The organism is Psychrobacter proteolyticus (genome assembly GCF_003350005.1).
GTDB lineage: Bacteria > Pseudomonadota > Gammaproteobacteria > Pseudomonadales > Moraxellaceae > Psychrobacter > Psychrobacter proteolyticus.
The window spans coordinates 403,700-461,370 of record NZ_QLKS01000003.1; the positions used below are offsets into that span (position 1 = coordinate 403,700).

The 57,671-nt window shown below is 42.3% G+C and carries 49 protein-coding genes and 1 riboswitch (2 of these 50 running past the window's edge); of the genes, 13 read left to right on the forward strand and 36 right to left on the reverse strand.

Features of this window, described 5'->3' with window-relative positions; all coding sequences use genetic code 11:
- From sucD to sdhC, 9 genes are all read right to left on the reverse strand, one after another.
- A protein-coding gene (gene sucD, locus DXK30_RS08860) for a succinate--CoA ligase subunit alpha (protein ID WP_101204626.1) crosses the window boundary here: on the reverse strand, positions 1-114 show its beginning. The gene continues 762 nt to the left of window position 1, outside the view; the window shows 114 of its 876 coding nt (coding positions 1-114); the start codon lies at positions 112-114; its stop codon lies beyond the left edge, outside the window.
- A 149-nt stretch (positions 115-263) separates the two neighbouring features.
- On the reverse strand, positions 264-1,430 hold the full coding sequence (sucC, locus tag DXK30_RS08865) for an ADP-forming succinate--CoA ligase subunit beta (RefSeq protein WP_114701391.1): 1,167 nt from the start codon (positions 1,428-1,430) through the stop codon (positions 264-266).
- 158 nt (positions 1,431-1,588) lie between these two features.
- The gene (gene lpdA, locus DXK30_RS08870; RefSeq protein ID WP_114701392.1) at positions 1,589-3,043 is read right to left on the reverse strand and encodes a dihydrolipoyl dehydrogenase; all 1,455 of its coding nucleotides are present in this window, start codon (positions 3,041-3,043) and stop codon (positions 1,589-1,591) included.
- A gap of 261 nt (positions 3,044-3,304) precedes the next feature.
- Complete coding sequence (gene odhB / locus DXK30_RS08875) at positions 3,305-4,552, reverse strand: 2-oxoglutarate dehydrogenase complex dihydrolipoyllysine-residue succinyltransferase (RefSeq protein ID WP_101204629.1); 1,248 nt, start codon at positions 4,550-4,552, stop codon at positions 3,305-3,307.
- A 138-nt stretch (positions 4,553-4,690) separates the two neighbouring features.
- Entirely contained in the window at positions 4,691-7,567 is a 2,877-nt protein-coding gene (locus tag DXK30_RS08880; protein ID WP_114701393.1) for a 2-oxoglutarate dehydrogenase E1 component, read from the reverse strand.
- A 915-nt stretch (positions 7,568-8,482) separates the two neighbouring features.
- Positions 8,483-9,193: a succinate dehydrogenase iron-sulfur subunit gene (locus DXK30_RS08885; protein ID WP_114701545.1), complete on the reverse strand. Its 711-nt coding sequence runs from the start codon at positions 9,191-9,193 to the stop codon at positions 8,483-8,485.
- 223 nt (positions 9,194-9,416) lie between these two features.
- The gene (gene sdhA / locus DXK30_RS08890) at positions 9,417-11,267 is read right to left on the reverse strand and encodes a succinate dehydrogenase flavoprotein subunit (RefSeq protein WP_114701394.1); all 1,851 of its coding nucleotides are present in this window, start codon (positions 11,265-11,267) and stop codon (positions 9,417-9,419) included.
- Between the two features lie 331 nt (positions 11,268-11,598).
- Positions 11,599-12,003, reverse strand: a complete 405-nt coding sequence (gene sdhD, locus DXK30_RS08895) for a succinate dehydrogenase, hydrophobic membrane anchor protein (RefSeq protein ID WP_114701546.1) — start codon at positions 12,001-12,003, stop codon at positions 11,599-11,601.
- Positions 12,004-12,005: 2 nt separating this feature from the next.
- Complete coding sequence (gene sdhC, locus DXK30_RS08900) at positions 12,006-12,392, reverse strand: succinate dehydrogenase, cytochrome b556 subunit (RefSeq protein WP_114701395.1); 387 nt, start codon at positions 12,390-12,392, stop codon at positions 12,006-12,008.
- Between the two features lie 1,018 nt (positions 12,393-13,410).
- On the opposite strand from sdhC, the gene gltA reads away from it, so the two are divergent.
- Complete coding sequence (gene gltA, locus DXK30_RS08905) at positions 13,411-14,691, forward strand: citrate synthase (protein ID WP_102078275.1); 1,281 nt, start codon at positions 13,411-13,413, stop codon at positions 14,689-14,691.
- Positions 14,692-14,819: 128 nt separating this feature from the next.
- Here gltA and DXK30_RS08910 read toward each other — a convergent pair whose 3' ends face one another.
- Both DXK30_RS08910 and DXK30_RS08915 read right to left on the reverse strand, forming a co-directional pair.
- Positions 14,820-15,746, reverse strand: coding sequence for a hypothetical protein (locus tag DXK30_RS08910; protein WP_227670780.1), 927 nt, complete (start codon positions 15,744-15,746; stop codon positions 14,820-14,822).
- 218 nt (positions 15,747-15,964) lie between these two features.
- On the reverse strand, positions 15,965-16,498 hold the full coding sequence (locus DXK30_RS08915) for a type IV secretion protein Rhs (RefSeq protein WP_114701396.1): 534 nt from the start codon (positions 16,496-16,498) through the stop codon (positions 15,965-15,967).
- A 444-nt stretch (positions 16,499-16,942) separates the two neighbouring features.
- On the opposite strand from DXK30_RS08915, the gene DXK30_RS08920 reads away from it, so the two are divergent.
- Positions 16,943-18,232 carry a replication-associated recombination protein A gene (locus DXK30_RS08920; protein WP_114701397.1) on the forward strand — a complete coding sequence of 430 codons (1,290 nt, stop codon included), beginning with the start codon at positions 16,943-16,945 and terminating at the stop codon, positions 18,230-18,232.
- Positions 18,233-18,577: 345 nt separating this feature from the next.
- Positions 18,578-19,690, forward strand: a complete 1,113-nt coding sequence (gene ribBA, locus DXK30_RS08925) for a bifunctional 3,4-dihydroxy-2-butanone-4-phosphate synthase/GTP cyclohydrolase II (RefSeq protein ID WP_114701398.1) — start codon at positions 18,578-18,580, stop codon at positions 19,688-19,690.
- 142 nt (positions 19,691-19,832) lie between these two features.
- Here the strand turns inward: ribBA and DXK30_RS08930 are convergent, their stop codons facing one another.
- From DXK30_RS08930 to DXK30_RS08955, 6 genes are all read right to left on the reverse strand, one after another.
- Positions 19,833-20,324: an acyl-CoA thioesterase gene (locus DXK30_RS08930; RefSeq protein ID WP_114701399.1), complete on the reverse strand. Its 492-nt coding sequence runs from the start codon at positions 20,322-20,324 to the stop codon at positions 19,833-19,835.
- 52 nt (positions 20,325-20,376) lie between these two features.
- Positions 20,377-21,411, reverse strand: a complete 1,035-nt coding sequence (locus DXK30_RS08935) for a hypothetical protein (protein ID WP_114701400.1) — start codon at positions 21,409-21,411, stop codon at positions 20,377-20,379.
- 60 nt (positions 21,412-21,471) lie between these two features.
- The gene (locus tag DXK30_RS08940) at positions 21,472-22,401 is read right to left on the reverse strand and encodes a uroporphyrinogen-III synthase (protein ID WP_227670779.1); all 930 of its coding nucleotides are present in this window, start codon (positions 22,399-22,401) and stop codon (positions 21,472-21,474) included.
- A 182-nt stretch (positions 22,402-22,583) separates the two neighbouring features.
- On the reverse strand, positions 22,584-23,618 hold the full coding sequence (gene hemC / locus DXK30_RS08945) for a hydroxymethylbilane synthase (protein WP_114701401.1): 1,035 nt from the start codon (positions 23,616-23,618) through the stop codon (positions 22,584-22,586).
- A gap of 228 nt (positions 23,619-23,846) precedes the next feature.
- Positions 23,847-24,584, reverse strand: coding sequence for a LytR/AlgR family response regulator transcription factor (locus DXK30_RS08950; protein ID WP_114701402.1), 738 nt, complete (start codon positions 24,582-24,584; stop codon positions 23,847-23,849).
- Positions 24,585-24,913: 329 nt separating this feature from the next.
- Entirely contained in the window at positions 24,914-25,939 is a 1,026-nt protein-coding gene (locus DXK30_RS08955; protein WP_227670778.1) for a histidine kinase, read from the reverse strand.
- Between the two features lie 239 nt (positions 25,940-26,178).
- Here DXK30_RS08955 and argH point away from each other — a divergent pair, with 239 nt between their 5' ends.
- Entirely contained in the window at positions 26,179-27,552 is a 1,374-nt protein-coding gene (gene argH / locus DXK30_RS08960; protein ID WP_114701548.1) for an argininosuccinate lyase, read from the forward strand.
- Positions 27,553-27,869: 317 nt separating this feature from the next.
- Positions 27,870-28,160 (forward strand): oxidative damage protection protein, encoded by a 291-nt coding sequence (locus tag DXK30_RS08965; RefSeq protein WP_057757820.1) that lies wholly within the window; start codon positions 27,870-27,872, stop codon positions 28,158-28,160.
- 96 nt (positions 28,161-28,256) lie between these two features.
- Here DXK30_RS08965 and phoU read toward each other — a convergent pair whose 3' ends face one another.
- The 5 genes from phoU to pstS all read right to left on the reverse strand — a co-directional run bounded on the left by phoU (position 28,257) and on the right by pstS (position 33,464).
- On the reverse strand, positions 28,257-29,039 hold the full coding sequence (gene phoU, locus DXK30_RS08970; protein WP_057757817.1) for a phosphate signaling complex protein PhoU: 783 nt from the start codon (positions 29,037-29,039) through the stop codon (positions 28,257-28,259).
- Between the two features lie 119 nt (positions 29,040-29,158).
- The gene (gene pstB, locus DXK30_RS08975) at positions 29,159-29,995 is read right to left on the reverse strand and encodes a phosphate ABC transporter ATP-binding protein PstB (RefSeq protein WP_101204716.1); all 837 of its coding nucleotides are present in this window, start codon (positions 29,993-29,995) and stop codon (positions 29,159-29,161) included.
- A 172-nt stretch (positions 29,996-30,167) separates the two neighbouring features.
- Positions 30,168-31,073, reverse strand: coding sequence for a phosphate ABC transporter permease PstA (pstA, locus tag DXK30_RS08980; RefSeq protein WP_101204644.1), 906 nt, complete (start codon positions 31,071-31,073; stop codon positions 30,168-30,170).
- 61 nt (positions 31,074-31,134) lie between these two features.
- Positions 31,135-32,088, reverse strand: a complete 954-nt coding sequence (pstC, locus tag DXK30_RS08985) for a phosphate ABC transporter permease subunit PstC (protein WP_114701404.1) — start codon at positions 32,086-32,088, stop codon at positions 31,135-31,137.
- A 209-nt stretch (positions 32,089-32,297) separates the two neighbouring features.
- Positions 32,298-33,464: a phosphate ABC transporter substrate-binding protein PstS gene (pstS, locus tag DXK30_RS08990; RefSeq protein ID WP_114701405.1), complete on the reverse strand. Its 1,167-nt coding sequence runs from the start codon at positions 33,462-33,464 to the stop codon at positions 32,298-32,300.
- A 292-nt stretch (positions 33,465-33,756) separates the two neighbouring features.
- A riboswitch (TPP riboswitch) is annotated at positions 33,757-33,901 on the forward strand.
- A gap of 248 nt (positions 33,902-34,149) precedes the next feature.
- Here pstS and thiC point away from each other — a divergent pair.
- A complete protein-coding gene (gene thiC, locus DXK30_RS08995; RefSeq protein ID WP_227670777.1) occupies positions 34,150-36,264 on the forward strand; it encodes a phosphomethylpyrimidine synthase ThiC in 2,115 nt (704 codons plus the stop codon).
- A gap of 125 nt (positions 36,265-36,389) precedes the next feature.
- Here thiC and DXK30_RS09000 read toward each other — a convergent pair whose 3' ends face one another.
- Together DXK30_RS09000 and DXK30_RS09005 are read right to left on the reverse strand one after the other, a co-directional pair.
- Complete coding sequence (locus DXK30_RS09000; protein WP_114701406.1) at positions 36,390-37,280, reverse strand: fructose bisphosphate aldolase; 891 nt, start codon at positions 37,278-37,280, stop codon at positions 36,390-36,392.
- 175 nt (positions 37,281-37,455) lie between these two features.
- A complete protein-coding gene (locus DXK30_RS09005) occupies positions 37,456-38,304 on the reverse strand; it encodes an EamA/RhaT family transporter (protein ID WP_114701407.1) in 849 nt (282 codons plus the stop codon).
- Positions 38,305-38,673: 369 nt separating this feature from the next.
- On the opposite strand from DXK30_RS09005, the gene DXK30_RS09010 reads away from it, so the two are divergent.
- The 3 genes from DXK30_RS09010 to DXK30_RS09020 all read left to right on the forward strand — a co-directional run bounded on the left by DXK30_RS09010 (position 38,674) and on the right by DXK30_RS09020 (position 42,203).
- Positions 38,674-40,590 (forward strand): ABC transporter ATP-binding protein, encoded by a 1,917-nt coding sequence (locus tag DXK30_RS09010; protein WP_114701408.1) that lies wholly within the window; start codon positions 38,674-38,676, stop codon positions 40,588-40,590.
- Positions 40,591-40,674: 84 nt separating this feature from the next.
- Entirely contained in the window at positions 40,675-41,565 is an 891-nt protein-coding gene (locus DXK30_RS09015) for an alpha/beta fold hydrolase (RefSeq protein ID WP_114701409.1), read from the forward strand.
- A 20-nt stretch (positions 41,566-41,585) separates the two neighbouring features.
- Positions 41,586-42,203 carry an alpha-ketoglutarate-dependent dioxygenase AlkB family protein gene (locus DXK30_RS09020; protein WP_114701410.1) on the forward strand — a complete coding sequence of 206 codons (618 nt, stop codon included), beginning with the start codon at positions 41,586-41,588 and terminating at the stop codon, positions 42,201-42,203.
- Between the two features lie 32 nt (positions 42,204-42,235).
- Here the strand turns inward: DXK30_RS09020 and DXK30_RS09025 are convergent, their stop codons facing one another.
- From DXK30_RS09025 to DXK30_RS09040, 4 genes are all read right to left on the reverse strand, one after another.
- Entirely contained in the window at positions 42,236-43,093 is an 858-nt protein-coding gene (locus DXK30_RS09025; protein ID WP_114701411.1) for an EcsC family protein, read from the reverse strand.
- Between the two features lie 195 nt (positions 43,094-43,288).
- Positions 43,289-44,320 (reverse strand): NADP-dependent oxidoreductase, encoded by a 1,032-nt coding sequence (locus DXK30_RS09030; protein WP_114701412.1) that lies wholly within the window; start codon positions 44,318-44,320, stop codon positions 43,289-43,291.
- A 186-nt stretch (positions 44,321-44,506) separates the two neighbouring features.
- The gene (locus DXK30_RS09035) at positions 44,507-45,262 is read right to left on the reverse strand and encodes an endonuclease/exonuclease/phosphatase family protein (protein WP_114701413.1); all 756 of its coding nucleotides are present in this window, start codon (positions 45,260-45,262) and stop codon (positions 44,507-44,509) included.
- Between the two features lie 193 nt (positions 45,263-45,455).
- On the reverse strand, positions 45,456-46,568 hold the full coding sequence (locus DXK30_RS09040; protein ID WP_114701414.1) for an AOC03_06830 family ribosome hibernation factor: 1,113 nt from the start codon (positions 46,566-46,568) through the stop codon (positions 45,456-45,458).
- A gap of 490 nt (positions 46,569-47,058) precedes the next feature.
- Between DXK30_RS09040 and DXK30_RS09045 the strand changes: the two genes are divergently transcribed.
- The 4 genes from DXK30_RS09045 to DXK30_RS09060 all read left to right on the forward strand — a co-directional run bounded on the left by DXK30_RS09045 (position 47,059) and on the right by DXK30_RS09060 (position 50,816).
- A complete protein-coding gene (locus tag DXK30_RS09045; RefSeq protein ID WP_114701415.1) occupies positions 47,059-49,269 on the forward strand; it encodes a M3 family metallopeptidase in 2,211 nt (736 codons plus the stop codon).
- On the forward strand, positions 49,270-49,527 hold the full coding sequence (locus DXK30_RS09050; RefSeq protein ID WP_114701416.1) for a YheV family putative metal-binding protein: 258 nt from the start codon (positions 49,270-49,272) through the stop codon (positions 49,525-49,527).
- Between the two features lie 142 nt (positions 49,528-49,669).
- The gene (locus tag DXK30_RS09055; RefSeq protein WP_114701417.1) at positions 49,670-50,218 is read left to right on the forward strand and encodes a hypothetical protein; all 549 of its coding nucleotides are present in this window, start codon (positions 49,670-49,672) and stop codon (positions 50,216-50,218) included.
- Positions 50,219-50,252: 34 nt separating this feature from the next.
- Positions 50,253-50,816, forward strand: a complete 564-nt coding sequence (locus DXK30_RS09060) for a hypothetical protein (RefSeq protein ID WP_114701418.1) — start codon at positions 50,253-50,255, stop codon at positions 50,814-50,816.
- 119 nt (positions 50,817-50,935) lie between these two features.
- Here DXK30_RS09060 and pnp read toward each other — a convergent pair whose 3' ends face one another.
- The 8 genes from pnp to infB form a co-directional block, all read right to left on the reverse strand.
- The gene (gene pnp / locus DXK30_RS09065) at positions 50,936-53,038 is read right to left on the reverse strand and encodes a polyribonucleotide nucleotidyltransferase (protein ID WP_114701419.1); all 2,103 of its coding nucleotides are present in this window, start codon (positions 53,036-53,038) and stop codon (positions 50,936-50,938) included.
- 690 nt (positions 53,039-53,728) lie between these two features.
- A complete protein-coding gene (gene rpsO / locus DXK30_RS09070; protein ID WP_045443035.1) occupies positions 53,729-53,995 on the reverse strand; it encodes a 30S ribosomal protein S15 in 267 nt (88 codons plus the stop codon).
- A gap of 379 nt (positions 53,996-54,374) precedes the next feature.
- Positions 54,375-54,551 carry a hypothetical protein gene (locus DXK30_RS12765; protein WP_201508164.1) on the reverse strand — a complete coding sequence of 59 codons (177 nt, stop codon included), beginning with the start codon at positions 54,549-54,551 and terminating at the stop codon, positions 54,375-54,377.
- 113 nt (positions 54,552-54,664) lie between these two features.
- Positions 54,665-54,826 (reverse strand): hypothetical protein, encoded by a 162-nt coding sequence (locus DXK30_RS12725; RefSeq protein ID WP_162799524.1) that lies wholly within the window; start codon positions 54,824-54,826, stop codon positions 54,665-54,667.
- A 93-nt stretch (positions 54,827-54,919) separates the two neighbouring features.
- A complete protein-coding gene (locus DXK30_RS09075; RefSeq protein ID WP_114701420.1) occupies positions 54,920-55,444 on the reverse strand; it encodes a type 1 glutamine amidotransferase domain-containing protein in 525 nt (174 codons plus the stop codon).
- 398 nt (positions 55,445-55,842) lie between these two features.
- Positions 55,843-56,934 carry a tRNA pseudouridine(55) synthase TruB gene (truB, locus tag DXK30_RS09080; RefSeq protein ID WP_114701421.1) on the reverse strand — a complete coding sequence of 364 codons (1,092 nt, stop codon included), beginning with the start codon at positions 56,932-56,934 and terminating at the stop codon, positions 55,843-55,845.
- Positions 56,935-56,943: 9 nt separating this feature from the next.
- Entirely contained in the window at positions 56,944-57,333 is a 390-nt protein-coding gene (locus DXK30_RS09085; protein ID WP_102078739.1) for a ribosome-binding factor A, read from the reverse strand.
- A 201-nt stretch (positions 57,334-57,534) separates the two neighbouring features.
- Positions 57,535-57,671: the end of a translation initiation factor IF-2 gene (gene infB / locus DXK30_RS09090; RefSeq protein ID WP_114701422.1), read on the reverse strand. It continues 2,590 nt past the right edge of the window; the window shows 137 of its 2,727 coding nt (coding positions 2,591-2,727); the start codon falls outside the window, past its right edge — the gene reads right to left on this strand; its stop codon occupies positions 57,535-57,537.

Sequence of the window (57,671 nt, forward strand, 5' to 3'; positions counted from 1 at the left end):
ACCACCAACTACTTTTGTACCATATTCAATGGCTTGTTCAGAATGGAACGTACCATTTTTACCAGTAAAACCTTGTACCAATACTTTGGTATCTTTATCGATTAATACACTCATTATATTTTCCTTGTATTCGGTTGTCTTGTAACAGTGGTCTTTATAGCTATTGTTATCGGATTTTGATAACCAATCTTTGCTATAAAACCACCACTACGATTTGACTACTATGCTTAAGCGTTTATCTCTAAACACTTATGTTTAAAGACTTACGCTTTAACAGCATCGACAATTTTTTGAGCCGCGTCAGATAAACCTTGAGCTGAAATCAATTTCAGACCAGACTCTTCTAGGATTTGTGCGCCTAGCTCAGCGTTGTTACCTTCTAAACGAACAACAACTGGTACTTGTACGTCAACTTCTTTGATAGCAGCGATAATAGCTTCTGCAATCATGTCACAACGTACGATACCGCCGAAGATGTTGATTAGAACGCCTTCAACACTGCTGTCTTCTAGGATGATTTTGAACGCTTCAACAACGCGATCTTTAGTTGCGCCGCCGCCAACGTCCAAGAAGTTAGCAGGCTTGCCGCCATACAATTTGATGATGTCCATGGTCGCCATTGCAAGACCAGCACCGTTAACCATACAACCGATGTTACCTTCTAGAGCAACATAGTTTAGGTCAAATTCAGCGGCTTTAAGCTCACGCTCATTTTCTTGAGTCTTGTCTTGTAGCGCTGCGATTTTTGGCAGACGATATAGTGCGTTTGAATCGATACCGATTTTGCCATCAACACAAACGATTTCGCCATTTTCACGAACAGCTAATGGGTTGATTTCCATTAGAGCAAAGTCATTTTCAACAAATGCTTTATAAGCGCCAGTCATCAATTTAACAAACTGGTTGATTTGCTTGCCTTCTAGACCAAGTTTGAACGCAACGTCGCGCGCTTGGAAAGGCATTAGACCAACTAAAGGATCAACATGTACTTTGAAGATTTTTTCTGGTGTCTCGTTTGCTACTTCTTCGATATCAACACCACCTTCAGTTGATGCCATGAAGGTTACACGACGAGTCGCACGATCAACTACTGCACCAAGATATAGCTCAGTTTGTACTGGGTACATATCTTCTGCAACCAATACGAAGTTTACTGGCTGACCATCAGCATCAGTTTGGAACGTTACTAGGTTAGTACCGATCAGCTCTTCAGCAACTTGCTTAGCTTCTTCACGAGTTTTAACCAGCTTCACACCACCAGCTTTACCGCGACCACCAGCATGTACTTGCGCTTTAATTACCGCAATGTCAGTTGGGGTTTTATCAAAAGCTGCAGCAGCTTCTTCGCCGTTATGAGCGATGATGCCTTCTTGAATTGGCAAACCGTAGCTTTTTAATAGCTCTTTTGCTTGATACTCATGTAAATTCATTGATTGTATCCTTTATTTTTTACAATTAATAAAAAGTGAAATCAAGTGCGCACATGTACATATTAATCATACGTCTGACGCACTCATGATTGTGGCATCACCAAAATAGCGATACCCCAATCAGGTTGTAAATCGATAATAACTAAACGAGCAACTACTTATTTCTTACGTTTTTTGCGCTGGATGGCGTGAATTGCGCGACCATCTGCAGATAGAGCAGCTTCATGCACTGCTTCTGAAATAGTTGGATGAGCAAATGTCATCAACTGCAAGTCTTCGATACTAGAAACAAATTCCATCGCGATCATACCTTGATGGACGATATCACCAGCACCAGCAGAGATAGCATGCATACCTAATAGACGATCTGTTTTCGCATCAGCAACTACTTTCACAGAACCTTGCGCTTCACTTTGCGCTAATGCACGACCGTTAGCAGCCAAGTTGAAAGAACCTGTTTTAACTTCATAGCCAGCTTCTTCAGCTTCTTGCTCAGTCAAACCTACCCATGCGATTTCTGGGTGAGTATAAATGACATTGATGATAGTGTCATAGTTAACTTGAGGTTTTTCGCCATGAATACGCTCAACGGCCATCATGCCTTCTTCCATTGCTTTGTGCGCAAGCATAGGACCACGGACCAAATCACCGATAGCATAAACGCCATCAAGATTGGTTTTGCACTGGTCATTAACATCGATAAGGCCACGTTCAGTCAACGTGATACCGCTGTCATCGCCAAGCAGTTTTTCAGAATAAGCGCGACGACCAACACAAACGATTAGCTTGTCAAAGCTCTCTTCAGAAGATTCACCTTTGCTTTCGCTAGTGACGACAACTTGGTCACCTTGTACTTCAGCATTGGTTACTTTGGTATCGACACGGATATCAAGACCTTGCTTCTTCAGCATTTTGCCAGCTTCTTTTGAGATGTCTTTGTCAGCAGCAGCTAAGAAACTAGGAAGTGCTTCATATACTACTACTTCTGCACCTAGACGACGCCATACTGAACCAAGCTCAAGACCGATAACACCAGCACCAATAACGCCTAGACGCTTAGGGACTGAGGTAAAATCAAGTGCGCCCGTTGAATCAACAATACGGTCACCGTCAGTTTTGGCAACAGGAATCTCGATAGGCACAGAACCGGCCGCAAGAATAACATTCTTAGCAGTGATCGTCGTTTCGCTTTCGTCTTCTAGAGCAGTAAATTTGACTTTTTTATCAGCGCCTTTACCGTCAACTAAAGTACCCCAGCCTTGTAGCCAGTCAACACCATTGCCTTTTAGCAACGCTGCAACACCACCAGTCAACTGCTTAACAATACCTTCTTTACGCTCTATCATTTTCTCGATATTGATAGCAACGTCACCAGTACTAATACCGTGCTCGTCAAGGTCATGCTTAGTAGCTTCGTAACGATGTGAGCTGTCAAGTAGGGCTTTTGATGGGATACAACCAACGTTTAAGCAAGTACCGCCAAGTGCTGGCTCGCCTTTGTAAACGCGCTTTTCGATACAAGCAACACTCATACCGAGCTGGCCTGCACGAATAGCTGCTTCGTAACCACCAGGACCGCCGCCGATGACGACTAAATCATAATTGTCTTTCATAGTACGTTCCTATTTTTAATTGTATGTGTCATTTAAACTGGTTATTTTCTCGCTGATAGATCAGCGTTATCTACACTGAATAGTTAATACACTATGTCAGTGAGATAGGCTCACTCATCGATAATCGATAGCAAGTCACCATTATTAAATTCATTTAAATACAGTTATCAGCGCATGAAGAGATCGCTGAGTAATAAAAATCATTATCTATACCAAAGTTAAAAAGCTTGTATCAGCGGTTGCCAATACAAGCTTAAAAGCTTACAGGTCTAGTAGTAGCATTGCAGGGTCTTCGACCAACTCTTTGATAGTTACCAAGAACTGTACTGCTTCTTTACCATCGATCATACGATGGTCATAAGATAGCGCTAGGTACATCATTGGTAAGATTTCAACTTTGCCATCGACAGCCATTGGGCGGTCATTGATAGCGTGCATACCTAGGATAGCAGTTTGTGGTGGGTTCAAGATAGGTGTTGACATCAATGAACCAAATACACCACCGTTAGAGATAGTGAAAGTACCGCCAGTCATGTCTTCTAGACCAAGCTTACCTTGCTGTGCTTTACCGCCAAACTCACGGATTGTGCTTTCAACGTCAGCCATGCTCATGCGATCAGTATCACGTAATACTGGAACAACCAAGCCACGATCTGAAGATACGGCTACACCGATATCATAAAAACCATGATAAACAATGTCATCACCATCTAGTGAAGCGTTTACTGCTGGGAAGCGTTTTAGCGCTTCTGTCGCTGCTTTTACGAATAACGACATAAAGCCTAAACGTACACCATGACGTTTTTCGAACTTCTCTTTATATTTAGCGCGCATGTCCATCAATGGCTTCATGTTCACTTCGTTAAACGTCGTCAACATGGCTGTATCTTGTGATGCTGATAATAGACGCTCAGCAACACGCTTACGAAGACGAGTCATTGGAACACGTTTTTCAGTACGCTCACCCATTGATTCAGCAACAGGACGGCCGCTATCAGACTTGATACTGCTGTCTGATTTCAATGTTGGATTAGCCATATCAGTTTTGGTTACACGACCACCGCGGCCACTACCTTCAACTTCTTTAGGATCTACGCCTGACTCTTTTGCTGCTTTACGAACTGCTGGGCTTTGATCTTTATGATCAGCTTCGCCTTTCTTATCTGTTGCTTGAACAGGCTCGCCGCCATCGGCAGCTTGTTTTGCTTGAACTGGCGCAGCTGGTTGGTCTGGATCTACTGCTGGCGCTTCTTCTGCGCTAGCACCAGCACTTGCACCTGCTTCAAACTGAGCGATAAGCTCATCAGACAATACAGTATCGTCAACTTGCTTTACGATTTTGGTCAATACACCATCATCAGGTGCTACAACTTCTAATACAACTTTATCAGTTTCAATTTCAGCCAATAGGTCATCACGATTAACTTGTTGACCTTCAGTGACGTGCCACTCAACGATTGTGCCATCGGCAACCGATTCTGGAAAAACGGGGGCTTTGATGTCAGCCATCGATATACTCCTTAGATTTGGATATTCATACTTATTATTAAGTCGTGATAGGCAATCAGTAATCTTCTAATAACTTTGCTTATATTTTATTAAAAAACACTGACTGTCATCGCCTGATTCATTTATTTTTAAAGCTTATTACTTAGATAACTCATCGACACTGATGCCAAGACCACCAGCAATCAACGCTTGCTGCTGCTGAGCGTGTAATTTTGGTGAACCTGTCGCAGGTGCTGCACTAGCAGGACGTGCCACGGGCTCCATGACTCTTGCCTTAGTTGGATGCGGTACGACGATACGGAACATATGCGGTGCCAAATAGTACCAAGCGCCTTGGTTCAATGGCTCTTCTTGCGTCCATACGATTTCAGTTAGGTTGCTGTATTTTTCGATTTCAGCGATTAAGCGAGTCTCTGGCAATGGATACAATTGTTCAATACGAACGATAGCCACATGATCAAGACCTAATGCGCGGCGCTGCTCTAACAAATCATAATAAACCTTACCACCACACAGAACCATACGAGTCACTTTATCTGCGTTGTGATCGTCCATCTCTGGCAATACTGTCTCAAACTTACCGTTAGCAAGCTCTTCTAGATTAGAAGTCGCTAGCTTATGACGTAATAAGCTCTTTGGTGACATAACGATCAATGGCTTACGAATAGGACGTACTGCCTGACGACGCAATGCATGATAAATTTGTGCAGGAGTCGTTGGCGTAATGACCTGCATATTGTCTTCAGCACATAGCTGTAAGAAACGCTCTAAACGTGCAGATGAATGTTCAGGACCTTGACCTTCGAAACCATGTGGTAACAGCATGGTCAAACCACAAACACGCTGCCATTTGGTCTCGCCACTTGAGATAAACTGGTCAATCACAACCTGAGCACCGTTAACGAAATCACCAAACTGTGCTTCCCAAACGATCAATGCGTTCGGTACAGTGGTCGCATAACCATATTCAAAGGCTAGTACCGCTTCTTCTGACAACAATGAATTATAAGTAGCAAAGCGCGCTTGATTTTCGCTCAAATGAGATAATGGTACATACATGCTGCCATCATTGACATTGTATATTTCACTGTGGCGATGTGAGAAAGTACCACGGCCAACATCTTCACCAGTAATACGGACTAATACGCCGTCGTTATCAACTAATGATGCATAAGCTAATGTCTCGGCTGCACCCCAGTTAAGAGGTTCTTCGCCAGTTTGCATCGCTAGACGCTGCTCAACGACTTTTTGAACCTGACGTTGTAGCTTATAGCCTTCTGGCATTTCGGCCATACGGCGTCCATAACCTTTGAGCTTTTCGATATCAACACTAGTATCCCAGTCATCAACCAAGTCATGACCTAGATAAGGTTTCCAATCTACAAACAGCTGCTCGTTAGGCTCTTGAACCAGTGAGCTAACAACATAATCACCGCGGTCTAACGACTCACGATAATCATCTTCGTACTGTTTCTCTTCTTCGGCATTCAAGATACCTTCTGCGATAAGTTTTTGCGCATAAAGAGTACGAGTAGTCGGAAGCTTCTTAATAACAGCATACATCAATGGCTGAGTTGCAGATGGCTCATCTGCCTCATTATGACCATTACGGCGATAGCAGAACAAATCAATGATGATGTCTTTGTCAAACTTATGACGATAATCTAATGCTAACTGAGCGGCAAATACGACTGCTTCAGGATCATCACCGTTTACATGTAGGATAGGAGCATGAACCATCTTAGCAACGTCAGTACAATATTCAGTTGAACGAACATCTTCTTGACGGCTAGTAGTAAAGCCAACTTGGTTATTGATCACGACATGCACAGTACCGCCAGTGGTGTAAGCACGGGTTTGTGACATTTGGAAGGTTTCTTGAACCACACCTTGACCAGCGAAAGCGGCATCACCATGGATAACGATAGGCAGTACTGAATTGCCACCAGTGTTATCTAATGACGGCTGATCATTACGACGCACTTGACGGGCACGTACTGAGCCTTGTAATACTGGTGCAACGATTTCCAGATGCGATGGGTTAAATGCTAAGGCTAAATGCGCTTCGCCACCTGGCGTCATCACATTAGATGAAAAACCGTTGTGGTATTTAACGTCGCCTGAGCCTTTTTCTGGCTGCACTTTACCATCAAACTCATCAAACAAGTCTGCAGGGTTTTTACCTAAGATATTAACCAGTAGGTTTAGGCGGCCACGGTGAGCCATACCAATAACCATTTCTTTTGTGCCATAACCACCAGCACGTTGAATGATTTCATTGATCGCAGGAATGAAGCTCTCACCGCCTTCCAAACCAAAACGCTTAACACCCGTGTATTTACGAGCAAGGTATTTTTCTAGACCTTCAGCAGCGGTTAAGCGCTCAAGAATAGATAAACGTTTTTCTTTGTCGAATTTGATATAGCCTAGATTAGTCTCTAGGTATTCTTCCATCCAGCGTTTTTCTGTACTGGTGGTAACGTGCATATACTCGACACCGATATGGCCACAGTAAACACGTTCCATGATTTCGATGATTTCGCGCAGTGTCGCTTCATCTTTACCAATAACTAAATCATTGGTCGGGAACACGGTATCGAGATCAGCTTCTGACAAATTATGATAAGCAAGCGTCAAATCTTCTACTTCTGCACGTGGATGCAAATCTAAAGGATCAAGCTTGGCACGGCGATGACCGCGACGACGGTATGCTGAGATTAGTTGCTGTACGCCCATCTGCTTAGGATCACAGTTGACAGAGCTGCTAGAGTCGGTATCAGTACTGCTACTCTTATTTGCCGTTTGATTACGAGCAAGTAGTAAGAACTGATCTTTGATAGCGTTGTGCTGAGCATCGTTCTGCGACTTATACTGTTCAAAGTACGTTTGCCAGTCAGTATCAACACTATCAGGGTCTGTTAGGTATTGCTCGTAGAGAGCTTCTATATAGTTGGCGTTATCGGCAGCCAGTTCAGTATGTACTTGGCCAGATTTTTCTTTGGTTATACTATTCATAATAATCGTCTATTTGATAGATAAATGAATGGAATCGTGCTTATTATTGTGTCAGTCGTTGTATGCTCAGGTAGTTAGACAATGTGTCATATCCTGCTAAATACTATTCGATAAAACACTTTTATCCCTAAGTATTGCCATCACCATAGAATATTGCTGTCATTGTCTACAAGAGCAAGTGATGCTAAATAGTGGTAACAAGTCTTATTGCAATACCCGTCTAAAAATAAAACTATTTGTGAACGCTCAGTTTTCTTATCTAGCTCGTTTCACAACATTAATTTATATATACTTCTTTAAGTCATAACCAATCCATTAATGATAAGCTATTAATAGATAATTATATTTTCAGCTAACCTATAAACTGGTTATTGATGCTGAATTACCCTAAATTTGCTGATAAATTCTGCCTTTTCAGACAGACATACATTGCTGTATAGATTATCATGCCCATTTTTTGCGACATAGTTTGTTTGTTCAATACTAGGTATTTATGTAATGAATATCTAACATCAATTATAAACGCATAATCATTGTGCGCATAGTATTTTAGCCTGATAATGTCATAATGTGCTCAAACGACACATATTAATCGCTAAAAAAGACGCTTCAATCATTTCATTCAATACATAATACAATTATACCAAAATTCGACTATGTCTATATTTGATTATATAGGGTGATTGTCTATATATTATTTCTTCTTACATACGCCCAACGTATTGACCATACAGTTTTACTCTCAAATCATTTGTCATTCATCTTTCAGTTTGTCAGATTCATCGCTTTCTTGACCTGACAATTGAGCTATCAAAAGTAGTAAATCTATATATCAGCTTTTTAACTAACAAAAACACCACCTAATAAATAGGTGGTGTTTTTCGGATAACAATTATAAAAAGCAATTACTTATGCTTAACCAGCTTGATCAATCAACATACTACGTAGGTGACCGATAGCTTTGGTTGGATTCAAACCTTTTGGACAAACTGATACACAGTTCATGATACCGCGGCAACGGAACAAGCTAAACGGATCGTCTAAGCGAGCTAAACGTGCTTGAGTATCACCGTCACGGCTATCAGCAACGAAGCGATAAGCATGCAATAATGCTGATGGACCTAGGAACTTATCAGGGTTCCACCAGAAAGATGGGCAGCTGGTTGAACAGCAAGCACATAGGATACATTCGTATAAACCATTCAGTTTTTCACGCTGTTCAGGCGACTGTAAACGCTCAGTTGGCGGTGCTGGCTGATCATTGATTAAGTATGGATGTACTTTCTCATACTGCTCATAGAACTGGTTCATATCAACAACCAAGTCACGAACCACTGGCAAACCAGGTAGCGGACGAACCGTTACTTTTTCTGGTAGCGTGTTCATGTTGATTAGACATGCCAAACCGTTCTTGCCATTGATGTTCATGCCGTCAGAGCCACAAATACCTTCACGGCAAGAGCGACGGAAAGTAAGCGTTTCGTCTTCTTTCTTTAGGCGTAATAATACGTCAAGCAACATACGATCTGAATCAAGTAGCTCAATCGTATAAGTTTGCATGCGTGGCGCTGCGTCCAGGTCAGGATCGTAGCGATAGATTTCGATGGTGCGAGTACCTCGGCTCATAATGCTAAACTCCACACGTAGGTGATGGCGGGCATACAAAGATTGCAACATATTTGCGTTAGCTATTAATCAGTATTGATAACCAATATCGGATACCAATTAATAGCGTAGTAACGCTGGCATGAGCATGTAGCTGGCGGTCACCTTTTTAATAAATTAATAAGGGATAAAACGTTAACACTGCTGTTATCTATCAACTATATATAAAGTATGCAGTCTAGAATTAGTAGACGCGGACTTTTGGTTCGATATAATCAACAGTTAATGGCACTTTACGTACTGGCTTATAAATGATGCGATTGCCTTCAGAGTACCATAAAGTATGCTTCATCCAATCGTGGTCATTACGGCCGTTAGGTGCGTAATCATCATCTTCTGGACGATCATAGTCAGATACACTGTGTGCGCCGCGACTTTCATGACGCTTCGCTGCAGATATCATTGTCGCTTTTGCTACTTCATACAAGTTAGCAACTTCGAATGCTTCAATACGTGCTGTGTTGAACACTTGTGATTTATCGCCAAGATGAATCTTGTCGATTTTTTCACCTAGCGCTAAAATCTTCTCAACGCCTTCGTCCATCATCGCTTGCGTACGGAATACACTAGCGTGTTTTTGCATCGTAGCACGAATCTCATCAGCCACGTCTTGCGCGTTATAGCCTTCAGTAGACTGTTGCAACTTGTCTAAACGCTTCACTGTAAAGTCAAGTACACGTGGATCAAGCGGCTTGTAGTTATGATCTGCATGATGGAACTCATCAACAATATGCTTACCAGCTGCACGGCCAAATACTAATAGATCTAGTAGAGAGTTCGTACCTAGACGGTTAGCACCATGTACACTGACACAAGCACACTCACCGATTGCATAAAGACCTTTAACCACATTACCTTTAGCATATAGGCCGTCTTCATCAGTACCCGCTTCTAGATCCGGGACAATCACTTGACCATGAATAGTGGTTGGAATACCGCCCATCATGTAGTGAATGGTTGGGATTACTGGAATTGGCTCTTTAGTGATGTCAACGTTGGCGAAGTTTTTACCGATCTCAAATACTGATGGTAGACGCTTCATGATGGTTTCAACACCTAGATGCGTCATATCCATGACGATATGATCAGCATTAGGACCACAACCACGGCCTTCTTTGATTTCTTGGTCCATTGAGCGCGATACGAGATCACGTGGTGCCAAGTCTTTTACGGTTGGAGCATAACGCTCCATGAACGCTTCACCATCTTTGTTACGCAAGATAGCGCCTTCACCGCGGCAACCTTCAGTCAATAGTACACCTGCACCATGAACACCAGTTGGATGGAACTGCCAGAACTCCATATCTTGTAATGGAATACCAGCACGTACCGCCATGCCAATACCGTCGCCAGTATTGATATAAGCATTGGTAGAAGCTGCGAAGATACGGCCAGCCCCACCTGTCGCTAGGACAGTAATTGGTGACTGGAATACTGCAACCGTACCTGTCTCTTGCTCAAGCGCGACAACACCGTTGATATTACCAGCTTCGTCTTTGATCAAATCAAGGGCGATCCACTCGATAAAGAACTCAGTACCTTGCTCTAGGTTTTTCTGATATAGCGTATGTAATAGTGCATGACCTGTACGGTCAGCAGCGGCACAAGCACGTTGTACTGCTTTTTCGCCATAGTTAGACGTGTGACCACCGAACGGACGCTGATAGATCGTACCATCTTCGTTACGGTCAAACGGCATGCCCATGTGCTCAAGCTCATAGACTACTTTTGGCGCTTCACGGCACATATATTCGATAGCGTCTTGATCACCCAACCAATCTGATCCCTTAACGGTATCATAGAAGTGAAAATGCCAGTTGTCATTGCTCATGTTACCCAAACTTGCACCGATACCACCCTGAGCGGCAACCGTGTGCGAACGCGTTGGGAATACTTTGGTGAGGACTGCAACCTTCATGCCTGCTTCCGCTAGATGCAATGAAGCACGCATACCTGAGCCGCCACCACCAACGATAACTGCATCGTAGTTTAGGGTCTTGATATTACTAATGGTATTGTCTTGTCTAGTTGCCATTACGGTTTTCCTAATGCCTGTTAATGCGTAAAAGTAAATTAAAGACTGTTTAAGACATCTCTATTACAGCTATAAAGGCTTACTATTTGGCCATTTCATATGCTTATAGAATAAAGAATCTCAATAATCCTTAACCACTTAATTTGCATATCTATCGTTATACTGAACTAGGCCTACTCAACTATAATCAGATTAGCTGATCAGTAATGCTAGTCCAATGCTATGACTGTTTTTGGCTATCAACGGATGACTTTAAAATGCTTTACCAACGAGTGTAGCAGTTGGAGGCATCCGTCGTTATATATAGATATCAGAGCTTTTTATGAGATGGTTAAACGGCAGCGATACCGAAACCGTTGCCCCAAAAAATCATGATGCCCCAAAATAGAAATACTAAAATAGCGATAATCATCAAAGTCTGTAATACCAAACGTAGTCTTGGCGCACTTTCACCCATCTTGCCAGATGTAATATAGTCAGTGAAAACTGTCCACATCCCAACCCAAGCATGACCAGCTAGGGCAAGTACTGCAACCAAACTGAATAGACGCATCGGTAGGCTGGTCATAAAAGATGACCATTCAACGAAAGTGACATTGCCATGGGTCAAAAAGAAGCCTAGTAACACCACGCTATATACAGCTAAAACGACAGCACTAATACGCTGGACAATCCAATCACGTGAGCCTGAACCTGTCAGACCAGTAGCACTTTTGATTCCTGAATCATTTTTTATCATTAGAACATCACCCATACAAATGACGCGACAATTAAAATCGCTGCAATCACAAAACTGACTATAGAGGCAGTGCGGCCAGATTTTAGCTCTTCGTTCATGCCCATATCAGCAAATAAATGTTTGATACCCATCACAAAATGATATGCAATGGCGGCAACAAATATCCATGCCAAAAAGCGCACAAGTACGTTGTCAAATACGGTCGCAAAACTCTCAGGCGATGCCAATGAGTTCTGTAGTAGCCATAACATGACAGGAATCAATAAAAATAAAATAATGCCAGAGATACGATGCAAGATAGAGGCGATCGCGATCGGTGAGCGATTAACGCTAATCACTTGGCTTAAAGGCAGATCAATAGGTCGGTTGCTTTTCACAGCGGGCATCCTTTTGCGGTTATACTCCTGTATCTGCTATCAACGCCTGACATAAATAGTGTCAATTGAGCATTGAGCAACACACGAGACGAATAAAGTAAGGAAGAGCTAGCTGACTTCGTTTAGTTTGCGCTAAATATGAAGAAAGGATCATTTATATAAAGGTATTGATAGACTGTTCAATGTCGCTTGTCGAATCGACAGGCCTACTAAACAACCTATCTATTATACAACAAAGAGCATAAACATGAGTAACATCGACTAACCAGTCTATTTTAGAGGTCGTATGAAGAGCAAGACAACGTTACTATGTCTTATATATCAGAGCAGACCTTATATCAAGCACTCAACATCCTGTGCCAAACAAATAAAAAAGATTGGTTAAGAAGAAAATTCAAACCATAGAATGCGGTTTGGTCTATCGTAACACCAGACAATCGTACAGAAGCATGAATATAAGACGCTCTGAGCGACACTATAACATGGTCATTTATTAATTCGCGCAAAGCTAGTGCCAGTTAATTCCTACAATTATAAAATGCCTGAGCAATAATTACAAATTTATCCATTCAGTAAGAATATATACATATTTAATCAATAAATAAATGAATAAGGATAATACTGGTTTTTGACAGTAATTATTATGACAAACTTTAATCCGCTTACTAGGCATAGTCTGCCAGTTTTTGGTGTCATTGTTTATGAGTTTTGTCTCTAAAATATATTTAAAAACCTAAAATATGGCTCTGATAATGCTGCTGTAAACTTGCTCAAAAAGAGATGAATTTTAAGCAAAATAACCTGACAGACATATTTTGATACAAAAATTACAGCGAATAACCACCGCCACACCGCGCCAATTGGACACATGGTCCATAAAAGTTTTTTCAAATCATCAAGAATTGCTGCTAATATACCCTGCGTACTAAATGAGTTGAATGCACTTTTACCGTTCAACCGACAATGACGCGAGGGTATGCGTCTGTAGTAATTTATTCTAACAAGTCAAACCAATGGAGAGCAATTTATGGCTGATACTAATGCCAAACTAACCGTGAATGGTGAAGAATACGAACTTCCTATTATTAAAGGTACTTTAGGGCGCCCAGTTATCGATATTGCTGCTTTACAAGAATCAGGATTTTGGTCTTATGACCCTGGTTTTAAAGTAACTGCTCCTGTTGAATCAAAGATTACTTATATTGATGGTGGCAAAGGCGAGTTATTACACCGCGGCTACCCTATCGACGAGCTAGCGAACAACGCTGAATACCTAGAAGTTGCTTATGCACTTCTACATGGTGACCTACCTACTGCTGAGCAAAAAGCAGACTTTTTCGAAAAAATCCGCGAGCATACTGCTGTTCATGATCAATTGCGTAAATTCTTTGAAGGCTTCCGCCGCGACGCGCATCCAATGGCTATTATGGTTGGTGTTGTTGGTGCCTTATCAGCGTTCTATCATGAAGACCTAGACGTGAGCAATGAAGAACATCGCGAAATCACAGCTATTCGTCTGATTGCTAAGATGCCTACGCTTGCTGCGATGAGTTATAAATACTCACAAGGCGAACCGTTCATGTATCCGCGTAATGACTTTAACTACGCAGAAAACTTCCTGTACATGATGTTTGCAACACCTGCTGACGTAGACTACGAGAAAAACGACGTTATCACTCGCGCAATGGACAAAATCTTTACCTTGCACGCTGACCATGAGCAAAATGCTTCTACGTCAACGGTACGTTTAGCTGGTTCTACTGGTGCAAACCCTTATGCGTGTATCGCTGCTGGTATCGCAGCCCTTTGGGGACCATCACATGGCGGCGCGAACGAAGCTGTTCTTGAGATGCTAGACGAAATCGGTACTGTTGAGAACGTGCCTGAATTCATGGAAAAAGTGAAGAGCCGTGAAGTGAAGCTAATGGGCTTTGGTCACCGTGTTTACAAAAACTTCGATCCACGCGCTCAAGTAATGAAAGAGACTTGTGATGAAGTACTAGAAGCACTAGGTATCAACGATCCTAAGCTTGAATTGGCGATGGCACTAGAGAAAATTGCGTTAGAAGATCCGTTCTTCATCGAGCGTAACCTATATCCAAACGTTGATTTCTATTCTGGTATCATCTTGAAAGCTATTGGTATCCCAACGTCAATGTTTACTGTAATCTTTGCATTGGCTCGTACTTCAGGTTGGATCAGCCATTGGTTAGAGATGCACAGCGCTCCGTTCAAAATCGGTCGTCCACGTCAGTTATACACTGGTGAAACGCGCCGTGATTTTGTAAAAGTTGAAGATCGCAAGTAAGCAAAAATAATCGTTACCCAATAGAAAATCCCGCCATCGTGCGGGATTTTTTATTGTCTTAACTCTCTTTATTCAATACTGACTACTTTATAAAAAGTGACTAACTAAGTTCATAAAGGTATAGTCAGTTACTGAAACTCTTTTAACGTTTGCTCATATTTGGCAATCTGTTCATCGTATCCTTCGATAGTTTCGTTGAACTTAGCCATCAAAGCTTCAAACTCTTGTTGCTGCTTCTGTTTCATTTGCTGCATATCAACCACTTGTTGAGCTTCTATTTGTTCCCATACCTGATGCTGAATAATTAAACGGGCAAGAGCCGGACTTTTTGCACTTACTCTACCAGCAATCTCTGCATGCTCAAATAACTGCGGAACCAACGTCGCCATATTGATTAATGTATCAGAATCCTCTGCGCTCAGCGTTGTTGTCACCGGTTGATATAAAGCGTCCATAGTTTGCTGATATCGCTCTATGATTTGATCCTCGGTCAACATAACAGGTTTACGCGGCTCAAGACTGATGCGTTTTAAAACTGTTAAATCACGCTCACCGACTTCAGTGCTCGTATTGACATCAACCTCTGCCTCAATATCTGTCGTATCAACTTCTGAACTACCCGATGGCACCACTTCTTCAGAACTGGTAGCAGTAGTATTTACAATAGGAGCGGTATCATCGGTCGCTCCTTCGTTATCACTACCTGTATTTTGACTGTCATCAGTAGTATTCGGTAATAAAAGCTCCTCACTGTCTGACGCATCTGCCGCTTGCAATGACTCATATTCTGCTTGCAATCGTCTCTGTAAACTCTGTGCTTGTGCGACATATATCGGCTGAAATTGTTTTATGCGCGCAGCAGCTGAGTCACTTTTTGGCATAGGCTGACTGTCTTCTACGCTTGTTTTTTCACTGGTTTGACTGTCATCAGGTACAGGCAATGTGTCAGACTGCTGACAGCCTGTCAAAAACAATACTCCTGACAGTGCGGCTACAAGCAAAGTCGTTTGGTAGCGGGTATCAACATTAGGCTTTACTGACAAAAATTTAAACATGAGAGTGCATATCCTTTGGTAAAGCAAAATTATTAAAGGGTAAATTACAATTGCGGTTCATTATTCTTTGATTTTTAGCAACACAATTAATTGTTAAATCGTCCAATATAGTTATCCAGTATTTATTCAACTGACCCGTATATCAATTACTATATAGCTCAATCGTTCTATAATTCGGTTATGCTTATCACAGTCAAGCTTACTGTTATTTTTAAAAACTAGATGACTGATAGATCATCAGTATTTTCTGCCTTAACAATAGGCTGCACCATCAAAAATGGAATACAAGCTTCCCACTCTTGGCAGTTCTGACCACGCTGACGACGTACAAAATAGTCTTGAACCATGCGTGCTTGCTGCTCAATACCATATTTAAAAAATGATTTACCTGTTTCTAACACGTAGTCGTATTTTCGGTTAATGATCGCCCCGCGTACCACTTTTAAGCCTTGCTGTAACTGCCATACGTGCGTTAGCTCATGTATAAGCCAGCTCTGTTTGCTCAGTGGAGCTTCGCTAAAATCCGTGATCCAATCGACTGAATTAAAGTAAATATTGCCATTGGGGCTAACGGCATAATGTTTTAGTACCCACCACGCTGTCTTTAACTGCACTTCATCAAGTTTGATGCTGTCACCAAATACTGAATACGCCAACGCTATCTCGCCAGCTGTCAGATAACGTGACTGCTGCTTGCCTGTATCACTACGCAAGTAGCGATTGAATAAGCGTTTGAGAGTCGGTTCAGACATCGTTAATGCAATACCTTATATTTGATAAGCCATTTTTAATAGTTAATAGTTAATAGTCGCAATTAGCTAACTTTTCCCATCAATACGGTAGAACTGTTAATAGTAGAGCCGTTAATATAGGTAAATGATGAAAACTAAAGTGCTCGGGACACAAGCTATACGCTTAGTTAGCTTTCATTAACATATTTTTGCGTTAACCTAGCGCGTATGACTTATAACAAGTACTATCCTTATAAACTAGCTTACTTCTACTGCTGATGTCTAATAATCATTACTATTATAAAATTGCTGCGAAAATCATGCCAAACGTATATGAGTGCCAAAACCCAATAAGAATGATGAAGTTAGACTAGTATGCTGTTATTTGGATTTGACTATAAAGACCTTTCCGTTACTACCATTGCAGCTAGTAAATAGTTTTTTCATTTTTCGATAGAGAGTCGTATGCCACCTAACTTCCATGCCGATACCCCACTTGCTCAGCGTATGCGCCCTACTTCTCTTACCGATATTATTGGTCAAGAGCATTTGCTGGCAGCTGGTGCACCGCTACGACGTTTAGTAGAACAAGGGCATCTGCCATCTATTATCCTGCACGGTGAAGCAGGTATTGGCAAAACGACCATTGCGATGTTGTTAGCCGATGCCGTTAATCGACCTTTTCATGCGCTTTCCGCGTTAAATACTGGTGTCAAACAGTTACGTGAAGTCTTAGATAATAAAGATTCACTGGCATTTGAATCACCTGTGGTCTTCATTGATGAGATTCATCGCTTTAATAAAGCACAGCAAGATGCACTTTTGGGCGCGGTAGAGTCTGGTGACATTACTTTGATTGGTGCCACTACGGAGAACCCCTCATTTAGTGTCAATAACGCTCTACTATCACGTTGCCAAGTTTATCGTTTAGAGCCGTTAACACCTGAGCAGATAAGTGCCGTGCTACAACGAGCCCTTTCAGAAGATAATATACTCAATAAATTAACCGTCGATTTACAAGCAAAAGATACCATTAGTCAATTGGCCCACGGTGATGCTCGAAAAGCGCTAAATTTATTAGAGTTAGCCATTCAGACCGCTGATGCCAAGCAGTCGCCAGTGATTATCGATGATGAATTGGTCAGCCGAGTGGCACAGACTGCTTTGGTAAGATATGACAAAGATGGTGAGCAGCATTACGATATTATCTCAGCGATGATAAAGTCAGTCCGTGGCTCAGATCCGGATGCGGCATTGTATTGGATGGCACGTATGCTCGTCGGCGGTGAGCCTGCTGATTTTATTGCGCGGCGCTTGGTGATTTTGGCCAGTGAAGATATTGGTAATGCCAATCCTAATGCCTTACTCCTAGCTGATGCAGCATTGCGTAGTGTGCAATCTATTGGTATGCCAGAAGCGCGTATTATTTTAGGGCAAGTTGTGGTGTATCTAGCGACCAGTGCCAAAAGCAACAGCACTTATAAAGCGATCAATGCTGCGATGGCGTTGGCTGAAAAAGATGCCTCACCTGTACCGCTACACTTGCGCAATGGCGTGACCAAACTGATGCGTAGTCAAGGCTACGGTCAAGATTATGCTTATCCGCACGATTATCCTAACCATTACTATCCTCAAAGCTACTTACCAGATAATTTGGTTGGTACCAGTTTTTACGAGTTTGCAGATAATCAGCGTGAGCAGCATAGTAAACAATTTATGGATTGGTTAGAAAGCCAAGCAGCGAGTAATGACTAACTACGATATAGATCAATAAAAATATAACGCACAGATTTATGAGTCAGTTTTAATGTTCATTGATAATATTTATGACTATTTTTGACATACTGAACGATATAGTGGGAAGATGGCACAGCACGTGACGCTGAAAAGCGTTAAAATAACCTCATAATGATATATACAAGCAATTAAGCGAGTCACTTTTATATCAAATTATATTGTTTATAGCGCGATTTACTTGACCGTAGTAGCGCTTTGCTTGACCGTAACAGCGCTTTATATTATCTACTGCTAGAATAAGCAGATAGAGCCTTATATTCTAAATGACACCTATTTATAAATAATAAAATATTGAGATTTACTATGAGTTTAAATGCAATCCCTGAGATTATCGAAGACATTCGTGCTGGAAAAATGGTCATCTTGATGGATGATGAAGACCGCGAAAATGAAGGTGATATCATCATGGCAGCGACGCATGTCCGCCCTGAAGATATTAACTTTATGATTACTCACGCACGCGGCTTGGTTTGTTTGACCTTATCACAAGCACGTTGCCAGCAATTGGCACTGCCACTTATGTCAGATCGTAACGAGGCTAAATTTAGCACCAACTTTACTGTCTCGATTGAAGCGGCTGAAGGCGTCACCACAGGTATTTCTGCTGGTGATCGTGCACGTACTATTCAAGCGGCGGTATCTTCGTCAGCAAAGCCTGAAGACATCGTTCAGCCTGGCCATATTTTTCCAATTATGGCACAAAACGGTGGTGTTCTTCACCGTGCAGGCCATACAGAAGCGGGTTGTGATTTAGCACGTTTAGCGGGTCTAGAGCCAGCAGCGGTAATTGTAGAGATTATCAATGCAGATGGTACGATGGCGCGCCGTGACGACCTTGAAATATTTGCAAAAGAGCATAACATCAAGATAGGCACCATTGCTGACCTTATCAATTATCGTATCGCTAATGAGCAAACGGTAGAAGAAATTGAGTCACATCCGTTTGAAACTGAACATGGTACTTTTACGCTACATCGTTTCCGTGAGTTTGGCGCTGAAGAAACACATTTAGCCTTGGTAAAAGGTGATGTCAGCGAAGGCGTCAGCACTGTACGTGTACACGGTTTCCACCCATTACGCGATTTGTTTGCAGCTAAAAACGATATGACTGGCCGTAGTGGCTGGAGCGTACAGTCAGCACTAGAAGAAATCAGTGCTTCAGATCGTGGTGTGCTGGTATGGATTGGTAGTAATCAGCCAGTTGATTTGGGAGATGCGCTGGACAAAGCCGCAGACAACGAGTCGCAATCAACCATCACGCAGCAACCTTATCGTAGTATCGGCGTTGGTGCACAGATATTACGTCACTTAGGTGTCCGTGATATGCGCTTATTATCATCGCCAATGAAGTTTTTTGCATTGTCAGGTTTTGATCTAAACGTAGTTGATTTTGTTCATGCACCGCAGCAAGACTAACGACTGTTTAAGAAAATAGTTGCAGAATGAGTGATAAAAAAGGCACGCTAACATTATGTTAGCGTGCCTTTTTTTGTTTTTAGATTTTAATTAAAGATAGCTTCTTCGATGAAATGAATCATCGACTCATATAGAAACCGACCTAAAGCTCAGGCGTATGACCAAACTTGGCTTCCAGTGCTAGCAGTTGTTGACGCTCTGCCGCCGTCCATGGCAATTTACCTTTTCCATCACTATCCAGACGTACTACCACAGCCTCTGCCGTAGCAACGATTGTTTCTTGTGCGGTACTATAGTAACTATATTCCATCGCCATACTTGTATTGCCTAAACGCTTACAACGAACTCCTAATAATAACGTATCAGGATAAGTAACTGGGCGTAAATACTGGCAGCTAGACTGGGCTAAAACAGTGACCATACTGCCATCAAACATACCTAGCGCATGCAAATAACTAATGCGTGCTGACTCAGCGTAACGATAGTAAACCACATTATTCAGGTGATTGAAGGCATCCATCTCTCCCCACTGTATCGGCTGATGATGAATAACAGGATAATGAGCTAGTAATTCAGGGCGGTGTTCGTTTGCTGTATCAGATATAGATGTTGAGCTTTCATTAAAATGGGTCATTGCTTACCTTACGTTTTATATTTTCTGTATTAACTATTGTGACTAGCTTTCGTTAGCGTTGAGGCTTGTCTAAGATTTCTGTCGTCAGTAATGGCGCTGGTTTTGGTGCATGAGCAATCAACTGATTTAGCCATACAATTACTTCTGGTATGTCACTCGGTGCTTTCATTGTCTCAAGATTACTTTGACCATCGATTGGTTTTTTATCGGCTTGTACAATGCCAATCGCGCCAGCTTGTACTGACTTTTTATTGTCGCTAGTTGAGGCCTTAGGCACCAACGTTTTTAACTGTCTGCGTGCTTGCGTCAAATAGCTGACCAGTTGATCTTGCTTACGCATATTGCTGGCTTGGCTTGCTAAATTCAGTGTCATGATGACTTCATGGATAGTAAGCTGACGACGCGTTAAATTTGTGTCATTAGTCGCTGAGGTATCAGTGGCATTGGTTGCTTTAGGCTGCTGTTTATTTTCAATAGCTGCATCTACCAGCTCTCGACGCTGTAGATCCGTACCTTGATAACTGCCAAGACGCTCATGACTATGCAAAAACTCCTGAATATTTTGAATCGCCAGATTTTGTATTTGCCATGGGCTTGGCTGTGAGCTTTGTGCCTGCAGACGCTCAATATCTTTGAGCAAACTTTGCTTAATAACGATGGTTAGCGCAGGCGCAATCTCATTACTGCTTTGCGATAATTGCCAATGTAAACCCCGCAATAGCTCAATCGCTGCACTGTCATTACTATCCGCCAACAGTCTATCAGCCGCTTTAATTTGGATACGCAATAGGTCCAACTGATTCTGAGCTTGGCTACTGGCCTTAACTCTAGGTTCTGGCAACGTCTGCTGACTCATGGCAAATAGACGGTCGTCCATTTCGTTTAGTCGACTGATTACTTGCTCATTACTCTGCAAACGGTCGTTGACACTATGCTGAAAGCGCTGCTGACTAATATATAGCCACAATAATGCAGCGATCAGCAATAAGATAACCAGCCATTGCATCCGTAGCAGCAAAATATTTGCTTGCCGGCGCTGCTGAACAGTAGAAGGATCCTTAGATAAGGACTCAGAATTCATTGACATAAGGCAGTACCGTTATTGGTATAGATAAACATGTTTAAAGCAAATGAGAAGTTTAAGGTATTATATTTTAAAATTAATGGCTGAGAGAATCGTATCTGGCGACAAATCCTCTACTCGCCAGTAGCTCAAATGCTGTGCGGCAACCATATTGGCAAGACGCTCACCCAACACAACGTAAGAAAAGTCTTTTAGCGTAAGCGAAGGCCGCTCTGCTATATCAGCCACTGCATCCGTATTTTGCTCTTTTTTTAACATCTTCGGTTGCTCGTCATTGACGATACTTGACCAATGCTCAAAAGCCGCCGCACTGCTGATCACGACAATTGGCTTTGACTGCTTTGGTAGGGCAATATCTGACGCAGTACTATGCGTAAGAAATGCTTGTTGCCACTGCTGATACTCAGCCATTGCATCGATAGGCATTGTACGCTCATACCAAGCAATACTATCAATATGTACACCGCGCGCCTGCAATGTATCAACCAATAATCGTCGACCACCAAGCCCTCGCCATATTAGTAACTTATCGCCTGCTTGTAAGCTATCGATTTCAGGCATTGCTAGCATGCCTTCGTTATTGGCAGTCTCAGGCTGAAGTATTTGATAGTTTGTTGTATCTATACGCACCTGACTGAACTCTGCCGCCGTTGCTTCACCAACCGCAATCAGAGGACTAGGTAGGGATAAGCCTTCTGGCAATCTCTGCGCATACTTGTCATTACTATCTTTCGCTTTGTATTTATGCTTTTCATGTTCAAGTGATTGCCAAGCGACTAGCCCTGAAGCTGCCGCAGTTGGACTGACAATAACAAGCGCTTTGTACTCCCCCGTCAACCACTGATGCATTAATGCAATATCTAGATCAGTTGTTGGACGTGGTCGTAGCGTCAACATCGGCATCTCAATCACTGTCAATCCTGCCGCTTGTAAATGCTGAGTCAACGTTGCTGCTCGCTCTACTGGGCGAGTATTGATGACAATTTGCGGCATTACTTTTAACTTCTCATTAGAACAATTCCTATGAGAAGTTGTGTATGTAGACTGAGTTGGCATTGATGACATCGATATACCATGACAAAAAATGAGTGAAAAAGGCTTAAGTATACAAAAATGGCTGATGCTTAGATCAGCCTATCTTGCGATTAATCAAGCCTATAGCGACTGTACTTTTACTACTCAGGCTGATAGATCGCTGACAAAATAGCTCCTGCGCCATCGGCAAGTAGCATTTCTGCGACATCGATACCCAGTTGGTTGGCTTGGGCTTCTTGCTCGGCTTGTGTCCCAACCAACGTAGCTCGTTTGTCTGCCTTCAACAATTCGCTACCATCAGCCTGACCCACTCGACCGCGTAGCCACAGCACATTCCCGCTGTCATTATTGCCATTATCACCATTGTTATCATTATTAACACTGGTTTCTTCAGCTGTCTGCAGAACTGCATAAGCGGCGATCGGTACTTGGCAACCGCCCTCTAAATGACGGTTCAGAGCACGCTCAGCGATCAGTCGAATACGGGCTTTATCATCATTGAGTGGTGCAAGTAATTTGAGGACTTCTTCATCGCCTTCACGGCATTCAATTGCTAAAGCACCTTGTCCAACTGCAGGCAAGCAGGCTGCAATGTCAAGCTCACCGCGTATTCTCTCGTCCAACTCAATACGTTGCAAGCCGCTCGTTGCCAGAATAATGGCATCGTATTCACCCGCATCTAGCTTGCCCAAACGAGTGCCGACATTGCCGCGCAATGTTTTGATCTGCAGGTCAGGACGATAGGCTTTGATCTGGCATTGACGACGTAAACTCGATGTCCCAACGACTGCACCTTGTGGTAGCTCATCAATACTCTTATAGGTATTGGATACAAAGGCATCTGTTGGTGAGGCGCGTTTACAGTAGACCCCTAATGTTAAGCCTTCAGGAAGTTGCATGGGTACATCTTTTAATGAGTGCACCGCAATATCCGCTTGTTTGTCATACAGTGCTTGTTCAAGCTCTTTTACAAACAACCCTTTTCCACCGATTTTAGCCAAAGGTGTGTCCAAAATCTTGTCACCCTTAGTGACAATTTTTAGTAAATTAATCGTCAGATCAGGATACAACACCAGTAAACGGTCACGAATATGCTCGGCCTGCCATAAGGCTAAAGGACTTTGACGTGTAGCGATATTTAGAGTAGTCAAAACAGGTTGCTGCGGTTTGCTCATAAAGGGCCTCAATAAGTTCGATATTAATACTATGGTGGCTATATTCCCAATGTCAGTACTATTCATATTTATACTGATTAACGTCGATATTACTCGATAGGGCAAATTTGCCAAAGCATAGGCGACTCAAATGGTTAATAGTAGATGCTGACGCAAAAAAATACCCCTATTTAAGCATAAATAAGGGTTTGATGATATGGAATGATTGGTCGCTATCAGGACAGCCTATTACATGCTTTGGATTTTATCACGTAAGGCAGGTAAATGACGTCGACTTACCGCTAACGCCTCATCAATACCTTTAAAACGTATCTGATATTGGCCTGCATCTAAAGTTTCCAAGAAGTCTAAATAACTAAGGTTGATAATGGCATTACGATGTACTCGGAAAAGGCGATCATCAAACTCTTGTTCTAACTCTTTTAGCGTTTCATCAATCAATACAAGACCATCTTTATGGCGTACTTTGACGTATTTTTGATCTGCCGCAAAATAATAGATATCTGTTAGCTTAATTAATTCAACACCGCGATGAGTACGAGCAGCGATATGTTCGCGTATTGGCCGTGCTGTCGGATCTTCGAGTTTTCGAATTTCATTCAGTTGAGCGGCATTTAAGTTCTTTGCTTTGTTCAACGCTTCTAATAGCTCGCCTTTATTGGCCGGCTTCAACAAATAACCGATTGCATTGGCTTTTAATGCTGCAATCGCATAATGATCGTATGCCGTCACAAAAATAATTGCTGGTGGGTGCTCAAGTTTAGCAAGTTCTTGAGCACAGCGCACTCCATCCATTTCAGGCATACGTATATCTAATAGTATAATATCTGGCTGCTGAGTTTTTACGGCGACAATGGCTTCTGCACCTGTTGTAGCCTGAGCAACGACTTCGTGACCTGACTCCTGTACAATTCTTACCAAACGCTCACGCGCTAGGGGCTCATCATCACAAACTACGATACGCATGCAAACTCCTCTCCAAGGACATACTCAATATTTTTTTAAAAGTGTTACGGCTATATTAGCACTCATTATCAATCACTTAGAATCTAAAATCTCAATTATTTAGTGAAATTTCGATAAAAACCACTAAGTTTGATAGTGGATAATATACTACTGCTATGGGTAAGTTTTATATGGTGTAAATGTGTTCCACGGTAGTTATGATATTACTCATTCGTAACCATTCTTTATTCAACATAAAGAGAAACATCTCTAAATAGAGTAATGCAATAAGTATGCCACATACTATTGATAACAATTTGAAATTTCAAACTAAAAGAGGAAGATTAAAGTTATAATCCAACGTCCTGAAGGGGATAATCAATAACGGTGACAATATGAGTGCTGTCCACTTTACTTTGTATATCGGCGCTTTGGCCGAAGTGAGCACGTAAACGATCAGCCTGAATATAAAAATCCATATGCTGACGTAAATCGTGATTGATGTTCAAGGTTTTCTTAGGGAGTTCAACACCAATCGTCACTTTAACCCGGTGCTGTTGCCAAGTGACTTTGATGTTGATATAAACAGTTTCTGTCGTCATTTCTACCACATTAAGCAGTATCTTTTCTAACACGCTTTGTAGCGTTAGCGCTGTGATAACCATATCGTACATGATATTTTCATCAGGTAACTGCCAGTTTACATCAAGCTTATCGGCTAAACGGCTGGACTCAATGGCTAAATAGTGTTCACAAAGATTGATCTCTTCTTCAAAGCTAATCTCATGTGTACCACTAAAGCTGGCACGGAATAGTGCAGATACATGTTGTAATAAGACAGCCGCCTTTGGTGGGTTAGACTCAATCAATGACACTAAGGTATTGATCGTATTGAAGAAAAAGTGCGGTGCAGTACGAGCTTTTATTAAGTCGTTTTGCGCTGTCAACTTATATTCAAATGACAATTTTAGCGCATTTAACTCACGGTAGCTCCGTAAAAAATATAATAAAAATACAGTAGTGAACCCTGCTGTAAGTAATGCATTGAGCATTATATTGAGTACAAAGGTTCGACCATCATATTCTAGCCAGCCAAAATTTATCATAAATAGTGTCACTAATGCCATAGAGACAATAGCCGTAAACATGAGTAATAGTATGATACGTATACTCACACTAAATATGCTGGCATTTTTAAAAGCGGGACGCAGGTGGTCAACTAAATATAGGGCTGGAATAGCAGTCAATGCATTTTGTATCACTCGTGAAAAAAACTTGATAATAAAGTCAGACCAACTTGATAAACCATGACGCTCAATCACTGTCAGAAACAAGGACCAAAAAAAGATATATGTCAGCCACTGCCAAGGCCTCATGATTTCCATGAGTTTAGGAATAAAAAACTCTAAGCGTGTAGCTAGTAAGGCAACCTCATCATTTGCTATACTCGAGTTCTTATTCTGCTGACTTGTCTTGTACCGATATGAACGCCAATTCTTCAAAACCTAGTAATCCTGAATCAAGTAAAAGTTCATCTAACTCTAATTTTAGCACAGATGCTCCTATAACAAGTATCACAACGCAGACTGCGCCTGCTAGCAGCCAGGGCCAACAAATGTGGGGCGGACGCTTCAGTGAAGCGACAGATAGCTTCGTTGCTGCTTTTACTGCTTCTGTGGGCTTTGACCAGCGCTTTGCTCGTCACGATATTCAAGGCTCGATTGCGCATGCAACGATGCTGAAAGAATGTGACATTTTAACTGCTGATGAAGTTGCCACCATTATCGATGGCCTGCAGCAAGTATTGCGAGAGATTGAAGCGGGTGAGTTTAACTGGTCGATCGCTCTGGAAGACGTGCATATGAACGTCGAGTCACGTTTGACTGACATTGTAGGTGCTGTTGGTAAAAAGCTACACACTGGTCGTAGCCGTAACGATCAGGTAGCCACAGATATTCGCCTATGGTTGCGTGAAGAGACTGATAATATCATTGAGTTATTAGTACGCTTGCAAAGCGGTTTGCTTGATTTAGCTGAGCAGCATACCGATACTATCATGCCAGGCTTTACTCATTTGCAAACGGCACAGCCTGTCAGCTTTGGGCATCATGTGATGGCATGGTTTGAGATGTTATATCGCGATACTGAACGTCTTGTCGATGCACGTCGCCGTATCAATCAGATGCCACTTGGTAGCGCAGCGCTTGCTGGGACGACTTTCCCAATCGACCGTACCATTACTGCTGAATTACTAGGTTTTGAAGGTATCTGTCAAAACTCACTTGATGCTGTTTCAGACCGTGATTTTGCGATTGAGTTTACTTCAGCGGCTTCTATCCTGATGATGCATATGTCACGCATGAGCGAAGAGATTATTCTTTGGATGTCAGCACAATTTAATTTTGTGCAGATACCAGATCGCTTCTGTACGGGCTCATCGATCATGCCGCAAAAGAAAAACCCTGACGTACCTGAGTTGGTACGCGGTAAAGCGGCGCGTGTTTTTGGTCAGTTGATGACTTTGCTTAGCCTAATGAAGAGCCAGCCGCTCGCCTACAACAAAGACAACCAAGAAGACAAAGAGCCTTTGTTTGATTGCGTTGATACGTTGACAGGTTCACTATTAGCGTTTGCTGATATGCTACCAAATATCACGCCAAACAAGGAAAGCATGCGTGCTGCGACGATGAAAGGCTATGCGACTGCGACTGACTTGGCAGATTACCTAGTACGTCAAGGTGTGGCATTCCGTGACGCTCATGAAGTCGTTGGTAATGCTGTTGCTTTAGGCATCAAAGAGGGTGTTGATCTAAGTGATTTGTCATTGGCACAGCTACAGCAATTTAGCGATGCTATCGGTGAAGATGTCTTCGACTATCTAACGCTAGAAGGCTCATTAGCAGCTCGTGACCATTTAGGTGGCACTGCGCCAAACCAAGTCAAGCAGGCGGTGGTCAATGGCCGTGCTCGCTTAAAAGCTTTTGCCTAATCAGTAAATTACAGACAATAGCCAACTTGCCAATCTAAACTTAACACCCGCTACTTATGCGGGTGTTTTTATTTGTCTTATGACCTTTGCTGGTTTAGCCAATTTCATTTTCAAAATATCACTAGCTTTAAGAACTTAAATAAAAAAATTAAACGCAGATAGTATTTGTTATAGACCAACTACCAGAGACTTTATAACAAATGGATAGAGGTCTAATGATGTACATTAGTACCCTTTGCTAAATCTACCAAGACCGTTATCATAGACTCATATGATATTTGATTTAATCACTTAATATAATGAATAAGGAATGCCTTATGACTGAGACTTTTAACCCTCAAGCAAATACTGTGTTTTGCCGTAAATATAAGCAAGATTTACCGAAAATGCCGCATCCACCCTTCCCTAACAAGAAAGGCCAAGAGCTGCAAGAGACCGTATCTGAAAAAGCGTGGAAAGAATGGCTTGAGCATCAAACGATGCTTATCAATGAGAATCATCTAAGCATGATGGATCCTGCTGCTAAAAAGTTTTTAACAGAGCAGCGTGATAAGTTCTTAGACAACGAAGACTATGAGCGCGCACAAGGTTGGACACCAGAAAGCTAGTGTTTAATTACCTTCTACTAGCTACATTTAGTAGTTATAAAAAAACGCGCTTACTATAGCGCGTTTTTTATAAGGTAAAAACCACAGCCTTTCCTATCAACCTTCATCACTATCTGATGTTTCTAGCTCATTGGCTGACAACGTACTAACTTGACGAGCAGCTAAGCGATCATTGGCTTCTTGTACCGCTTTTTCGACCATGGCATAGTCTGAATGACGCACGTCTTGTCCACTGATATAGTTAATCACTAGCTCTGCGACATTTTGTGCATGGTCACCGATACGCTCTAGCGATCGTAATATCCACATGATATTGATGACTTTTGATACGTGGCGCGAGTCTTCCATAATATAAGTCATCAAAGCACGTATGGCTGACTGATATTCGGTATTGACCGCGCTGTCATTACGCATCACTTCAAACGCTTGCTCCGCATTCGATTGACTAAAAGCTTCTAACGAGTTGTTTAGCATCAGACGAACTTGATTGCTCAGATGCTGAACTTCAGCGTAGCCGTATGCTGATTTACCTTCTGCCGCTATTTTGCTGGCCATTCGCGCAATCTTTACTGCTTCATCACCGATACGTTCCAAATCAACCACACCTTTACTGATCGACATGACTAAGCGCAAATCACTGGCAGCTGGCTGGCGTTTGGCGACCAATAATAAAATGTGCTCGTCGAGTTCGACTTCCATTCGATTGATATCGAAGTCCATATCGATGACTTCTTGTGCCAGTGTTTCATCTTTATCGATAAGAGCGTGAATGGCTTTGGCCACTTGGTTAGCCGCGCTATCACCCATATATAAAAATAAACGGATGGCTTCATCAAGATCTTGGTCAAAACTTTTGGAGATATGCTTATCACTTTGCATGAGAGGTATTCCCTAGAATCTATATTTTAATAGCGCGATGTGCTTGTGAAGTTAGAAAGTCGGCTTATGACATGCTAATCAGCTTTGTCTGCTTGTACCGATTTCAATCTCAATCAATGTTAGCCATAACGACCTGTAATATAGTCTTCTGTCGCGGTTTGGGTAGGTTTGGTAAATATCTGATCGGTCTCACCCATCTCAATCATATCACCCAAATACATATAGACCGTGTAGTCAGATACGCGCGCTGCTTGCTGCATATTATGAGTGACGATAGCGATGGTGTAGTCGTTTTTCAGATCTTCGATCAAATCTTCGATAGCACCCGTCGAGATAGGATCCAGTGCTGATGTCGGCTCATCGAGTAGCAGCACTTCAGGCTTGGTCGCCACACTACGGGCGATACACAGACGCTGCTGCTGACCACCTGATAACGACAGTCCTGATGCTTTTAGCTTGTCTTTCACTTCTGGCCATAGCGCTGATTTTTTCAGTGCCCACTCGACGCGATGATCCAGCTCGTCTTTGCTTAATTTTTCATATAATCGTACGCCAAAGGCGACATTGTCATAGATTGACATCGGGAACGGCGTTGGCTTCTGAAAAACCATACCAACTTGTGCACGCAGTAAGTTCACATCGATGTCTTTACCCAAGATGTTTTTGCCATCTAAATTGATGTTGCCCTCTGCACGCATACCTGGATATAGATCGTACATGCGGTTAAAGGTACGCAGTAGCGTAGACTTACCACAACCTGAAGGACCAATAAAAGCGGTCACTTTTTTATCAGCGATATCGATATTAATGTTTTTTAATGCCTGAAAATCATCGTAATAAAAGTTTAGATCTCGAACTTCCATTTTTGCAGCAGGCATGTTCTTAGGAATATCTTGAATCGTTTGCTTATTAAAATCAGCAGTGTTTGGTTGCTGAGCTTGTGCGCTAGTAGACATGGGTCTATTTAATAGGCTGCCTGTTGCCGTATTAAAGTTGTCAGCAGTCGTGTTCGTACGGACGTTGCTTAGGACATCATTCATAATATTTCAACCTAGCTCAATTAATTTCATATAAGTTTAAGTAAATGCTTAGCGTGTAGCGTACTACAGTCTGGTCTGCTCTCAGCCCTTATTTGGGCTGACCTCTACCACCGATAAATCTTGCCAAAATATTCAACACTAGGACAGACGCGGTAATAAGTAGTGCTGCCGCCCAAGCCAATGTATGCCAGTTGTCATAAGGACTCATCGCAAACTGGTAAATGGTATTGGGTAAGTTAGCAATAGGCTGACCCATATCTGTACTGAAGTATTGATTGTTAAGTGCGGTAAATAGTAACGGTGCTGTCTCACCAGTGATTCGAGCAAAAGCCAATAGCACACCTGTGGTCAGTCCCGCGCGCGCAGCTTTCACAGTGACCTGAGTGACCAGTTTCCATTTAGGAGTACCTAGCGCGTAAGCTGCTTCGCGTAGACTATTAGGTACCAGATTCAGCATGTTTTCTGTCGTACGCACGACCACCGGAATAACAATCAATGCCAATGCCAACGCGCCTGCCCAACCAGAGAAACTTTGACCTTTTACCATCAGTGCATAGATAAATAGACCGATGACAATCGATGGCGCTGACAATAGAATATCATTTAAGAAGCGTGTGACCTTGCCCAGCATACTGCCTTTAGAAAACTCAGATAAGTAAATACCTGTCATAAGGCCAATAGGTGCACCGATAAACAATCCTGAAAACGCCAACATGACCGAACCAACGATAGCATTACGTAAACCGCCTGCACTCATCGGTGGCGGCGTATCAGCGGTAAAGATTGGTAGCTGCACCATACCTTGGAAGCCTTCAACAAACAAAGTCACCAAAATCCATGACAACCAAAACAAGCCAAAAATCATCGCTGACATGGCAAAGCCTAGACCTAACTTGTTGGTCAAACGACGCTTGTTATACAGGCTTTGATTGTAACGGGTAGCGCCGTTTGGCTTAGTAGGTAGTGGTGCATTGATCGCATTGTTAGCAGGCATAATATTTATTTCCCATATCTTTTATCAATATCTATCAAGGTTCAATAAATCGGTAACAGACCTACCGATTACCTGCTTTGTGATCCATGCGCATGAGCATCAGTTTTGCTAAAGACAGCACAATGAAGGTGATGACAAATAAGATTAAGCCTAGATGTAGTAAAGACGCAAGATGTAGCTCACTAGACGCTTCAGCAAACTCATTGGCCAAGGCCGAGGTAATCGTCACACCAGAAGTGAATAGGCTTGGACTGATATTAAACGCATTACCAATCAAGAAAGTAACTGCCATCGTCTCACCCAATGCACGACCAAGACCCAAAATTACACCACCAACGACACCAGCTTTGGTATAAGGCAGGATAATTTTGAACATGACTTCCCAAGTCGTCGCACCCATGCCATATGCTGACTCTTTCAGTAAGTCTGGTACGACAGAGAAAACATCGCGCATAGTAGCGGCGATGAACGGTATGATCATAATGGCAAGTACTAGGGAGGCGGTAAACAGACCTAGCCCCATAGGCGCACCTGCAAACAGTTTACCGATAATAGGTAAAGGCCCGACGTGCTCAATAAACCATGGCTGAATGTGATCACCAAAGAATGGCGCAAATACGAACAACCCCCACATACCATAAATGATAGATGGGATACCAGCCAACAACTCAATGGCGATGCCAAGTGGTTTTTTTAGGAACTTAGGGCACATCTCGGTTAAAAATATCGCAATACCGAAACTGACTGGAACCGCGATAACAATAGCGATAAATGACGTGACTAAGGTACCGTAGATAGGCGCTAATGCCCCATATTCATTGCCGACTGTATCCCAGTTATTGCTGGTATAAAATCCCAAACCAAACTCTTGAATACTCGGCCATGCTCCAACAATTAGAGACACCAAAATACCCCCTAAAGATAGGAGGACGAGTATGGCAAACGCTTTAGTAGAATTCACAAATAAAGCGTCGTAACGTTTTTGTTTAGCCAGTTGGGACCTTAAGTCTGTCATAAGTGTCTCAGCATTGAATGGGATGAATCGAAATATTGAAAAAATGTATATTAGGTTTTAACACAACAAACTTAAACGGTATGAGTAAGCATATTTATCGAGATGTATTCATCAAATTTACTGTGTTAAAACCTCTCAAACAACTACCGGAGAATAGTTATTCGAGAGGATAACTTGTCGGTTGCTAAATCGTATTTAGCAGAAACAAATTACTGAGCTGGCTTGTAGACAGGCTGTCCATCGCTACCTTTTACTTCGTTCCACTTCTCTTTGAACAAGGCCACTGCCGTGTCAGAGAATGGTACGTAGTCTAGTTCCATGGCGCTGTCATCACCTTGGGTATAAGCCCAGTCAAAGAAGTTCAACACACCAGCGACTTGCTGAGGATTTTCTGGTTGCTTATGTACCAAGATAAAGGTCGCAGCAGCGATAGGCCATGCTTGGTCAGTTTCAGAGTTAGTGATGACTTTATAAAAGCCTTCTTGTTGTGACCAATCGATATCACCTGCTGCAGCAAACGTCTCAGCAGATGGCTGTACGATGTTACCAGCTGCGTTTTTCAGCGCAGTATGTGACATCTTATTTTGCTTAGCGTAAGCATACTCAACATAACCGATAGAGTTTTTCATGCGGTTTACGTAGCTTGAAACGCCTTCGTTACCTTTACCGCCTGCACCAGTAGCAGAGGTCGGCCATTTGACGGTTTTATCAACGCCAACCGTGTCTTTCCAGTCTGGTGAAACCTTGGCAAGATAATCAGTGAAGTTGAAAGTCGTACCTGAACCATCTGAGCGGAATACTGTTGTGATTGCGGCATCTGGCAAGGTCAAATCTGGGTTCATCGCCTTAATTGCAGGGTCACTCCAGTTACTAATCTTACCCAAATAGATATCAGCCAATGTTGTGCCGTCTAGCTTCAGTGCACCAGGCTCAACACCCTCAATGTTGACGATTGGTACAACACCACCGATGACTGTTGGGAACTGAATCAAACCTGCTTCGTCTAACTCTTCAGGCGTCATCGGGGCATCAGAAGCACCAAAATCTACTGTTTTTGACTGAATTTGTTTGATACCACCAGATGAGCCAATCGACTGATAGTTGACTTGGCCGCCGGTCGCAGCATTGTAGTCATATGACCATTTCGCATAGATAGGCTGCGGGAACGACGCACCTGCACCTGTAATATTCATAGCGATATTTTCAGCAGATTTAAAATCTGACGTAGCAGAAGATGCTGTCTGAGAGGTTGTTTCAGCTGTTGTCACAGCGCTACTGCTAGTATCAGCAGTTGGTTCCGCCGTATCTGTTGACTTATTACACGCCGTAAGCATTAATGTACAACTGACGGCCACTGCTAATAACGAATAACGCATGTAGGACTCCTGAAGTTTAACAACGGTATAAAAAAGCATTGCTTGTGATATGCGTGTTATCTTGCCAAATCTTTATGACAGTTTAATGACAACTTCTAGAATCCTTCATTCGCTTTACATAATATTTGAATAATTTGTCTACAACCTAGTAATACTAAGCATCTTCATTTATTAACACTCAAAAAATTATTCACGAAAATATTGAACCGTGTGTTTGACACAGAATATTTGTATCCAAATACCATTAGCCGTTGGTACAGAATTTTGTTAGTATGAAGGCTGATTTACAACACTGACAGACTCGGGGTGCGGTGTATTTTTGGCTCATTTTATTAAACTTGTTTTATTAAAGTAGTCGCCTTGATACATTCGCTGAGAGATCACCCGCCGAACCTGATGCGGTTAGTACCGACGCAGGGAAGTCTTAAGCACTTTGTTATTTATGACAAAGGGCGCGTAGAAATACATTTTTATCGTCACTACTGTCTTGATATGCGTGATGCATAACCGGATAAGAAGAGAGGATATCAAGCTGCGTCCAATATTTGATGAGCACCATGCGCGACGATACTTTTTGGTCGAAGTTGTGGGTTCATGATATAAACTTGTCTAAATGATGGATGCCTACCCCCGCAGATACTGGCGGTGTTGCTTTTATTCAAAAACCAACACGCTAGGACAGCATATGACTACTGCAGACACTACTTCAATTGCACCGAAAGCCCAAACGCATAACCCAGCCGACAACTCAACGCTTGCTTCAAATGCTGCTGACACGACCAACGTCAAAGCAGATAAAAAAGCAGATGCGTTAAAAACCCCTGCTCACCGTGCCGCAAGTGATGCCCGTTTCGAAGAAGATGCGCGCGACTTGCACCGTATTTTACCTGCCTCAAGAAAAGTCTATATCGAAGGCTCAAGACCTGACATCCAAGTGCCGATGCGTGAAATCAGCTTGGCTGATACGCCTGTTGGTGGCACTGGAGATAAAGACGGTGAGCATAATCCGCCGTTTTATGTGTATGACACCTCAGGTGTATATACCGACCCTAATGTCGATATCGACCTCACACGTGGATTGCCAAAACTGCGTGAGAACTGGATCGCAGAACGCGGTGATACCGAGCAATTAAGCGGCCTATCTAGCTCATACGGACAAGCACGTGCCCGCGATATCAGCACTGCCAATCTTAGATTTGCTCATATTGATAAACCGCGTCGCGCCAAATCAGGACAGAACGTCACGCAAATGTACTACGCGCGCCGTGGCATCATCACTCCTGAAATGGAATATATCGCCATACGCGAAACGCAGAAGCAACATGAACTGACCGATATGCGTCAACATGATGGCGAAAGTTTCGGTGCCAATACGCCTCAAATCATTACTCCTGAATTTGTTCGCGATGAAGTGGCGGCTGGACGTGCAATTATTCCAAACAACATCAACCACCCTGAATCTGAGCCGATGATCATCGGGCGCAATTTCTTGGTGAAAATCAATGCCAATATCGGTAACTCAGCGCTGGGTTCATCTATCGATGAAGAAGTGTCCAAAATGACGTGGGCAACACGTTGGGGTGCGGATACTATTATGGATTTATCAACGGGCAATCACATCCATGAAACCCGTGAATGGCTAATCCGTAACTCTCCTGTGCCGATTGGTACCGTACCGATTTATCAAGCATTAGAAAAAGTAGATGGCGTTGCTGAAGACCTTACATGGGAGATATTCCGTGATACGTTGATCGAGCAAGCAGAGCAAGGCGTAGATTACTTTACTATTCACGCTGGCGTGCTATTACGCTATGTGCCACTTACCGCAAAACGTCTGACAGGTATCGTCTCACGCGGTGGTTCTATCATGGCGCAGTGGTGTCTAGCCCATCACAAAGAAAGCTTTTTATATACGCATTTCGAAGACATCTGCGAGATTATGAAACAGTACGATGTGGCATTTAGTCTAGGTGATGGCCTACGTCCTGGCTGCTTGCAAGATGCCAATGATGAAGCGCAGTTCGGTGAGCTACGTACGCTTGGTGAATTGACTAAAGTGGCATGGGAGCACGATGTACAGGTAATGATCGAAGGCCCTGGACACGTCGCGATGAACCGCATCAAAGAAAACATGGACTTGCAGCTTGAGCTTTGTGCGGACGCGCCTTTCTATACTTTAGGGCCATTAACCACAGACATCGCTCCAGGTTATGACCACATCACTAGCGCCATCGGAGCTGCAATGATTGGTTGGTTTGGTACAGCGATGCTGTGCTATGTGACGCCAAAAGAACACTTGGGTCTACCGAACAAAAAAGACGTCAAAGACGGTATTATTACTTATAAAATTGCTGCACACGCTGCTGACCTTGCTAAAGGTCATCCAGGAGCACAAGCACGTGACAACGCGCTATCTAAAGCCCGTTTCGAATTCCGCTGGGATGATCAGTTCAACCTAGCGCTCGATCCTGATACTGCACGTGAATATCATGATGAGACGTTGCCAAAAGACGCACACAAATCGGCACACTTTTGCTCCATGTGTGGCCCTAAGTTTTGTTCAATGAAAATCACTCAAAACGTGCGTGAATATGCAGCAGGGCTGGATAAAGATGCTGCCAACCAAAAAGTAACGCCGCAAACAGGCGACTTAACTGACGCTGGTCATCTAATCAAAGAGGTAGATACAGAGCTCGTTGGACAAGTTGGTGAAGCCACTGCTGAGGAAATTCGCCAAGGCATGGCCGAAATGACTAAGAAATATAACAACGAAGGACGCCAGTTATATAAAGAGGTGTAGGATTAATAATCCTATACTTTTGAAATAAGAAAAGCCCTACTATTTAAGTATTTGCACACTTATCTAGTAGGGCTTTTTTTGGCTTATGTACTCATGATTTATGTACGAGTTTTTATTTACTAAGTTTACACTTTCGATGCTTCATAAATCTCTTCAATTGACGTATTAATGGTATCAGCAAACTCGCTATCGCTTTGTTGCTTACTCAAACCTTCAGTAAAGGCACGCGAGAAGCTTGCAATCATACCTGGGTTTTGTTTGAGTTTGGCACAAGCATCGCTACGACTATAGCCACCAGACAGCGCCACAACTTTTAGCACTTTAGGATGGTCGATCAGCTCCTGATAAAACCTTGCTTCTTCTGGTAACGTCAGCTTGAGCATCACTTGATGTTCGTCACTTAAGCGTTCCAGATTTCGCAAGATATCTGCCTTTAGCAGTAGCTCGCACTCATGCTTTTGAGTGCTATCAATATTGACCTCTGGCTCGACGATAGGCATCAAACCTTTTGAAATAATTTGCTTAGCCACATCAAACTGCTGCTGTACCACAAGCTCGATACCATCGACATTTGGCTCATAGATGACTGAGCGCATTTTAGTACCGAATACGGGATAGTTTTTTGCTTTATCTAATAATAGATCTAGATTCGGGATTGGCTTCATAACTTGTACGCCGCTCATTTGCTCAGCCAGACCTTTGTCTACCTTTAAAAACGGTACGATATTTTTATCTTCCCATAGGTAATTGGCCGTCGACTTGCCATTGACTTCGCGCTCCATGGTGTCTTCGAATAAAATTGCACCAAGTACACGTTCACTATCAAAACAGTCACACGTCATGATACGAGCACGCATTTCATGAACCAAATCAAACATGGCCTCATCATTATCATAGTCGTCGCTGTTGACACCATAAGTCTCTAACGCTTTCGGTGTGCTGCCGCCACTTTGATCAAGAGCAGCAATAAAACCTGAACTATTTTTTATACGCTGTAATTGCTTATCGTATTCCATTGAGCTTGCATCCTATTTTTATTGGTTAAATTGAACATAATAAACTAAGCTTTTTTATTCCATACAAGCCCTGTTATTTGTAGATAACCTTACCATAGGATGATTAGTATGCCTATATAGGATACGTGACAATAAGGGTGAAAATTATGAAACCAATACTGTTGGACAGTGTGCATTACGCCAAAAATAGTACCCCTACACAGCAGACTGCCAATACTAATCCTATTATATTGATACGGTTCAACTGCTCCTTGAATACACCTACGCCAATCAATGTGGCTACGGCGATAACACCGACATTCATACCAGTGAAAACAATACTAGGAGAATCATGCAGCACTTGGTGTGCTCGTACATAAGCATAAATATTGCCCATGTTTAATGTGCCGAGCAGCAAGCCTGTCATAAGCGCTTCTTTTTGCCAACGTACCCCTGTGACAAGTAAATAGACTAAAAGCAATACACCTGCTACCCCGAAGCTAACCAGTAGAGTCAACGGAAAGGCCGCCCCTTGTTTGGCAACTTGTTTGAACAAGATATCAATAATGCCGTAGCCTGCCCATACCCCGAATAACCACAGTGGCGTATGCTTTGCTTGCCGAGTAATATCGTTATGCTGTGGTCGATAGACAAGCGCACCTAATGCCAGAAAACCTAACGCCAGTCCAAGTATACGTGTACCAGTCAGCACCTCACCGAATAGCAAAAAAGCCGCTACGATAGGAATAATAAGTGATAAGCGCTGAGACGCGTCGGTTGCTACCATCCCTACCGCTTCAACGGCCCGTCCCAGAATAATAAATACGGCAGGTAATAGTATCCCAAGCGCGATGATGATTGCCCAAGCGCTATCAAGCGCATGTATGGCACCTACATCAGGTTTTAGTAACACCCAAGTCAGTAAAAAAGCCACAGGATAGCCTGCCACGATGGTCTGACGAATATCTATATTTTTCTGGCGCAATATTTTCAAAAGTACGGAGACGGCGACGCTACATAGCACCGCTATTATTAAATACATCATTCACTGCTACCTTTTGAACTTCAATGTTGAGTTATTACTGTTCGTATATTTATAAAAACCATTAAATAAGATGCCCGCTAATCAGCTGATTTTCGCAATAAAATCATGCTTATAAAAGCAATATTTAAACTATAAATAAGTTTGGATATGGAATGTAACAAAATATTTTTTCTACAGCAATCTATTTATTATGGTTATAACTGAAGCTCTCAAAACCTAGCTATTCTTAAGCAAATTACAATTAGCATGCAGGTATGATTAGTAATTTTGCTAAAATAGCACCTAATCCCAATCACAAAAGTAAAGATTCTAGATAACGAGTCCTCTCGTTCATCTTGACGTACTGCTATTGACGTTTTATTACTGCCTATGAATGCTTTATTTCGCTTTTTCGAAAACCGCCTACCCGCCTTTCCAGATACACCTATGCCATTGCCATCACCTCGCGATGGTATGCTGAAGTTTTTGTGGGCATGTACCAATGGCCTACGCGGCTGGCTACTAATCTTTATGATTTTGTCTGCTGGTATCGGTATCTACGAGGCCATGCTGTTTGCTTGGATAGGTAATATCGTCGATTGGTTGGGCGTTTATACGCCGCAAAACTTATGGGCAGAAAAAGGCGATATGCTGCTCATCATGCTCGCTGTCATGATAGTAAGCCCATTGTGGATTGCCCTGTCATCGTTTATCCACTTTCAGACCTTGCAGGGTGTGTTTCCTATGCAGATGCGCTGGCGTTTTCATCAGCGCATGCTTGGGCAATCCATGCAGTTCTATCAGGATGAGTTTTCGGGACGTGTCTCAGCTAAGGTAATGCAAACAGCCCTAGCAGTACGCGATACCGTGATGACTGTTACCGATATGTTTATGTATGTCTCTGTCTACTTTATCACCTCAGGGGTGATTTTGTTTAATTTAGACAGCTTACTACTCATTCCTTTTGTCATTTGGCTCGTCTTAGTTGCCATCACCATTTGGTACTTTATCCCCAAACTCAAGGAGACAGCCATTGTGCAAGCAGATGCGCGTGCCTTGATGACGGGAAGAATCACTGATGCTTATGCCAATATCATGACCGTAAAGCTATTTAGCCATTCGCGTCGTGAGCTGGGCTACGCCAAAAATGCCATGGGGCAATTTCTAGGTACGGTACATGCGCAGATGCGCTGGGTCAGCTATTTAGAAGTATCGACACATCTTATCAGCGTGATCTTGGTCAGTAGTACGGCAGGTATTGGGTTGTACTTGTGGCAACAAGGCGCAGTTGGTGTTGGTGCCATTGCTGCTGCGACTGCGATGGCATTACGTTTAAATGGTTTGACGCGTTGGATTATGTGGCAGACAGCCAGTTTGTTTGAGAGTATCGGTACAGTTCAAGATGGTATGCGTACGTTATCAGCGCCGCAGACAATTATTGATAAACCTGACGCGCCAGCGCTAGCCGTCACGGACGGACGCATTGTGTTCGACCATGTTGACTTCAGTTATGAAAATGACGAAGAAGACAATGGCCAAACTGGTAAGCCTATTGATAGTACCAACATCGCTAAGCGCGCTCCTAACTCATATATCAAACTGTTGGACAACTTCCACTTAGATATTAAGCCGGGTGAAAAGATTGGTTTGGTTGGGCGTTCAGGTGCTGGTAAATCAACTTTAGTTAATTTGCTATTGCGCTTCTTTGATGTCGATAGCGGTAAGATTCTGATTGATGGTCAGGCTATTGATGCGGTTACGCAAGAATCGTTGCGCCAACAGATTGGTATGGTGACTCAAGATACCTCGTTGCTACATCGTACTGTACGTGAAAATATCGCCTATGGTCGTCCTGATGCTACTGATGAAGAGATTATGATCGCTGCCAAACAAGCTCAGGCATGGGATTTCATCAAAGATTTGTACGATGATAAAGGCAATACAGGACTTGATACCCAAGTGGGTGAACGCGGAGTCAAACTATCTGGCGGTCAACGCCAACGTATTGCTATCTCACGTGTTATGCTAAAAAATGCGCCGATTTTACTTTTAGATGAAGCGACCAGTGCGCTAGATTCTGAGATTGAATATGCCATTACCGAAAGCTTAAATGACATCATGACCGGCAAGACCGTTATTGCTATCGCCCATCGCCTGTCTACTATTGCGGCACTGGATAGACTGGTCGTTATGCATCAAGGCCGTATCATTGAGCAAGGTAGTCATGATGAACTATTGGCATTGAATGGTGTCTACGCTCGACTGTGGCAACGTCAAAGCGGTGGCTTCTTAGGTGAAGATAACTAGGATTCATTAAGTCAGCTCAATCATAAAAAGCAAAGCTACGAAAAACAAATCACTCAAAATAAGCCACAAGGAAGTGTTTATTTTATGGAAGCATTCACAAACCGCATTAATCTTAGCGGAAAGCAGGCACGTTACTACGACCTTAGCCAGCTTAATCAGCCGTTAGATTCAAGCTCTACTCCTCGCACGCCAGCACATTTTTATAGTGGCAACAGTTTTACCGTTGGCACTTATACACCGCTATTAAGTAAGCTAGCCACTGAGTTTGATATTAGCTCACTTGCCCTACGTGGCTACTGGTATGATAAGCCGCAAAACCGTCGTCTGACGCGCGAGCAAGATGCCGACATGCTGATTGAGTTTTTAGAAAAGACCCAAGATAAGCCTGTCGTAGGTATTGGTCATTCGCAAGGGGCGACGGCCACAGCGATGGCAGCTGCCAAACGTCCAGAGCTGTTTTCGCAGTTGTACCTGATCGAACCTGTCACATTTACCAAACACCAAGCCACCTTATATAACCTTTTGCCACGCTCTGTACTACTGAGCCGCGAGCCTTTCAAAAGCACGTTAACCAAGCAATCTACTTGGCCAAGTATCTATAGTTATTACGAGAGCCTACGTGCGCAGCGTGCTTATAAGCGTATCAGCGATGAGCACTTGCAAGTATTTGCTGAGCAAAGCTTGAGCAAAAATGCAGATGGTAGCTATACGCTTATGTTTGCACCAGAACAAGAGCTGGCCAATTATTTTGGCGCACCTCATATCGATGCCGCACTCAAAAAACTACGCTGTCCCTACACGTTGATTACAGGCAAGCCTACCCTGTTCATCAATGACAAAGTACGAAAGCAATGGAAAAATTTTATCCCAGATAGCAGTCTTATTTCGTTGTCAGATTATGGTCATCTATTACCAATGGAAGCTCCTGAACTATGTGCTCAAATCATTAACGAGCACTACCAAAGCAGTAAATAAGGATTTACAACAACTGAATTATGACTGATCTCTTTGCCCCTGCACCCACGGATAATTTACTACCCTATGATGGTAAGGTGAATGATTTAGGCGTGATTATCGACGATGCCATTGCCCTTTATAACACTCTACTAAATGAGCTACCGTGGCAATCAGACATCGTGACATTATTTGGTAAGACCCATATAACCACTCGGAAAATTGTCTGGATGGGAGACAAAAATGCTAATTATCAATACTCGGGACACGTGCGACAAACCGTTCCGTGGTCAGATAAAGTGTTTCACGTGAAACAGAAAATCGAGCAAGATTTAGCAGAGATTGGCATCACCGCTAATTTTAATACCTGCCTGCTTAATTACTATCCTTCTGGCGCTGATGGTATGGGCTATCATGCCGATGACGAAAAAGAGCTCGGTCATCAACCAGTCATCGCCTCCTTATCGCTCGGTGCAACACGTAAATTTGTTTTTAAACATAAAAAAACTCAAGACAAAGTTGAACTTCATCTTGAGTCTGGTCAGCTCGTTGTGATGCATGGTGATACACAAACCTTTTGGAAGCATACGATTACTAAGACAAAGACGGTCGATGCTGGGCGAATCAGTCTAACGTTTCGGCATATGCTTACATCTTGATACTATCGCTGACTTAACGAGTCATCTAATTCTTACGCGAGACGATCTAAAAAACGCTCACGATAACACTGGTAAGCAGCTTCACACACATTGGCAGTGTAGCTAGCATTAACACCACCTGCGACTACTGCGCCTACCGCTGGAATGATTTGCGCCGCTTTTGTCTTAACGATGTTAGTGGCTACTTTAGTCGCTGTCTGACGCAGTACACGAGACACGACTTCTTCATTAATCTGATTGAATGCCTGAGTTTCTGGATCTTTAATCATCGCATGAGTGTCATCTAACGCCGCTTTACGCTCCTCAACAGAGGCAGAAGTTGCTACAGCCAACAAAGACATCGCAAATAGCTGTTCGCCTTCATTATTGATATCAAAGCCATAGTACGTTGCATACTCTCCAATCGCACGTAGGTTGGCTGTAATAAGCCCAACGACATCAGCAGGGATACCTGCCCAACCTACAATCCCTGTAGTCACCCCTTGCGCACTGGTTAGCGCTACATACTTGCTTTTGAACAGCTTAACTTGTTTATCTACAACAGCAATGGGTAGACGTTTAATGTCGCCAAGCGTTTTGATAGAGAAGTCGTTAATATCTGCTGCCTCTTGATAGCTATCGATAACGTCTTGAGTGTCCAATGTCCAGTTGGCCGCATCACTCAAAGCACTAATCGTTTCCTCAGTTGCTTTTTTTAGAGAGTCGCCAAATTGTGGAGCTTCCATCAACGCATCACCGGCTGCTACCACAGGGGTATTAAGCATTGCGAGCGTCTTATCCAAAATCCCTTTATCAGGGTTCTTCCATGCTTCTATCTCTTCACGGACTTTGGATTCATAAGCAATGTGGTCATCTGTTTTTTCATTGCTGGTCTTATTGTTGATAGTCATATTATTTCCTTTATTAGTATCGTTCGCTTTCTATCCTATGATAAATAAGCAAAGACTACAGGGACGTTCTGTTGTTCAAAATAAAACTTTTGTATGATTTGTTAAGTCATCAGTTAAGTTTACTGGGTTTCAACAGACATCCCCTTACTAATAAATCCTACCAAACACTACCTCATACTTGGACAATCTTGACATTCACTCAGCAGCGGCCAAGACAATCTTGCCAAAAGCATCGCCTTTTTGTAGCTCGTGATGCGCTGCAACAACTTCTGAGAGTGGATAGGTTTTTTGAATTTTTAAAGTTAAATTACCATCGGCCACTTCCTGTAAAACACGCGCCATATCTTGACCACTACGCTGCGCTTTATAGCCTGCTACTGCCAAGTCTTTTTGCTGACCGGCTTCTTTGAGCTTATCAACCCAAATAGTTGGTAGCACATTCACTCGGGCGCCTGACTTGAGTACGCTAAGCGCGCGGACACCTGCTTCATTACCGACTAAATCAAGTAGCACGTCGGCTTGCAGGTCAGGGAACGCTTCATCTTTTGTATAATCTATCCAACCCGCTAGCTTAGATACGTCTATCAACTCATCAAGCTTGGCGTACTTTTCTGGTGAGCAAATTACCGTCACCTTGATGTTATCTTGCGCCACTTTATTCATAAGCAGTTGGATTAATAAATGACCAACACCGCCTGCTGGTGCATTAATCACCACATGCTCGTCTGTTTTTATATCAGCGAAATCTACGAATTGTAGCGCCGTTTGTCCGATACAAGGCAAAGCACCTGCCTGCTCTAAAGTGACATTATCTGGTACTTTCGCAAGTAACTTGGCATCTACTGCCACATATTGCGCGTAGCCACCACCGCTAAAGGTCAAAGCCGCTACTCTATCGCCGACAGCAAACTCATCGCTATTACTGCTGACTACTTCGCCTGATACATCAAATCCTAAAATAGCCGGCTGATCATTCTCAAACTTATCTTTACGAATGTTTTCTGCACCCCAGCCTTTACCTTGGCGGGTCTTATAATCGACAGGGTTAATCCCAGCATAGGCAATTTTTACCAGTACTTGGTCGTCCTGTAGCTCAGGGACATCAGCACCATCTTGGTATTTCATGACTTCAGGCTCACCGAACTCGCGTATGAGTACGGCGTGCTGAGTCTTAGGTATGTTATGGTTAGCATGGTGATTATTATCAGTAGTAGACGCTGTTGCCATCGTAGAATATCCTTATATTTTGTTTATTAGGCTGTACTTATTATTTATTCTCTTGAAAGGTTATGCTGTTAATAGCACTTTCAATCGAGAACATGGTTAAGCAATAATACGATCAATAAAGACAATTGTTCATACATTGATAGATTGCCAATATAATACATTTAGACGAATTATTATAGTTGGGTATTAAGGCAGAATCAGCTCTGCGCTAATGGGCAGATGGTCTGATAGCGATGACCAAGGTTTTCCAGTGTGAACCCAAGCATCCTTCACAAGCAAATTGCGCACATAAATACGATCTAAGCTGAGTACTGGCAGTTTTGCTGGAAAGGTTGGCAACAGCTTGCCATGACAATGTTTGAACGCTTCTATCATACCGAGATCTGATGCCAGTTTGTCACAAGACATCTTTTTCCAATCATTAAAGTCGCCTGCCAAGATAAGTGGTTGATCCGGCGCAATCTCATTTCGAACATAATCACTAATCGCTTGATACTGCTTGATACGATCTCGCTCAAATAAATTTAAATGTGCACACAATACGACAACTGGCATCTCCCAACCGATAGGCTGTACCTCACAATGCAAGACACCGCGCTGCTCAAGCTTGTTGACCGTAATATTTACATTGTGTTTGGGATCTAGCGGGAAGCGGCTCAATACTGCATTGCCGTGGTGACCGTTTTCGTACTCTGAGTTTTTGCCGTAACTGTTTTGCAGATCTAAAAATTCGCCGAACCATTCATGCTGTGATTGATCTGGGTACTCGTTATATTGCATATTACGTTTGAGGTTTTGGCCTTGCACTTCTTGTAAACACAAGACGTCTGAACCCACAGACTCTAGCGCCTGAGCAATACCTTGCATCTTCACTTGGCGATTCAGCGGTGACATGCCTTTGTGGATGTTGTAGCTGGTTAAAACAAAAGAGGTGGTAGTCATAGTTTGGTTAGTTGTACGCTCATTATTTATGGAGTAAAGATCAATAGCTCAGCTACGATAGCACCCATAGTGATGGTAATGACAGACATAAAAAGAGCACTGGCTCGTATTGAACCAATGCTCTCATATTACACCTATGTATGATTAATGGCTAATTCATAAATGAATATCGCGCATAGGTGTCATCGTCAGATTAGTAGCGAGTTACTAGTGCTATTGGTTGATCTTCACCCATGATGTCTTGTGGCATAAATACAGCTTCGCCGCCATTGTGAATGACATGTTCGATGATTTCACCGATTGCATCATCTGTGATGCCTTCCGTAGTCGCATCATTGGCAGGGCTTAACGTTTGTGCCTTTTCATCAATTTTAGCAGACTGAATATAACCACGGCGTACATAGAGTGTCTCACCAGCCCCTTGGAAAGCACTGCGATATACTTCCTGCAAATCAGTCTGCAACATATTCGCACCGCGGGCTTTGTCGATTTCACCTAATGCAGCTTTGTGCAGCGATGTGCGATACTCTTCTACGGCTTCTTGTACACTATCTACAATATGTTGAGCACCACCGTCTTCTAGATTGGTCGCATTCGACACTGTAGCGATTATATTATCTGGACGATCACAGACTTCTTTATAGTAGCCAATATTTTTTGCATCACCAACTATAACAAGAGGCATTTTATGCTCACCCCATAGTTCTTGGACGCTTTTATCAACTTGGTTAAAGAACTCTTTTAAATGGCTACTCTCGTTATTTGATGAGCGATCTGAGCCACCGTCGCCTGTTGTATATAGACCGTTGTTTTCGACAGGGAACTGAATGTTCTCCATGTTGTTTTGTGCATCGTCATCTTTATCGAACTCTCTCACAACGCGGTCATTAGATGCTTCAATCAAACGAGCATTGTCACGAGTTAAGACCACAGTATAATAATGAACCGCACTTGCCATATCACGGACCAAGTCACGCGTAGCAAATCTATCTGAAATCACAACACGTTCTGTTGTGTCAATTGGCATACGAATAACTTGCACATCATCCGTACTAGCAAATATAGCTAACGTATCGAGATTATAATTGTGATTGAGCTCACTGATTTTATTTTGAATATTATCTAGAATGGTAGTCGCTGTGCGTTTATCGTACTCTTTCGTCAGACGATCTTCGGCAACTTTCAATTGGTTTTTTAGAGCGATAGGATCTTGCTCATTAGCTGGATGTTCACGATGCGTTTTAACAAAGATACTTACGGCAGGATTAGCTTTAGTCTCACGTAAACTTTTTAGAGTCGCTTTCATATATTGCTCCTTGTTTTATTATCGTTCATTTTTAACTTTATATATTTCTTTACTCATATATTTTTATGAGCTTGGAAATTTCTATCCGTGTTTTTCTTGCATCTTATCGGTGCATAGTATTTAAATTCCATTATCTTGATGCTAACAGCTATACCCCACTCCCTATAGGGTTAATTTGCAAGCAAATGATAGCGCTTTGTAAGTAGAGCACTCTATATTGTTAAAGAACTGCCTTATCCAATATAGCTACATATTCGGATACTTATCTTGAGAAGTTGAATCTAAATACCAGAATTTCGACATTTACTTTCAGATTGCTAGCACTGTCCTAATTACTTGAATCGTATAAAAGTGCTTAGGTTGTATTTTTACTAAATGAACCCATCTTTTATATAATCTATATATAAAATAAGAACACACTGTATATTTTAATAGTAGCCAGACTTTTCTCATTTTTATTAATAATAATTCATTGATACCGGATACCTATATGACATCTTCTCCTTTAGATTTACGCCTTGTCGATTTTGCCGACACTGCGCCACATACGTTACAAAACCAAGTGATTGACGCTATTGATGCTGCCAATATTTTTTTAGATACCTTAACCGTGATAGAAAGCGATAGCGCTGAAAAAATAAGTGCTGAAAAAATAAGCGCTGAACAAGCTTTGGCAGATGTGATGAGCTTTGACCATATTAATCTGGCATTAGATCGTAGCTGGGGCATTTTGTCGCATCTCAATAGTGTGATGAGCAACGATGAGATTCGACATGTTCACCATGAACTGTTACCAAAGCTATCTGCCTACGGTACACGAGTGGGACAACATCAGCCTTTGTTTAATCGCTATCAAACTATCGTCAATGACACAGATTTCTTTGCTACGTTAGAGCCTGCTCGTGCACGTGCAATCGAACTGGCATTACGTAGTTTTGAGTTATCAGGCGTTGCATTACCTCAAGCTGAGCAAGAAAAATTTGCCGCTATCCAAAGTGAGTTATCTACCTTGTCTGCAACCTTTTCGGACAATATCTTGGATGCGACGCAAGCATTTGCCCTACCTTTAGAAGATTCTCAATTAAAAGGTTTAACAGAGAGCGGTCTGGCACTATTGGCAGATGCAGGCGAGCAATACAAAGCGCGTGAGCTTGCTAGCGGTGCTCTTAGCCAAGCCGATATAGATGCACTTCCTACTCCTTACTATGTGGCCAGTTTAAATATTCCTGTATATCTAGCGATCATGACTCATGCGGACGATCGTAGCCTACGTGAGACGCTTTATCATGCTTATGTCACACGCGCCTCTGAGTTTGATACGCATACTAATGCAAAAGGCAACTCATTAAATAACGCTGACAACATGAGTCAAATCCTCTCATTACGTGAGCAAAAAGCCAAGCTACTTGGTTTTGCAAATTATGCTGAAGTATCGCTATCGACTAAGATGGCAGATAGCGTCTTAGAAGTTGAAACATTCTTACGTGACTTAGCAACGCAAGCAACCCCTGCTGCCAAAGCAGATTTGGCACAGCTACAAAAATACGCTAGCGATTATGGCATTGACGAGTTGCAGCCGTGGGATAGCGCTTACATCGCTGAAAAGGTAAAACAAAGTGAGTTCAGCTTATCGCAAGAGGAAATTCGTCCATATTTCCCATTACCTAAAGTGATTAATGGCTTGTTCACTATCGTTGAGCGTCTATACGGTATCCAAGTACAAGAGCAAGGTCATAAAGATGCAGGAAGTGACTCAGTCTCTCGCTGGCATGACGATGTAAGCTTTTATCAGTTATTCGATGCTGATGAGCGCTTGCTCGGTGGCTTCTACTTTGACTTATTCGCACGTAGTGGTAAGCGTGGCGGTGCATGGATGAGTGGTTTTCAATCTCGCTATAGCTACGAAGAACAGAACCATCAGCAGCTGCCCGTTTGCTTTATGGTTGGTAATTTCACGCCAGCACTTGATGGCAAGCCTAGTTTATTGACCCATGATGAAGTATTAACCTTATTCCACGAGTTTGGTCATGGCTTACATCATTTATTAACCCAAGTGACGGTCGGCGATGTCGCTGGTGTCAATGGCGTCGAGTGGGATGCGGTCGAACTTCCTAGTCAGTTTATGGAAAACTGGGCTTGGGACGCTGAAGGTATCGCGCTTATCAGTAGTCACGTTGAGACTGGCGAGCCATTACCTAAAGACAAGCTCGATGCACTATTAGCAGTGAAAAATTTCCAGAGCGGCATGCAAACGCTACGTCAGATTGAGTTTGCTCTATTTGACTTACTCATTCATGCTCATACGCCAGCGCTTAATTACGATGGTATTTTAGAGACGCTCAATACTGTTCGTAATGATATCTCCGTTATGCAAACACCTGACTATAACCGCTTTGCTAATGGTTTTAGTCATATTTTCGCGGGTGGTTATGCTGCAGGTTATTACTCGTATAAATGGGCGGAACTGCTATCAGCTGATGCGTTTAGCAAGTTTGAAGAAGACGGTATTTTCAACCCAGCGACAGGCAAAGCGTTCCGTGAATCTATCTTATCTGTTGGCGGCAGTTTCCCAGCCAAGACCAACTTTGAAAACTTCCGCGGTCGTAGCGCCAGTATCGACGCCTTGCTACGCCATAATGGTTTCACTGATGCTAAAAATATTGATGCCGCAAATACTCAAACGACTCGCGAGGTCGTTTAAATGCGTTATCAGTCACCTAGTCCTAAGCGCCGATTTTTAGCAGGGGTACGTTGTCCAAAATGTCAGGAGATGGACGCTGTGGTGCAAGTCAATATCGTCATCCCTGCCCCAGATGAGTATATTGAATGTACTCAGTGCGGACACACAGAGCACCGTCCCGACCCTGATGCCATTAGTGCAAAGAACCATTTAGAAGATCAGATGGCACGTGATGCGATGGCGACTGGCACCAGCGGCACTGTGAAATTTAAATCTTAGTTATTTAGTTTTCATATCTAAAAATAGATTAAGTTCTTTATTATTTAATGGTCTATTAAGCCTATCTATCAATAGATAGGCTTTTTATTTTGAGTTTGCTATAGTATGGCTACTTATATTCTTGACATGAATCGATCATAATATGAAACGAGAAAAGATCTGGCCTTCATCAACACACGCTTCCAAGAAAAAGCCGACCAAATCACGCCGAAAAATTTGGACAGTATTTATTTTAATACTGCTAATTATTGCCATCGGCTATTTGATTTTGGGTAAGTCTGGCACAAAATCCACTTTACCTGCTAATACTGCTACTTCAGTACCAGTAACTGAGCAAACGCCGACAGAGTCAACAACAGATAATGTGTCTGATATAGCAGATGACTCTGTGATTAACGATGGCCTACTCATGGATGAAAACTCTGGAGCAGCGAATAATGACAGTACCGTGATACCAAATCCTACTGCTATATTAGATGCGCCTCTACCAGAAAATGACAGCTTGGCTAAAGAAGAGATTGATCGTTTAGAAGATGAACGTCAGCGATTGGCCGAACAAGAAAAGTTAGCCGCTGAACAAGTGGCTATGAATAAGCAATTGACTGATATGAAGGCAGAACAAATTGCATTACTTGAACAACAAATTGCTCAATTAGAAGCAAACGACTCTAATAAAGCGACGGTTCAATAACAGTATACTTGATTTGGTTATAGAGAGGCTTACGATGGCGATTTTGCAATTCACACATGCCTCTATTTTAAATAGCAATGCACAGTTGCTTGTTTTACCTGTCAACAATGCTGGTGTCGTTTTAGATCCTGTACTCACACGAGCGAAAACTCTATTTCCTGATAATTATAGTCGCTATCATCGTGCGTGCCACGATGGTAGCTTGAGTGTTGGTAGCTGCTTACTTAATAAGCGTACACGTGAACAGGTCGGACTTGGTATCAGTAGTAACGGTAACCAGCCAAACTATATTGCCAACCTCGTGATATCAAACCATCCTTATCATCCAGCACGCACACGTTGGCTGACTACTGCCTTGATTGATTTGCAACAGCAAATAATGCCGCTTATACGTTACCAAGGCATACGCAGAGTTGCATTGCTTGCGCGGCCACTTATCTCAGGCAGACCACGTGATATCGTATCCAATGAAAGTAATATAGCAGATAATCTACCTTTAGACTGGCATGCTGATACTTTGCCATTACTAACTGAGTACTTACAAGACCTACCAAAACTTCGTATCGATATACATCTGCCTAAAAGCATTGATTTATAAATGGCCTTTTAGCTAGCCAGTCATCGTCTTTTTGGACACATAAAAAAACCGCCTTGAATACTCATAACGAGCATTTCAAGGCGGTTTTTTATTACTTAAACCACATCAGATATTGAGTATTAGTTCTGCTCAACACCTTTCATAGTCAGTTTGATACGACCACGGTTGTCAACGTCTTGTACGAGTACTTTAACGATCTGACCTTCTTTTAGATAGTCTGATACATTCTCTACGCGCTCTTCTGCGATTTGTGAAATGTGTACTAGACCATCAGTGTTTGGCAAGACATTTACAAATGCACCGAAGTCAACGATACGAGCAACGGTACCTTCATAAGTTTTACCGACTTCAACTTCAGCAGTTAGTGCTTCGATTTTACCGATAGCTGCTTTGGTCGCTGCTTTGTTTTCACCAAAGATACGGATAGTACCAGCATCATCGATATCGATAACCGCGCCAGTTTCTTCCGTTAGCTGACGGATAGTTGCGCCGCCTTTACCGATAACGTCACGAATCTTGTCTGGGTTGATTTCGATAACCGCGTAGTTTGGTGCATGAGCATTGATTTCAGTACGGCTCTCAGGCAATACTTGGTTCATTGCTTCTAGGATATGGATACGACCAGCGTGGGCTTGTTTGAGCGCTTGCTCCATGATATCAGATGTAATCCCTTCGATTTTGATATCCATCTGAAGTGCAGTGATACCGTTCTTAGAACCGGCCACTTTAAAGTCCATATCACCTAGATGATCTTCATCACCCAAGATGTCTGACAATACAGCAAAACGATCGCCTTCTTTAACCAGACCCATTGCGATACCAGCAACTGGTGCTTTTAATGGTACGCCTGCGTCCATCAATGCCAAGCTTGCGCCACAAACAGAAGCCATAGAAGATGAACCGTTAGATTCAGTGATTTCTGACACCACACGAATCACATACGGGAAACGCTCACTATCTGGCAACATTGCTTGTACACCGCGACGTGCTAGACGACCATGGCCAATTTCACGACGTTTTGGAATACCTTCACGGCCCGTTTCACCAACTGAGAAATGCGGGAAGTTGTAGTGCAGCATGAAATGGTCACGAATCGTGCCACCTAGTGAGTCAATCATGTTGACGTCACGGCTGTTACCAAGTGTGGTAGTAACCAATGCCTGCGTCTCACCACGTGTGAACAATGCTGAACCATGCGTATATGGCAATACACCAACTTGTACGTCAAGCGCACGAACTGTCTCAGGGTCACGACCATCGATACGCGGCTTACCTGATAAGATGTTGTCACGAACGGTACGATATTTAAGGTCGTTATAGATTTCTTTAAGCTCAGATACGGTATCAGCATAAGTTTCTGACTCAGCATCACCAGCAAGTGCATCAATAATTGACTGCTTAATTTCATCAAGCTTCGTGTAACGTGCTTGCTTATCAGTAATGGTATAAGCGTCAGCAACTTGCTCGCCGAACTGCTCTTTCATGCTACTGGTAAGTGCTTGATCACGCTCAGGAGCAGAATATTGCTGCTTAGCAGTGCCAATTTCTTCAGCCATTGACGCAATGTTATCAATAACGATTTGTTGTTGCTGATGGCCGTACAATACTGCACCTAACATCTGGTCTTCTGACAGCTCTGCCGCTTCAGACTCAACCATCAATACTGCAGACTTAGTACCAGCTACAACCAAGTCTAGATCACTGGTTTCAAGCTGCTCAGATGTTGGGTTTAGAACGTATTCGCCGTTAATGAAACCAACACGAGCGGCAGCAACAGGACCATTAAATGGCGCATCAGAGATAGCCAATGCTGCTGAGGCACCGATTAGTGCAGCGATATCTGCAGACTGAGTTTTATCTGATGATACAACTGTTGCGGTGATTTGGATTTCGTTTACGTAGCCTTCTGGGAATAGCGGACGAATCGGACGGTCAATCAAGCGTGAAGTTAAGGTTTCAAATTCGCTCGCACGGCCTTCGCGTTTGCCGTAAGCACCTGGGATTTTACCCGCTGCATACATTTTTTCTTGATAATTAACCGTTAGCGGAAAGAAGTTTTGACCTTCTTTAGCTTCTGATTTTACGACTGCTGCAACTAATACTGTTACGCCGCCCATATGTACTAAAATAGAGTTTGCTTGACGGGCAATACGGCCTGTCTCGATAACAACCTGCTGGTTGCCATATTGAAATTCACGCTTAATGGTGTTGAACATTGTCATATAATCTTCCTAATGTTGACTGACAAAAATGATATCAGCGTCAAAAAAAGCTGATATCTGTCATTAAAATTCTGTATATATGGCTATCAGTTGACATGCTTTCTATTAAAAATCATCGCAACCAATGCCAATAACGTTACTTGGTTATCTCATATATTTGTCTGAGTTAGACATCGTACTATTATGTATATTCGGTCGTGCAATTTTGGCTTTACTATAAATACTATCAAAAAGACATTAAGTCAAAAGACTTCGATGCTAAAAACCCTACAGGCTATTTTCTAGGCTTTCAAATATCAGCTATCCGCGCCGATTACCAAGCCAAATAATAAGTATTTTATCAATAATCGCCATATCTGTAGCAGATGCGCTATCAAACTCACAAGGCATTATTTTACAGTGATTTATAGCCATTGACCAATTAATTGCACAGTAGCGCAATTATCGTCAGAAAATACCGTATTTGAGACTTGGTTAGTACAGTTTATACCAATACTCCTCTTAGCTGTTCTATAGAAGGAGTTATAGCTCTTACTATTTGAGCACAGTATCTAAAACGAATAAGCATAAAAAAACGGCGTGAAACTATTCCACACCGTTTTTAGAAAAATCTATTTTATCGATAATAACAAACAAGTTCCAAGCGATTTAGCAAAAAATTCAGCATCCACTCGTACTATTGTCGTTAGATTAACGACGTAGACCCAACTGGCTGATTAGAGTAGTGTAACGACCAAGGTCTTTACCTTTTAAGTAATCAAGCAGTTTACGACGCGTGTTAACCATACGGATAAGACCGCGACGGCTATGATGGTCAGCTTTGTGTGCTTTAAAATGGTTCTGCAAATCATTGATACGAGCACTCAACAAAGCTACTTGAACTTCTGGAGAACCAGTGTCATTTTCGCCACGTTGGTATTGAGCGATGATTTGTTCACGATCGGTATTAGTTAGCATAAATATCTCCGGCAATGCTAAAAACTTCAAAAAACGGACTACAATTTGAGTCAGTATTAAAGCAATAGAATAATAAATAAAATAACCTGTACGCCATTCAGGACAACCCTGCATTACTAGAGTTGACCTAGTGTACGACAAGCTCAGTTAACAACCATTTAGTATGTTTTGAATCGTACATTGTATTTAGCTACAGCACTACTTAATCAAAGTAATGGGCTAATGACAGTACATCATTCAGAACCTAATTTAAATGTGGGGGTAATTATAACAAAAAACTTCTGAACTAGCAGCAGTTTTTCATAATACTTGTAAAGCTACAATCAATCATTAATAGACGATAGTTATTAAATAACTATTTATTAAGAGCCTACCTAGGCTACTTATTAACGTCAGATTCTTCTGCATTGCCGCCTAGTTCATCATCTTCAAGAGGCGCGGCAGTAGTCACTTCCGCTAGGCTGTCTGGGGCAGACTGCTCACTTGGATTGATTTCTTCTGCAAGCTTTTCAATCTCTTTTTCCTGCTCGTCCATATTGTTCGGTGAATTACTCATATTAGCTCCTGAATTATTATTTTGTGGACTAACTGTCGTTGCACTCATCGATCATAAGACGTGCAAACTATAAACATATCAATGCCACCTATTACAGATGGCATATTAAAAACTTACTTATCTTCTTTCGCGTTTTCTAAGTTAGCTGCGATACGTTCTGCTGCTGCTTCGCTGTTTTCACTATGATTGTCTTCAGTTTGACCTTTAAGTGCTGCTTCTGCTGAATCAGAACGTTGTTGCTCAAGCTTAGTATCGTTTGGATTAGAGTTTGACATAGTATCTTCCTTGGTTATGGTTATAAATGTTAGTTATAAAAATTCGAAATTTAATAGTATTTAATTAAATTTTTTTAGTTAGGATTCAAAATTCTAAGATAAAGCTTTGTCTATAGCATCGACGAAATTGGGTATATCATCTGGGTTACGCGAGGTAATAAGATTACCATCTACTTGTACTGTCTTATCTACGTAGTTTGCTCCAGCATTTTCTAAATCTAGTCGTAACGTAGGGTAAGCGGTAAGGGTTTTGCCTTTAGCAATACCTGTATTGACGAGAACCCAAGGAGCATGACAAATAACAGCTAGTGGCTTTCCTGCTTCATTGATAGCATTGATAATTTGATGAGCCTTTTCGTTACCACGAATAGTATCAGCGTTGACAGTACCACCTGGTAACACCAATGCATCATAGTCAGAGACGTTGGCATCTTCTGCAAAAATATCAGCAGTAAAAGTATCACTCTTATCTACGTCTTGCTGCATGGCTTGCACTTCTTTTTTATCATTTGTTGTTATAAGAAGTGTTTTATAGCCTTTGTCCTTTAGCTGATTATTGACGTCTTCGTACTCTGCTTGTTCGAAGTGGTTATGTAGTAAAAAAGCGATCGTTTTCATAACTTTCCTTCTTCTTATCTATTATTTTTTGTGAGTCAGTATATTTTTATAAGTTAGTTTTATTATTATTCGGTAGTACATTTTATTTTGAACTATTTTTTTTATTTAAATGCGTCCTTTTTGCATTAATTTTTTCTTCTAATTAGTTACTTTTAATTGTCTATTATTTTAATTATTAAATTTATAGCAATTTTTTATTTTTATAATATTTATCCATTTTATTTTTTAGCTCAGCATTCCCTATCTGACAAATCTAGAGTACAAAAAAAACAGGTTTCACCATAGGCGAAACCTGCAATAAAATGTGACAGTATGTGATTAGTGTAAACTATTAGTAAATCAGGCCAATGTTAGGTGGTAGTTTCTCTATCTAAGTAACATTGATGAAAACGTTACTATTAGCGCTGAATCAATTTCTTAGGTTGTAGACGTCCGTTTAAGCTCACAGACCCCAAACCAAGAAACTCTCCCTGCTCATTGAGTAGACGTATATCAACAGGTATTTCGTGCTCTAGGAGCTGAGGCACATCAAGATCAGTATCAGCTTTACCATTGGTACTAGCGTCATCATCAACACTAACAGAGCTATTATTAGCTAGTTGGTAAGAAACCATATTAGTAACATAATCTTTGAGCTTACCTGTTAGCTCATCAAATACGTTTAGGCGTTGCCCCATATGTACGCGGGCGCATTGCTCCTCTGTCAGCGTCAGTTCAGCATTGATATCAATACAAGCATCGATAGGCAGCAGCCAAGACTGACGCTCCTCTAAACTATGCTCTTCTAATAATGATAAAGCGATCGCGTCATCAATACTGAAGTTACCTACCTGTGTACGACGTAATGCCGTCAAATGTCCTAGCGTACCTAGCTGCTTCGCAATATCTTCCGCTAATACACGTACGTAAGTACCTTTAGTACAAGTAACCGTGAGATTAATCTGGGTATCATCTATCATCTGTAGATTGATTGCTTTAATCGTGATATCTCTAGACGGTCTATCAACCTCAATGCCAGCGCGAGCATATTCATACAGTTTTTTGCCGTCTTTTTTTAGTGCTGAATACATCGGTGGTATCTGCTGCTGAGCACCCAAGAACTGCTGTGCAATAGTCGCCAATGATACTTCGTCAAATACTGGGATAGAAGCCTGCGTTACGATTTGGCCATCAGCATCACCAGTATCGGTTTGACTACCTAACAAGATAGTCGCTTGGTAAGACTTATCAGCATCCAGTTGATAATGGCTAAACTTGGTGGCTTCACCCAAGCAAATAGGCAACAGGCCAGTTGCCATCGGATCAAGCGTTCCTGTATGCCCTGCCTTTTTACTATCGTGTATCGGTGATTTAAATAAATACTTCACTTTTGACACGACTTGCTGCGAGGTCATACCTTTGGGTTTGTCCACCAGTATGACACCTGAAACTTTGACTTTGTCAGGTACTTTATTGGCTTGTTTATCAACTTGCTTAGACGCTATAGACATAATAATAATTTACTCGTCATTCTCGTTTTGCTCAGTTTTAGTCACGGCTTTACTAATCAAGTCCATCATGTAGTTACCACGAGCAGTCACTTCATCATAGTGAAAACGTAGGCGCGGCGTAGTACGTGTCTTTAAGCTATGGCTTAATTCTGTACGCAAGAATCCTGCCGCTTTATTCAATACTTTGATGCTTTCTTCATGATTGGTCTTGTTCATAGCATCATTGAGCTCAGGCTCCATGATAGTGACATAGACGTCCGCATAACCTAAATCTGGGCTAACTTTGACACTAGAGATCGTGACAAAACCTGTTAGACGAGGGTCATTGACTTCATCGCGAATAAGAACAGCAAGCTCACGCTGAATCTGATCCGACAATCTTTGTAAACGTTGGTTCATGTTGTTACCTTACTTTAATGGGCTTATTTTATTACTGTATAAGTCTGCTGATTAATAGATGTGGCACTGATATGTGCTAAAAAAGGCCTAGCAGGATGTACCTGTTAGGCCTAAGTACAGCTGAATATTAGCAAAGTATCTAAACAGCTCAGCGGATTACGCATATTGCATTAAGACATACTTTGCTATCGAACAGCAGCTTTAGATAGTACGTGCGAACTCTTGGATTTCAAAGACTTCGATCTTATCGCCAGCTTCAACATCATAGCCACGAACGGCCAGACCACATTCCATACCAGTACGTACTTCATTAACGTCTTCTTTATAACGACGCAATG

Excerpts from the sequence above, each read along its gene's own strand:
- sucC (WP_114701391.1), bottom strand. The coding sequence starts at position 1,430 with ATGAATTTACATGAGTATCAAGCAAAAGAGCTATTAAAAAGCTACGGT.
- lpdA (WP_114701392.1), bottom strand. The coding sequence starts at position 3,043 with ATGAAAGACAATTATGATTTAGTCGTCATCGGCGGCGGTCCTGGTGGT.
- odhB (WP_101204629.1), bottom strand. The coding sequence starts at position 4,552 with ATGGCTGACATCAAAGCCCCCGTTTTTCCAGAATCGGTTGCCGATGGC.
- DXK30_RS08880 (WP_114701393.1), bottom strand. The coding sequence starts at position 7,567 with ATGAATAGTATAACCAAAGAAAAATCTGGCCAAGTACATACTGAACTG.
- DXK30_RS08885 (WP_114701545.1), bottom strand. The coding sequence starts at position 9,193 with ATGAGCCGAGGTACTCGCACCATCGAAATCTATCGCTACGATCCTGAC.
- sdhA (WP_114701394.1), bottom strand. The coding sequence starts at position 11,267 with ATGGCAACTAGACAAGACAATACCATTAGTAATATCAAGACCCTAAAC.
- sdhC (WP_114701395.1), bottom strand. The coding sequence starts at position 12,392 with ATGCCCGCTGTGAAAAGCAACCGACCTATTGATCTGCCTTTAAGCCAA.
- gltA (WP_102078275.1), top strand. The coding sequence starts at position 13,411 with ATGGCTGATACTAATGCCAAACTAACCGTGAATGGTGAAGAATACGAA.
- DXK30_RS08910 (WP_227670780.1), bottom strand. The coding sequence starts at position 15,746 with ATGTTTAAATTTTTGTCAGTAAAGCCTAATGTTGATACCCGCTACCAA.
- DXK30_RS08915 (WP_114701396.1), bottom strand. The coding sequence starts at position 16,498 with ATGTCTGAACCGACTCTCAAACGCTTATTCAATCGCTACTTGCGTAGT.
- DXK30_RS08920 (WP_114701397.1), top strand. The coding sequence starts at position 16,943 with ATGCCACCTAACTTCCATGCCGATACCCCACTTGCTCAGCGTATGCGC.
- ribBA (WP_114701398.1), top strand. The coding sequence starts at position 18,578 with ATGAGTTTAAATGCAATCCCTGAGATTATCGAAGACATTCGTGCTGGA.
- DXK30_RS08930 (WP_114701399.1), bottom strand. The coding sequence starts at position 20,324 with ATGACCCATTTTAATGAAAGCTCAACATCTATATCTGATACAGCAAAC.
- DXK30_RS08935 (WP_114701400.1), bottom strand. The coding sequence starts at position 21,411 with ATGTCAATGAATTCTGAGTCCTTATCTAAGGATCCTTCTACTGTTCAG.
- DXK30_RS08940 (WP_227670779.1), bottom strand. The coding sequence starts at position 22,401 with ATGCCGCAAATTGTCATCAATACTCGCCCAGTAGAGCGAGCAGCAACG.
- hemC (WP_114701401.1), bottom strand. The coding sequence starts at position 23,618 with ATGAGCAAACCGCAGCAACCTGTTTTGACTACTCTAAATATCGCTACA.
- DXK30_RS08950 (WP_114701402.1), bottom strand. The coding sequence starts at position 24,584 with ATGCGTATCGTAGTTTGTGATGATGAGCCCCTAGCGCGTGAGCGTTTG.
- DXK30_RS08955 (WP_227670778.1), bottom strand. The coding sequence starts at position 25,939 with ATGAGGCCTTGGCAGTGGCTGACATATATCTTTTTTTGGTCCTTGTTT.
- argH (WP_114701548.1), top strand. The coding sequence starts at position 26,179 with ATGTGGGGCGGACGCTTCAGTGAAGCGACAGATAGCTTCGTTGCTGCT.
- DXK30_RS08965 (WP_057757820.1), top strand. The coding sequence starts at position 27,870 with ATGACTGAGACTTTTAACCCTCAAGCAAATACTGTGTTTTGCCGTAAA.
- phoU (WP_057757817.1), bottom strand. The coding sequence starts at position 29,039 with ATGCAAAGTGATAAGCATATCTCCAAAAGTTTTGACCAAGATCTTGAT.
- pstB (WP_101204716.1), bottom strand. The coding sequence starts at position 29,995 with ATGTCTACTAGCGCACAAGCTCAGCAACCAAACACTGCTGATTTTAAT.
- pstA (WP_101204644.1), bottom strand. The coding sequence starts at position 31,073 with ATGCCTGCTAACAATGCGATCAATGCACCACTACCTACTAAGCCAAAC.
- pstC (WP_114701404.1), bottom strand. The coding sequence starts at position 32,088 with ATGACAGACTTAAGGTCCCAACTGGCTAAACAAAAACGTTACGACGCT.
- pstS (WP_114701405.1), bottom strand. The coding sequence starts at position 33,464 with ATGCGTTATTCGTTATTAGCAGTGGCCGTCAGTTGTACATTAATGCTT.
- thiC (WP_227670777.1), top strand. The coding sequence starts at position 34,150 with ATGACTACTGCAGACACTACTTCAATTGCACCGAAAGCCCAAACGCAT.
- DXK30_RS09000 (WP_114701406.1), bottom strand. The coding sequence starts at position 37,280 with ATGGAATACGATAAGCAATTACAGCGTATAAAAAATAGTTCAGGTTTT.
- DXK30_RS09005 (WP_114701407.1), bottom strand. The coding sequence starts at position 38,304 with ATGATGTATTTAATAATAGCGGTGCTATGTAGCGTCGCCGTCTCCGTA.
- DXK30_RS09010 (WP_114701408.1), top strand. The coding sequence starts at position 38,674 with ATGAATGCTTTATTTCGCTTTTTCGAAAACCGCCTACCCGCCTTTCCA.
- DXK30_RS09015 (WP_114701409.1), top strand. The coding sequence starts at position 40,675 with ATGGAAGCATTCACAAACCGCATTAATCTTAGCGGAAAGCAGGCACGT.
- DXK30_RS09020 (WP_114701410.1), top strand. The coding sequence starts at position 41,586 with ATGACTGATCTCTTTGCCCCTGCACCCACGGATAATTTACTACCCTAT.
- DXK30_RS09025 (WP_114701411.1), bottom strand. The coding sequence starts at position 43,093 with ATGACTATCAACAATAAGACCAGCAATGAAAAAACAGATGACCACATT.
- DXK30_RS09030 (WP_114701412.1), bottom strand. The coding sequence starts at position 44,320 with ATGGCAACAGCGTCTACTACTGATAATAATCACCATGCTAACCATAAC.
- DXK30_RS09035 (WP_114701413.1), bottom strand. The coding sequence starts at position 45,262 with ATGACTACCACCTCTTTTGTTTTAACCAGCTACAACATCCACAAAGGC.
- DXK30_RS09040 (WP_114701414.1), bottom strand. The coding sequence starts at position 46,568 with ATGAAAGCGACTCTAAAAAGTTTACGTGAGACTAAAGCTAATCCTGCC.
- DXK30_RS09045 (WP_114701415.1), top strand. The coding sequence starts at position 47,059 with ATGACATCTTCTCCTTTAGATTTACGCCTTGTCGATTTTGCCGACACT.
- DXK30_RS09050 (WP_114701416.1), top strand. The coding sequence starts at position 49,270 with ATGCGTTATCAGTCACCTAGTCCTAAGCGCCGATTTTTAGCAGGGGTA.
- DXK30_RS09055 (WP_114701417.1), top strand. The coding sequence starts at position 49,670 with ATGAAACGAGAAAAGATCTGGCCTTCATCAACACACGCTTCCAAGAAA.
- DXK30_RS09060 (WP_114701418.1), top strand. The coding sequence starts at position 50,253 with ATGGCGATTTTGCAATTCACACATGCCTCTATTTTAAATAGCAATGCA.
- pnp (WP_114701419.1), bottom strand. The coding sequence starts at position 53,038 with ATGACAATGTTCAACACCATTAAGCGTGAATTTCAATATGGCAACCAG.
- rpsO (WP_045443035.1), bottom strand. The coding sequence starts at position 53,995 with ATGCTAACTAATACCGATCGTGAACAAATCATCGCTCAATACCAACGT.
- DXK30_RS12765 (WP_201508164.1), bottom strand. The coding sequence starts at position 54,551 with ATGAGTAATTCACCGAACAATATGGACGAGCAGGAAAAAGAGATTGAA.
- DXK30_RS12725 (WP_162799524.1), bottom strand. The coding sequence starts at position 54,826 with ATGTCAAACTCTAATCCAAACGATACTAAGCTTGAGCAACAACGTTCT.
- DXK30_RS09075 (WP_114701420.1), bottom strand. The coding sequence starts at position 55,444 with ATGAAAACGATCGCTTTTTTACTACATAACCACTTCGAACAAGCAGAG.
- truB (WP_114701421.1), bottom strand. The coding sequence starts at position 56,934 with ATGTCTATAGCGTCTAAGCAAGTTGATAAACAAGCCAATAAAGTACCT.
- DXK30_RS09085 (WP_102078739.1), bottom strand. The coding sequence starts at position 57,333 with ATGAACCAACGTTTACAAAGATTGTCGGATCAGATTCAGCGTGAGCTT.